Annotated in this window: 49 protein-coding genes and 5 pseudogenes (1 of these 54 only partly in view); 23 read left to right on the top strand and 31 right to left on the bottom strand. The window is 68.1% G+C overall.

All coding sequences use genetic code 11. The features are described from left to right. The 3 genes from K344_RS23925 to K344_RS23920 form a co-directional block, all read left to right on the top strand. Positions 1 to 2: a 2-nt sliver of a hypothetical protein gene (locus K344_RS23925; protein ID WP_157622821.1), read on the top strand. The gene continues 610 nt to the left of window position 1, outside the view; a 2-nt sliver of its 612-nt coding sequence is all that appears in the window; its start codon lies off the left edge, out of view; its stop codon straddles the left edge of the window (only 2 of its three bases are visible, at positions 1 to 2). Positions 3 to 39: 37 nt separating this feature from the next. After that, positions 40 to 4,014, top strand: coding sequence for an RHS repeat domain-containing protein (locus tag K344_RS20655; RefSeq protein WP_084197123.1), 3,975 nt, complete (start codon positions 40 to 42; stop codon positions 4,012 to 4,014). A 270-nt stretch (positions 4,015 to 4,284) separates the two neighbouring features. Further along, the gene (locus K344_RS23920; protein ID WP_157622820.1) at positions 4,285 to 4,752 is read left to right on the top strand and encodes a hypothetical protein; all 468 of its coding nucleotides are present in this window, start codon (positions 4,285 to 4,287) and stop codon (positions 4,750 to 4,752) included. 208 nt (positions 4,753 to 4,960) lie between these two features. On the opposite strand, the pseudogene K344_RS24960 reads toward K344_RS23920, so the two are convergent. Together K344_RS24960 and purT are read right to left on the bottom strand one after the other, a co-directional pair. Then, a pseudogene (locus tag K344_RS24960) lies at positions 4,961 to 5,320 on the bottom strand (ATP-grasp domain-containing protein); the annotation flags it as partial. Between the two features lie 117 nt (positions 5,321 to 5,437). Then, positions 5,438 to 6,265 (bottom strand): annotated as a pseudogene (gene purT / locus K344_RS24955) (formate-dependent phosphoribosylglycinamide formyltransferase); the annotation flags it as partial. 92 nt (positions 6,266 to 6,357) lie between these two features. On the opposite strand from purT, the gene pyk reads away from it, so the two are divergent. The 3 genes from pyk to K344_RS24290 all read left to right on the top strand — a co-directional run bounded on the left by pyk (position 6,358) and on the right by K344_RS24290 (position 9,975). Next, positions 6,358 to 7,794 carry a pyruvate kinase gene (gene pyk / locus K344_RS0107305; RefSeq protein ID WP_028080118.1) on the top strand — a complete coding sequence of 479 codons (1,437 nt, stop codon included), beginning with the start codon at positions 6,358 to 6,360 and terminating at the stop codon, positions 7,792 to 7,794. 64 nt (positions 7,795 to 7,858) lie between these two features. After that, entirely contained in the window at positions 7,859 to 8,557 is a 699-nt protein-coding gene (locus K344_RS0107300; RefSeq protein ID WP_028080117.1) for a glycerophosphodiester phosphodiesterase, read from the top strand. A 104-nt stretch (positions 8,558 to 8,661) separates the two neighbouring features. After that, positions 8,662 to 9,975, top strand: a complete 1,314-nt coding sequence (locus K344_RS24290) for an OmpA family protein (protein ID WP_169729260.1) — start codon at positions 8,662 to 8,664, stop codon at positions 9,973 to 9,975. A gap of 77 nt (positions 9,976 to 10,052) precedes the next feature. On the opposite strand, the gene K344_RS0107290 is transcribed toward K344_RS24290, so the two are convergent. Then, positions 10,053 to 10,487, bottom strand: coding sequence for a protein tyrosine phosphatase family protein (locus tag K344_RS0107290; protein WP_169729259.1), 435 nt, complete (start codon positions 10,485 to 10,487; stop codon positions 10,053 to 10,055). Between the two features lie 284 nt (positions 10,488 to 10,771). Between K344_RS0107290 and K344_RS24950 the strand changes: the two are divergent. Continuing rightward, positions 10,772 to 11,212: pseudogene (locus tag K344_RS24950) on the top strand (MmyB family transcriptional regulator); the annotation flags it as partial. A gap of 102 nt (positions 11,213 to 11,314) precedes the next feature. Here the strand turns inward: K344_RS24950 and adeC are convergent. From adeC to K344_RS0107270, 3 genes are all read right to left on the bottom strand, one after another. After that, entirely contained in the window at positions 11,315 to 12,760 is a 1,446-nt protein-coding gene (gene adeC / locus K344_RS0107280; RefSeq protein ID WP_028080115.1) for an AdeC/AdeK/OprM family multidrug efflux complex outer membrane factor, read from the bottom strand. A 1-nt stretch (position 12,761) separates the two neighbouring features. Then, positions 12,762 to 15,917, bottom strand: a complete 3,156-nt coding sequence (locus tag K344_RS0107275) for an efflux RND transporter permease subunit (RefSeq protein WP_028080114.1) — start codon at positions 15,915 to 15,917, stop codon at positions 12,762 to 12,764. A gap of 154 nt (positions 15,918 to 16,071) precedes the next feature. Further along, positions 16,072 to 17,163, bottom strand: a complete 1,092-nt coding sequence (locus K344_RS0107270; protein WP_051361990.1) for an efflux RND transporter periplasmic adaptor subunit — start codon at positions 17,161 to 17,163, stop codon at positions 16,072 to 16,074. 263 nt (positions 17,164 to 17,426) lie between these two features. Here K344_RS0107270 and K344_RS0107265 point away from each other — a divergent pair, with 263 nt between their 5' ends. Continuing rightward, positions 17,427 to 18,044, top strand: coding sequence for a TetR/AcrR family transcriptional regulator (locus tag K344_RS0107265; protein WP_028080112.1), 618 nt, complete (start codon positions 17,427 to 17,429; stop codon positions 18,042 to 18,044). Between the two features lie 174 nt (positions 18,045 to 18,218). On the opposite strand, the gene K344_RS0107260 is transcribed toward K344_RS0107265, so the two are convergent. The 3 genes from K344_RS0107260 to K344_RS0107250 form a co-directional block, all read right to left on the bottom strand. Beyond that, a complete protein-coding gene (locus tag K344_RS0107260) occupies positions 18,219 to 18,728 on the bottom strand; it encodes a hypothetical protein (protein ID WP_028080111.1) in 510 nt (169 codons plus the stop codon). Between the two features lie 7 nt (positions 18,729 to 18,735). Beyond that, positions 18,736 to 19,224, bottom strand: a complete 489-nt coding sequence (locus tag K344_RS0107255; RefSeq protein WP_028080110.1) for a nuclear transport factor 2 family protein — start codon at positions 19,222 to 19,224, stop codon at positions 18,736 to 18,738. Positions 19,225 to 19,325: 101 nt separating this feature from the next. Further along, positions 19,326 to 20,087, bottom strand: a complete 762-nt coding sequence (locus K344_RS0107250; protein ID WP_028080109.1) for an SDR family NAD(P)-dependent oxidoreductase — start codon at positions 20,085 to 20,087, stop codon at positions 19,326 to 19,328. Between the two features lie 160 nt (positions 20,088 to 20,247). Between K344_RS0107250 and K344_RS0107245 the strand changes: the two genes are divergently transcribed. Beyond that, the gene (locus K344_RS0107245) at positions 20,248 to 21,009 is read left to right on the top strand and encodes an SDR family NAD(P)-dependent oxidoreductase (RefSeq protein WP_028080108.1); all 762 of its coding nucleotides are present in this window, start codon (positions 20,248 to 20,250) and stop codon (positions 21,007 to 21,009) included. Positions 21,010 to 21,100: 91 nt separating this feature from the next. Beyond that, positions 21,101 to 21,637, top strand: coding sequence for an HD domain-containing protein (locus K344_RS0107240; RefSeq protein WP_028080107.1), 537 nt, complete (start codon positions 21,101 to 21,103; stop codon positions 21,635 to 21,637). A 27-nt stretch (positions 21,638 to 21,664) separates the two neighbouring features. Here K344_RS0107240 and K344_RS0107235 read toward each other — a convergent pair whose 3' ends face one another. Both K344_RS0107235 and K344_RS0107230 read right to left on the bottom strand, forming a co-directional pair. After that, positions 21,665 to 22,717 carry a phytase gene (locus tag K344_RS0107235; protein ID WP_028080106.1) on the bottom strand — a complete coding sequence of 351 codons (1,053 nt, stop codon included), beginning with the start codon at positions 22,715 to 22,717 and terminating at the stop codon, positions 21,665 to 21,667. A gap of 15 nt (positions 22,718 to 22,732) precedes the next feature. Beyond that, positions 22,733 to 24,967: a TonB-dependent receptor plug domain-containing protein gene (locus tag K344_RS0107230; protein ID WP_169729258.1), complete on the bottom strand. Its 2,235-nt coding sequence runs from the start codon at positions 24,965 to 24,967 to the stop codon at positions 22,733 to 22,735. Between the two features lie 223 nt (positions 24,968 to 25,190). On the opposite strand from K344_RS0107230, the gene K344_RS0107225 reads away from it, so the two are divergent. After that, positions 25,191 to 25,580 carry a hypothetical protein gene (locus K344_RS0107225; RefSeq protein ID WP_028080104.1) on the top strand — a complete coding sequence of 130 codons (390 nt, stop codon included), beginning with the start codon at positions 25,191 to 25,193 and terminating at the stop codon, positions 25,578 to 25,580. Between the two features lie 57 nt (positions 25,581 to 25,637). On the opposite strand, the gene K344_RS0107220 is transcribed toward K344_RS0107225, so the two are convergent. Both K344_RS0107220 and K344_RS0107215 read right to left on the bottom strand, forming a co-directional pair. Continuing rightward, the gene (locus K344_RS0107220; protein ID WP_245586144.1) at positions 25,638 to 27,005 is read right to left on the bottom strand and encodes a DUF1329 domain-containing protein; all 1,368 of its coding nucleotides are present in this window, start codon (positions 27,003 to 27,005) and stop codon (positions 25,638 to 25,640) included. Positions 27,006 to 27,022: 17 nt separating this feature from the next. Continuing rightward, positions 27,023 to 28,621: a DUF1302 domain-containing protein gene (locus K344_RS0107215; protein WP_028080102.1), complete on the bottom strand. Its 1,599-nt coding sequence runs from the start codon at positions 28,619 to 28,621 to the stop codon at positions 27,023 to 27,025. Between the two features lie 190 nt (positions 28,622 to 28,811). On the opposite strand from K344_RS0107215, the gene K344_RS0107210 reads away from it, so the two are divergent. Genes K344_RS0107210 through K344_RS0107195 form a run of 4 tightly spaced genes read left to right on the top strand, consistent with a single transcriptional unit; the run spans position 28,812 to position 31,258 of the window. Continuing rightward, positions 28,812 to 29,153: a VOC family protein gene (locus K344_RS0107210; RefSeq protein WP_028080101.1), complete on the top strand. Its 342-nt coding sequence runs from the start codon at positions 28,812 to 28,814 to the stop codon at positions 29,151 to 29,153. 23 nt (positions 29,154 to 29,176) lie between these two features. Beyond that, positions 29,177 to 30,193 carry a flavin reductase family protein gene (locus tag K344_RS0107205; protein ID WP_028080100.1) on the top strand — a complete coding sequence of 339 codons (1,017 nt, stop codon included), beginning with the start codon at positions 29,177 to 29,179 and terminating at the stop codon, positions 30,191 to 30,193. A 10-nt stretch (positions 30,194 to 30,203) separates the two neighbouring features. Next, positions 30,204 to 31,028: an SDR family NAD(P)-dependent oxidoreductase gene (locus tag K344_RS0107200; protein WP_028080099.1), complete on the top strand. Its 825-nt coding sequence runs from the start codon at positions 30,204 to 30,206 to the stop codon at positions 31,026 to 31,028. 41 nt (positions 31,029 to 31,069) lie between these two features. Then, positions 31,070 to 31,258 carry a CopG family transcriptional regulator gene (locus K344_RS0107195; RefSeq protein ID WP_028080098.1) on the top strand — a complete coding sequence of 63 codons (189 nt, stop codon included), beginning with the start codon at positions 31,070 to 31,072 and terminating at the stop codon, positions 31,256 to 31,258. A 4-nt stretch (positions 31,259 to 31,262) separates the two neighbouring features. Here the strand turns inward: K344_RS0107195 and K344_RS0107190 are convergent, their stop codons facing one another. The 6 genes from K344_RS0107190 to K344_RS20635 all read right to left on the bottom strand — a co-directional run bounded on the left by K344_RS0107190 (position 31,263) and on the right by K344_RS20635 (position 36,092). Continuing rightward, positions 31,263 to 32,912, bottom strand: coding sequence for a SulP family inorganic anion transporter (locus K344_RS0107190; RefSeq protein ID WP_028080097.1), 1,650 nt, complete (start codon positions 32,910 to 32,912; stop codon positions 31,263 to 31,265). Positions 32,913 to 32,993: 81 nt separating this feature from the next. Further along, positions 32,994 to 33,500, bottom strand: coding sequence for a GNAT family N-acetyltransferase (locus tag K344_RS20640; RefSeq protein ID WP_051361989.1), 507 nt, complete (start codon positions 33,498 to 33,500; stop codon positions 32,994 to 32,996). A gap of 7 nt (positions 33,501 to 33,507) precedes the next feature. Continuing rightward, complete coding sequence (locus tag K344_RS0107180; RefSeq protein WP_043114027.1) at positions 33,508 to 33,966, bottom strand: hypothetical protein; 459 nt, start codon at positions 33,964 to 33,966, stop codon at positions 33,508 to 33,510. A gap of 103 nt (positions 33,967 to 34,069) precedes the next feature. Then, positions 34,070 to 35,572 carry an FAD-dependent oxidoreductase gene (locus K344_RS0107175; RefSeq protein WP_028080095.1) on the bottom strand — a complete coding sequence of 501 codons (1,503 nt, stop codon included), beginning with the start codon at positions 35,570 to 35,572 and terminating at the stop codon, positions 34,070 to 34,072. Between the two features lie 77 nt (positions 35,573 to 35,649). Next, positions 35,650 to 35,817 (bottom strand): hypothetical protein, encoded by a 168-nt coding sequence (locus tag K344_RS23900; RefSeq protein ID WP_157622816.1) that lies wholly within the window; start codon positions 35,815 to 35,817, stop codon positions 35,650 to 35,652. After that, the gene (locus K344_RS20635) at positions 35,778 to 36,092 is read right to left on the bottom strand and encodes a nuclear transport factor 2 family protein (RefSeq protein WP_169729257.1); all 315 of its coding nucleotides are present in this window, start codon (positions 36,090 to 36,092) and stop codon (positions 35,778 to 35,780) included. The genes K344_RS23900 and K344_RS20635 overlap by 40 nt, the downstream gene beginning before the upstream one ends. 74 nt (positions 36,093 to 36,166) lie before the next feature. Here K344_RS20635 and K344_RS0107165 point away from each other — a divergent pair, with 74 nt between their 5' ends. Then, complete coding sequence (locus K344_RS0107165; RefSeq protein WP_028080094.1) at positions 36,167 to 36,814, top strand: MarC family protein; 648 nt, start codon at positions 36,167 to 36,169, stop codon at positions 36,812 to 36,814. Between the two features lie 137 nt (positions 36,815 to 36,951). Here K344_RS0107165 and K344_RS0107160 read toward each other — a convergent pair whose 3' ends face one another. Further along, positions 36,952 to 38,094: an LLM class flavin-dependent oxidoreductase gene (locus tag K344_RS0107160; protein WP_028080093.1), complete on the bottom strand. Its 1,143-nt coding sequence runs from the start codon at positions 38,092 to 38,094 to the stop codon at positions 36,952 to 36,954. A gap of 142 nt (positions 38,095 to 38,236) precedes the next feature. Between K344_RS0107160 and lipP1 the strand changes: the two genes are divergently transcribed. Next, positions 38,237 to 39,202, top strand: coding sequence for a LipP1 family hormone-sensitive lipase (lipP1, locus tag K344_RS0107155; RefSeq protein ID WP_084197111.1), 966 nt, complete (start codon positions 38,237 to 38,239; stop codon positions 39,200 to 39,202). A gap of 163 nt (positions 39,203 to 39,365) precedes the next feature. On the opposite strand, the gene pstS is transcribed toward lipP1, so the two are convergent. Next, complete coding sequence (pstS, locus tag K344_RS20630; RefSeq protein ID WP_084197109.1) at positions 39,366 to 40,622, bottom strand: phosphate ABC transporter substrate-binding protein PstS; 1,257 nt, start codon at positions 40,620 to 40,622, stop codon at positions 39,366 to 39,368. A 147-nt stretch (positions 40,623 to 40,769) separates the two neighbouring features. Here pstS and K344_RS0107145 point away from each other — a divergent pair, with 147 nt between their 5' ends. Next, a complete protein-coding gene (locus K344_RS0107145) occupies positions 40,770 to 41,507 on the top strand; it encodes a hypothetical protein (protein WP_028080091.1) in 738 nt (245 codons plus the stop codon). Between the two features lie 251 nt (positions 41,508 to 41,758). After that, positions 41,759 to 42,967, top strand: coding sequence for a helix-turn-helix transcriptional regulator (locus tag K344_RS20625; protein WP_043114026.1), 1,209 nt, complete (start codon positions 41,759 to 41,761; stop codon positions 42,965 to 42,967). Positions 42,968 to 43,129: 162 nt separating this feature from the next. Here K344_RS20625 and K344_RS0107135 read toward each other — a convergent pair whose 3' ends face one another. After that, positions 43,130 to 43,984 (bottom strand): N-acyl homoserine lactonase family protein, encoded by an 855-nt coding sequence (locus tag K344_RS0107135; RefSeq protein WP_028080090.1) that lies wholly within the window; start codon positions 43,982 to 43,984, stop codon positions 43,130 to 43,132. Positions 43,985 to 44,103: 119 nt separating this feature from the next. Between K344_RS0107135 and K344_RS0107130 the strand changes: the two genes are divergently transcribed. After that, a complete protein-coding gene (locus K344_RS0107130; RefSeq protein WP_028080089.1) occupies positions 44,104 to 44,460 on the top strand; it encodes a winged helix-turn-helix transcriptional regulator in 357 nt (118 codons plus the stop codon). A gap of 179 nt (positions 44,461 to 44,639) precedes the next feature. On the opposite strand, the gene arsB is transcribed toward K344_RS0107130, so the two are convergent. The 9 genes and pseudogenes from arsB to K344_RS0107085 all read right to left on the bottom strand — a co-directional run bounded on the left by arsB (position 44,640) and on the right by K344_RS0107085 (position 53,605). Continuing rightward, positions 44,640 to 45,728 carry an ACR3 family arsenite efflux transporter gene (arsB, locus tag K344_RS0107125; RefSeq protein ID WP_051361985.1) on the bottom strand — a complete coding sequence of 363 codons (1,089 nt, stop codon included), beginning with the start codon at positions 45,726 to 45,728 and terminating at the stop codon, positions 44,640 to 44,642. Then, the gene (locus tag K344_RS24625; RefSeq protein ID WP_028080087.1) at positions 45,725 to 46,225 is read right to left on the bottom strand and encodes an arsenate reductase ArsC; all 501 of its coding nucleotides are present in this window, start codon (positions 46,223 to 46,225) and stop codon (positions 45,725 to 45,727) included. The genes arsB and K344_RS24625 overlap by 4 nt, the downstream gene beginning before the upstream one ends. 18 nt (positions 46,226 to 46,243) lie before the next feature. Further along, a pseudogene (gene arsN2, locus K344_RS24620) lies at positions 46,244 to 46,663 on the bottom strand (arsenic resistance N-acetyltransferase ArsN2); the annotation flags it as partial. Next, a complete protein-coding gene (locus K344_RS0107115) occupies positions 46,656 to 46,979 on the bottom strand; it encodes an ArsR/SmtB family transcription factor (RefSeq protein ID WP_028080086.1) in 324 nt (107 codons plus the stop codon). The gene K344_RS0107115 and the pseudogene arsN2, both read right to left, overlap by 8 nt. Before the next feature lie 80 nt (positions 46,980 to 47,059). Further along, entirely contained in the window at positions 47,060 to 48,823 is a 1,764-nt protein-coding gene (locus tag K344_RS20620) for an arylsulfatase (RefSeq protein ID WP_084197103.1), read from the bottom strand. Between the two features lie 138 nt (positions 48,824 to 48,961). After that, a complete protein-coding gene (locus K344_RS20615; RefSeq protein ID WP_169729256.1) occupies positions 48,962 to 50,692 on the bottom strand; it encodes an arylsulfatase in 1,731 nt (576 codons plus the stop codon). After that, positions 50,689 to 52,122: a DUF1254 domain-containing protein gene (locus K344_RS20610; protein WP_051361982.1), complete on the bottom strand. Its 1,434-nt coding sequence runs from the start codon at positions 52,120 to 52,122 to the stop codon at positions 50,689 to 50,691. Before K344_RS20610 ends, K344_RS20615 begins: the two co-directional genes overlap by 4 nt. A gap of 72 nt (positions 52,123 to 52,194) precedes the next feature. Beyond that, positions 52,195 to 52,899, bottom strand: coding sequence for an AraC family transcriptional regulator ligand-binding domain-containing protein (locus K344_RS23410; RefSeq protein ID WP_084197099.1), 705 nt, complete (start codon positions 52,897 to 52,899; stop codon positions 52,195 to 52,197). Further along, on the bottom strand, positions 52,817 to 53,605 hold the full coding sequence (locus K344_RS0107085; protein WP_028080083.1) for an SDR family oxidoreductase: 789 nt from the start codon (positions 53,603 to 53,605) through the stop codon (positions 52,817 to 52,819). The genes K344_RS23410 and K344_RS0107085 overlap by 83 nt, the downstream gene beginning before the upstream one ends. Positions 53,606 to 53,744: 139 nt before the next feature. On the opposite strand from K344_RS0107085, the gene K344_RS0107080 reads away from it, so the two are divergent. The 3 genes and pseudogenes from K344_RS0107080 to K344_RS23895 form a co-directional block, all read left to right on the top strand. Then, complete coding sequence (locus tag K344_RS0107080) at positions 53,745 to 54,596, top strand: alpha/beta fold hydrolase (RefSeq protein WP_028080082.1); 852 nt, start codon at positions 53,745 to 53,747, stop codon at positions 54,594 to 54,596. A 2-nt stretch (positions 54,597 to 54,598) separates the two neighbouring features. Then, entirely contained in the window at positions 54,599 to 55,396 is a 798-nt protein-coding gene (locus K344_RS0107075; RefSeq protein WP_028080081.1) for a fumarylacetoacetate hydrolase family protein, read from the top strand. Between the two features lie 6 nt (positions 55,397 to 55,402). After that, positions 55,403 to 55,506, top strand: a pseudogene (locus tag K344_RS23895) (acetaldehyde dehydrogenase (acetylating)); the annotation flags it as partial.

Here is a 55,506-nt window from a genome sequence, read left to right as displayed (position 1 = left end):
AACCCATCTCGAAATCGTCGCCATGCGCTGGGGAGTGTCATGACTTTGATGAATCGCGTTCTGCCTGTTTTGCTGTTTGCAGTCATCTTGTCAGCACAGGCGGGCCCTACAAGTTCGGTTGATCCGCATGCAGGTGGATCAAGCTCAAGCACCGACGGAGGTGACGGCGGCAGCAGCGGCGCATCAAGCGGCGGCTGCGGCAGCTCGGGTGGGCCTTCCGGCAACGATGACAAGGGCTGTGGCATGGCGCGGGGCATGCCGGTCTATGCATTCAATTCGATGCTGGCCAGTCTCAGGATCACCGACACCCCGGTCGGGTATCAGCCACCCGTAGGCCCGCCGGTCTTTACCACGCTGACCTACCACCAGAAAGAGTCGGATCAGCCTTCAACGTTCAATTTCTACAACTTGAGCCAGAAGTGGACGATCAACTGGCTCACCTACATTCAGGACGATCCTGCGACCGCGGGCGCCAATGTCCTCCGCTATCAGGCGGGTGGCGGTGGCACTACCTACTCCGGCTACTCGTCGTCGACCGGTGCATTTACTCCCGAAAGAGAGAAAGCCGCGGTGCTGGTGCGCACCTCTGCAAGCCCCATAACGTACGAGCTTCGCTTGGCAGACGGCAGCAAGAGCGTCTTCAGCGCATCGAACGGTGCGACGAGCTATCCGCGCAGGATTTTCCTGAAGACGATGACGGATGCTCAAGGCAACAGCCTGACGCTCAACTACGACAGCCAGATGCGTCTCACCAGTATCGTCGATACGATCGGCCAGAGCACGACCTTCTCCTATACGAACAGCAATCCCCTGCTCGTCACGAAGATCACAGATCCCTTCGGCCGCAGCGCAACCATCGGGTACGACGCCAGTGGCCGCTTATCGTCGATCACCGATGTGATCGGGATGAACTCTACGTTCGGGTACGACAGCGGCACCTTCATCCAGTCGATGACGACGCCCTACGGAACCACCACGTTCCTGCAGCAGCAGGTCAGCACAACGCAGTACTGGATTCAGGCGACCGATCCGACCGGCCACACGGAAAGAACCGAGTTCCGTCATACGGCGCCCGGCATTTCTTACAGCGATCCGACCGCACCGTCCGGCATGGGGATCACGAATGCCTATCTCAACTACCGGAACTCGTTCTATTGGGACAAGGAGGTCTTTGCGAGCGCGTGCACCGGCACCGGCACGGCCACCACATGCGACTACACCAAGGCCCGCATCAAGCACTTCATGCATCTCTCAACAGCCACGAGCACGACGAGTGGCGTTCTCGAAAGCATCAAGTACCCGATGGAATCACGTATCTGGTATCGCTACCCCGGGCAGACGGACCCTTTGTACACCGGCTCTCTGGATCGTCCGACCCAGGTTGGGCGGGTCACCGACGCGGGGGCGACCAAGGTCACAAAGTACACGTACAACGCTCAGGGCATGGTGCTGACGGAGATCGACCCCGTCGGACGCGAGAGTCACTACACGTACGCTAGCAATGGGATTGATTTGCTGACCATCACTCAGAAGAACGGCAGTACCTATGACACGGTTGCGCAGTACACCTACAACTCGCAGCACCGGCCGCTGACCTATGTCGACGCGGCGGGGCACACGACTTCCTATCAGTACAACAGCCGCGGCCAGATAACCGTTATCACCGGTGGGCCCAAGGATACGATCGAGTATCACTACAACCCCAACGGCTATCTCCTTTATGTCAGTAACGCCATTGGCAACGATATCCTGAGGTTCACCTACGATGCATACGGCCGCATCGCAACCTCGGCGAAGTACGGCTTTACCACTACGCTTGCATACGACGCTCTCGATCGTGTCATCAGTGAGACCTTCCCCGATGGGACCTCTCGCGTCTACACGTGGGATCGATTGGACCTGAAGAAGCACCGCGATCGTGAGCTGAAGCTGACGACATACAGCTACGATGCGCTGCGGAATCTCGTTTCCGTTACCGATCCGATGAACCAGATCGAGTCGTATACCTACTACGCCAACGGCAATCTGCGTACGCAGACCGACAAGAATGGCAACGTCACAACGTGGGATCGGGACCTCGAGGGCCGGCCGACGAAGAAGACGTTCGCGAACAGTTCATATACAAGTTACATCTACGACGGCATTGATCGCCTGTGGAAGGTGACCGATGCTTTGGGCCAGACCAAGACGTATTCCTACGCGCTCGACAATCGGCAGACGGCGATCAGCTACTCCGGGGCCGTCAACGCGACCGCGGGCGTGTCTTACACCTACGATCCGTACTATCCGCAGCTGGTGTCGATGACGGACGGCATCGGAACCTCCGAATTCTCGTACGCCCCGGTGGGTTCGCCAGGTGCGTTGAAGCTGGATTCCGCCTCGGGTCCGTTCGGGCTCAACGACAGCGTGGCATACGGCTACGACACGTACGGTCGCTTAACGTCGATCACGACGAATCAAGTTCAAACCTTCGACTACGACGGCATCGGCCGGCCTATTGGCGATCAGAATCCGCTGGGCTTTTTCCAGAATTCCTACGACGGTGACTCTGACCAGTTGTTGTATCGACTGCTACCGATAGGTGGCGGTGGTCACTACGTCGCTTATACCTACGACGGCGATACCGGCGACCGACAGCTTCAAACGCTCAGCTATCGCGGCAATCTTGCCTTGCTTGCCTCGCGCAAGTTTACCCTGACGCACTCTGCTGAACATCGGCTACTAACGAAGGCTGATTACAATAAGACCACGGGCCTGACTCGCAATGAGAGCTATACATACGACGACAATGGTCGCTTGACATTCCAGGACACCGCCTCGTCGACCGCGCTCGATGATTCATATACCTACGACGCAGCCAACAACTTAACGTCCTACACGAGCAGTAGCGTGACGGTCTCGACCACCGTGAATAATTTGAACCAACTCGCGACAGTCAACAGCAGCACGTGGACGTACGATGCGAATGGCAATCTGCTGAACGATGGAGCGTTCACCTACCTTTGGGATGCGGAAGACCGCCTGATCTCGGCCACTAACATTTCGAACGGTCACGTCACCGGGTTCAAGTACGACGGCCTCGGCCGTCGTCTCGTGGTGTCGGAGAAGAACAGTGGCCGCACCGCGACGGAAACCCGGTACACCTGGTGCGGTCAGCGTATCTGCCAAGCGTCGAATCAGAGCAACGTAGTCATCGCGAACTACTTCGACCAAGGCGAGCTGCATGGCGCGACGAAGCTCTACTACATCAAGGACACCATCGGCTCGGTTGTTGGCGTCATGGATATAACGGGATCGCTGCTCGGCGGCGCCTTGTATGAGGCCTATGGAAACCTGAAGATCGGCACGGGAACGACCACGGACTTCCGCTTCGCTGGCATGTTGTTCAACGAGGCAACAGGTCTCTACCTGGCCAACTACCGGGTTTACAAGCCTAGCGTGGGCCGTTGGATCAGTCGCGACCCAATTGAGGAGATAGCGGGCCCCAATCTTTATGCCTATGTCGGGGGGAATCCGATTAACTATATCGATCCCTATGGCTTGTATTGCCTTTCTGCCGATACGATTGCTGCGATCGAGGGATCGTTGGGTGGGTTACTTACGGGGGTAATCTACGGCGGTGTCAACGGCGGTCTCGCGGGAGCAGCGGTTGGTGGCCTGACTGGACTGGCAACGGGCTTGATCGCTACTTCCTTCGCCGTAACTCTCGGTAACAATGTTGGCAGTGCCGGAGTTGGTGCGGGACTTACGTCAGCAGTTGGCGGAGAGAGTCCGAGAGGAGTTGCTGGCGGCGTTGCTGGTGCAGTAGCCAGCGTCGCAATTGCTAATGGTGCGCAAGCACTCTTCGGAAGCAGCCTGGGCGCGGCCCCCGGCGCGGGTGCAATCGGAGGACTCGTTGGTGGTGCGGTTGCCGGCGATCCCCGTCTGGCCGTAGCGGGCGCAATTGGGGGTGGTGTCGCTGGTGCCTTGGGCGACGCGCTTCGTGGTGGCAATGACTGCGGGTGCGGCAAATGATCGGCGCATCGTCCCACCGACTGCAGCACCTTGGGTTGTTCGCTCTTATTCTTGGTGTGGTGCTTCTCTCCATGGGAGCGGATCGCCGATTTGTTCTCTTTGCTTTGCTCGCATCAGTTCTAATGTCGTCTCGATATGCGTGGATCCAAGTCCGTTTGCATGGAAAAGGCAGAGCCTGGGCTCTGCTGCGAGCTACATCGGTTCCTGTCCTCGTATGCCTGACAGCGATAGCGATCGTTGTTTGGAGATTTGAGTCGCTGGTTGCGATGCATGGATTATGACTTGCGGCTATCAGCTACGGCTGATGGCGGCATCAATGACTACAACTATGTCGGTAGTGTCGGAATAGTCGGCGGTGGCTGCAATCCGATTTCGTGTGTAGACCTCACTGGACTGGCCTGCTTTAACGCAGATCAATTCGCCAGCGACATCGAACAGAACAGGTTTGATCTTGGCGCCACAGCAGGAACCCTGGGCGCGACGCTGGGAGTCGGCACAATGCCGAAGATGCCGGGGGAGCTGCGGGGACTTGGCGTACCAAGAAGCCAACTGAATCCATTCACGAGCCAGTTGAGCCGATGGGCCGGCAGAACGGACATACGCGCGTTGAGGGACCTTGGGCGGACAGCCGGCGGTATCGCCGCAGGCACTGTCGCTACAGGCGCGACGATTTCCGAGGGCTTCTACGATTGGGGGGTCATCGGCAAGGCCGCTTGGGAAAGTCTGAATAACCTCTGATTCTGGCGCACCCGAAGCGACCTTACTTCTACTTTTCGCCTGTCGCGATTTTCTGTGACTACGTCAAATCAGCGAGGATCTTTCAGCAGCGAGCCGGCGCAACCTCCTGCCAACAACCCGAACAGCACCGCGCTGCACAGCCGGGCATGGCTACGGATGTTCCGCGCGCCGGCCTTCCATACGGCGCCTTGCGCTTTCGCCAGTGCGCTCATGCGAGCCTGAGCTGCGCCGCCGCGCGGCGCGCCTTGTCGCGCGCCATGTCGACCGAGTCGGCGAGCGCGAGCGTCACCGCCATGCGCCGCTTGCCGACGATCTCGGGCTTGCCGAACAGGCGCAGCTGGGTGTCGGGCTCGGCGAGCGCGGCGTCGGCGCCGGTGTATCGCGGGGCTTTGCGGTCGCCCTCGAACAGCACCGCGCAGGACGCGGCCGGGCCGCGCGTGCGGATGTTCGGGATCGGCAGGCCGAGGATGGCGCGCGCGTGCAGCGCGAACTCGGAGAGATCCTGCGAGATCAGCGTGACGAGGCCGGTGTCGTGCGGACGCGGCGAGACTTCCGAGAAATAGACCTTGACGCCGCCGTCCATGGCGAGACTTCCGCTATCTGATTGAGCCCCTGCCCGGCCATCCCTGGCCGGGCGTTCGCGCCCACCGGAGATGCCATCCGAGGCATCTCCGATGCGTAGGCGCTCACCCACGATGAACAGCTCGACGCCGAACAGGCCGCGGCCGTCCGGATGGCAGAGCGCGCCGACCACCTTCTCGGCGATCTGCTGCGACTGGCGCAGCACGGCCTCGTCCATCGGCTGCGGCTGCCAGGATTCGCGGTAGTCGCCGTCGATCTGCAGGTGGCCGATCGGCGGGCAGAAACTGATGCCGCCGGCGTGCTTCACCGTCAGCAGGGTGATCTCGTAGTCGAAGGGCACGAAGCCTTCGACGATGACGCGGCCCTGGCCGGCGCGGCCGCCGGCCTGCGCGTAATCCCAGGCTTTCCGGATATCCGCCTCGCGCTTGACGACCGACTGGCCCTTGCCCGAGGACGACATCACCGGCTTGACGACGCAGGGCATGCCGAGCGCGGCGACGGCGGCCGCGTATTCCTCGTACGAGCCGGCGAAGCGGTACGGCGAGGTCGGCAGGCCGAGTTCCTCGGCGGCGAGGCGGCGGATGCCTTCGCGGTCCATCGTCAGCCAGGTCGCGCGCGCGGTCGGGATCACGCGAAAGCCCTCGGCTTCGAGCGACTGCAGGGTCGGCGTGTGGATCGCCTCGATCTCCGGCACGACGAGGTCCGGCTGCTCCAGCTCGATGACGCGCCGCACCTCGGCGCCGTCGAGCATGTTGATGACGTGGCTGCGGTGCGCGACCTGCATGGCCGGCGCGTTGGCATAGCGGTCGACGGCGATGGTCTCGACGCCGTAGCGCTGCAGCTCGATCACCACTTCCTTGCCGAGCTCGCCGGCGCCGAGCATCAGCACCTTGGTGGCGTGCTCGCTCAGCGGCGTTCCGAAAACCGTCATGTCGTTCTCCACGGAAAGGGTTGTGGCGCGCCGCAGGCGCGCGAAGCGGCGTTATTGTATTCGCAGGAGGATGCCCACCCATGACCAGGCCCATGCCCCGTCGAACCAAGATCGTCGCCACGCTCGGCCCCGCCACCGACGATCCGGGAATCCTGCGCCGGCTGCTCGCCGCCGGCGTCGACGTCGTGCGCCTGAACTTCTCGCACGGCACGGCCGACGACCAGCGTCGCCGCGCCGAGCAGGTGCGCAGGACAGCGCAGGAGCTCGGGCTCGACGTCGGCATCCTCGCCGACCTGCAGGGTCCGAAGATCCGCATCGAGTCGTTCGCCGCCGGCCCGGTCGAGCTGCAGGAAGGCCAGAGCTTCACGCTCGACACCGCGCTCGGCGCGCAGGCCGGCGACGCGACGGTGGTCGGCTGCGCCTATCGCGAGTTGCCGGACGACGTGGCCGCCGGCGACGTGCTGCTGCTCAACGACGGCGCGATCAGCATGCGCGTCGACGCGGTGCGCGGCACGCGCGTGATCTGCACGGTGCTGGTCGGCGGCCTGCTGTCGAACCGCAAGGGCATCAACAAGCAGGGCGGCGGGCTGTCGGCGGCGGCGCTGACCGACAAGGACAAGGAGGACTTGCGTACGGCGGTCGCGCTCGACGTCGACTTCATCGCCGTGTCCTTCCCGCGCGCGGCAAGCGACATGCTCCAGGCACGCGAGCTGGTGCAGGCGGCCGGCGGCAGCTGCAGCCTGGTCGCCAAGATCGAGCGCGCCGAGGCGCTCGGCGTGCTGCGCGAGATCATCGCCGCCAGCGACGTGGTGATGGTCGCGCGCGGCGATCTCGGCGTGGAGATCGGCGATGCGGAGCTGCCCGGCTGGCAGAAGCGCATCATCGCCGAGGCGCTCGAGCAGAACAAAATGGTGATCACCGCGACGCAGATGATGGAGTCGATGATCACGAGCCCGGTGCCGACGCGCGCCGAGGTGCTCGACGTCGCCAACGCCGTGATCGACGGCAGCGACGCGGTGATGCTGTCGGCCGAGACGGCGACCGGCAAGTATCCGGTCAAGGTCGTCGAGGCGATGGCGCGCGTCTGCATCGGCGCCGAAACCGTGCCGACCACGACGGCGCGGCGCTCGCTGTCCTTCGACACGCACTTCGAGCGCACCGACGAGGCGATCGCCATGGCGACCAGCTGGACGGCGCGGCACATGCACGCGCGCGCCATCGTGGCGATGACCGAGTCCGGCAACACGGCCTTGATGATGTCGCGCAGCGAGGCGCAGATCCCGATCTATGCGCTGACGCCGCACGAGCGCACGCGGCGGCGCATGGCGCTGTGCCGCGGCGTCTACCCGATCGCCTTCCTGCCGAGCGACGACGACGCGCCGGGCCTCGCCAAGACCCTGGAGGCGATCGAGATCCTCAAGTATCGCGGCGCCGTCGCCGACGGCGACCGCGTGCTCGTCACCAAGGGCGACGGCGTCAGCTCGGGCGGCACCAACACCATGAAGATCATGCACGTCGGCGAGCGTTGAGCTTCCCAACGGCCGTGGCGCGGCGCACGATGGCGCTCCGCGCGGCGCGGAATCGGAGCATGCGATGAGCGAGCAGCGTCCCCTCACGATCATCGGCCACCGCGGCGCGCGCGGCCACGCGCCCGAGAACACGCTGCTGGCGCTCGACACCGGCATCCGCCTCGGCGCGCCGTGGCTGGAATTCGACGTGCAGTACGTCGCCGGCGAGTGCTGGCTGATGCACGACCTGACGGTCGATCGCACGACCGACGGCCACGGTCCGCTGGCGAAGCTGAGCGCCGCGCAGATCCGCGCGCTCGACGCCGGCGGCGGCCAGAACGTGCCGACGCTCGCCGACGCGCTCGACCTCATCGAGAACCGTGCCGCCGTCAACATCGAGCTGAAGACCTGGGACGGCTGCGCGCAGGCGGTGGCGAAGATCCTGCGCGACTACATCGCCGACGGCTGGCCGGCCGAGCGCTTCCTGGTCTCGTCCTTCCATCATCCGGAGCTGTGGGAGTTCCGCGAGCTGCTGCCCGAGGTGCCGGTCGGCGCCCTGGTCTGCGGCGTGCCGCTCGACTGGGCCGGACCGGCGACCGAGCTCGGCGCGGCGGTGCTGTCGGTATCGAGCGAGTTCGTCGACGCGCGGCTGGTCGAAGACGCGCACCGGCGCGACCTGCAGCTGTGGGTCTACACCGTCAACGACGTCGACGAGATGCGCGCGCTGCGCGCGCTCGGCGTCGACGGCTTCTTCACCGACTATCCGGACCGCGCGCTGCGCTGAACGTCGGCGAGGTGCGTCGGACCCGGCCGCGCAATATCATGCCGGCCAAGACGATTCCCCCCACGCCGCAGCGTCGCGGCGGTCCCGCAACGAAGGAGTCGAGTATGCGTGTCACCGGAGGTTTTTCGCATCTGCGCTGGTCGTGGATGGCCCTGGCCGTATTGCCGCTCGGCGCGCATGCCGCCGATGGCTGGTATCTCGGGCTCGAAGGCGGCGCGAACTGGCTGGAGAGCGAGGACTATCGCGTCTATGACTATTCCGCTCCGCTCAGCAACGTGCCGGACGGCACGCGCATCGCGCGGGCCAAGCTCGACACCGGCTGGCTCGGCGGTCTGGCGGTCGGCTTCGCGTATCCCAACGGCCTGCGCAGCGAGATCGAGCTCGCCTACCGCAACAACGACTTCAAGAGCCTGTATCGCGACAGACTCGGCCCGCTCAGCAGCGGCGGCACGACCTCCGACGTCGACGGCGGCAACCAGCTGGCCACGGCGATGCTCAACGTCTGGTACGACTTCTTCCGCTCCGGCAGCCTGCATCCGTACATCGGCGCCGGCGCCGGTGCCGGCCGCCTCGAGATCAACAGCGGGCGCTGGGGCAACACCCCGCTGCGCGACCGCTTCGACACGCGGTTCGCCTGGCAGCTCGGCGCCGGCCTCGCCTACGAGCTGAGCCCGCACTGGACGGCCTCGCTCGACTACCGCTATCTGCGCCTCGCCAGCGACGCGTCCTTCGATCTGCTCGAGAACGCGCCGAACACGCGCGTGGAGACCGACTACAAGGCACAGTCGGCGATGCTGACCCTGCGCTACGCCTTCGGCTCGCCGGCGCCGGCGCCGCTCGCGCCGGTCGCCGAAGCGCCGGTCGAGGTCGTGCCGGTCGAGCCGCCGCCGGCACCGCCGCCGCCCTCGCCGGTCTGCAAGCAGTTCGCGCCCGGCGAGACCTTGAATCTCGACGGCTGCAAGGCCGGCGACAAGCTGGTGCTGCACGGCGTGAACTTCGAGTTCGACAAGGCCAGCCTCACGGTCAATGCCAAGACCCTGCTCGATCAGGTCGTCAGCGAACTGAGCCGCCACCCGGACATCAAGGTGGAGATCGACGGTCATACCGATTCGAAGGGCGCCGACGCCTACAACCTGAAGCTCTCGCAGCGCCGCGCCGACGCGGTCAAGGCCTATCTCGTCGCGCACGGCATCGCCGCCGAGCGCATGACGACGCAGGGTTACGGCGAAACGATGCCGATCGGCGACAACAGCACGGAGGACGGCCGCGAGGAAAATCGTCGCGTCGAGCTGAAGATCACCGAAGGCGGCGAGGCGGCCGCCGCGGCGAGCGACACTGCGGAACCGCTGACCCTGACCGAGGTGCCGGACACGACGCCGGCCGAACCGGTCGACCCGCTGGCCGCGCCGCAGCAGTAACGCCGCTCGCCCGGGGCCACAGCGAAAAGCCCGCCGTCGTCGACGGCGGGCTTTTCGTTTTGCCGCGGGTCGGCGCCTTACGCGCCCATCAACTGCCGCACTGCCGGTTCCATGGCGCGCAGGCCGGCGGCGCGGCCGATGGCCAGCGCCTCGTCGACGCTCTTGGCCTCGAGCCAGAACGCCTTGAGCGCGAACAGCGCGCCGACGCGGTTGCTGCTCGCGCAGTGCACGAGCGTGGCGCCCTGCGCCGCGGCCAGCGCGTCGGCCAGCTTGCGCGCGTTGTCGGCATTGAGATCGCCGGCGCCGGCGACCGGGATGTTGACGTACTGCAAGCCGAGCTCCCGCACCAGCGCCGGCTCGTCGTAGGCCGCCGGCTCGCTGTGCGGGCAGAGGTTGATGACGGTGCCGACACCGCGCTGCTTGGCGAGCGCGAACTGCTCGGCGCTTGGCCGGCCGGCGGTCGAGATCTGCGGAAAGGGCTGGCCGGCATTCGGCAGTTCGGGCAACAGCATGGCGGGCTCCATCGTGCGAAGAGCCGCCAGCTTAACGCCGCGCCGGCGCGCGAGCACCGTCGCGTTCAGCCGTAGGCCGGCGCGCGCCTGGCGCGCCGGCCAGCGGGTGCCGCAAGGGCCCGAAGCCGAGCACCGGCGTCAGCAGCAGATACGGCCACACGGTGCGGCCGCTGCGGCGCGCGTCGCCGATCATCCAGATCATCGCCAGCAGGCGCCAGCGGGCGGGCGATGCGAGATCGGCGAACGCCTGCGGCTCGCCGCCGGCCTTGCGGGCCCTCGACCTGATGCTGCGCCGCCACGAGCCGTGTCCGGCGGGGGTCGTCGACCGCGCCTGGAATCTGCTGCGCGCCAACCGCGTCGCCCTGCCGCTGCTCGGCGCGCCCGGTGCCGACGAGACGATGTGGCGCGCGGTCGGCGGCGAAGGGCCGCGCAAGCTGCTCGAGCTGATCCTGCACGAACGGGGTCTGCGCACGCGCATCGCCAGCATCGAGGCATCGCGCCGCCGCTGCTGGCGCGCCGCGCGCGAGGCGCTGGAGCATCCGGCGGTCGCCGCGCAGCTCGACGAGCTGCCGCGCCATGCCGGCCGGCCCCGGCACTGGCGGCAGCTCGACCCGCGCCAGCCGGCCCTGCCGGTGCCGGCGACCGAGTTCGTCGTCGGCGCGCAGCGCGTGCGCCTGTTGGCGATGCTCAGCACCTTCCGCACGCCGCTCGAGTCAGCGCCGACGGGCGGCGCGTCGAAAAGCTTCTTCCCCGCCGGGGCGGCGCGCGACGCGCTGCTGCGCGCGCTGACGGCGGACCGGCGCTGGGCGCGCCGGCCGCCGCGCGCGTCAGGGCGCGGCGGGACCGGCGCCCGGCTGCGCCGCCGTGCTCTCGTTCCAGCCGCCGCCGAGCGCCTTGTACAGCGTCACCAGGTTCTGCAGGCGCGCCAGCTTGATCGAGACGTAGCCCTGCTGCGCCGCGTACAGCGAGCGCTGCGCGTCGAGCGTCGTCAGGTAGCTGTCGACGCCGGCGCGGAAGCGCAGCTCGGCGAGCCTGTAGCTCTCGCCGCTCGCTTCGAGAAGGGTCTGCTGCGCGGCGAGCTGCGCATCCAGCGTGGCGCGCGAGCCGAGCGCGTCGGCGACTTCGCGGAAGGCGTTCTGGATCGTGCGCTCGTACTGAGCGACGTAGATGTTCTTCTGCACCGTGGCGAGATCGAGGCCGGCGCGGTTGGCGCCGCCGCTGAAGATCGGCACGGTGATGGTCGGCGCGAAGCTCCAGGCGTCGCTGCCGGCGTCGAACAGGCCCCTGAACTCGCTGCTCGCGGTGCCGTAGCTGCCGGTCAGCGTGATGCGCGGGAAGAAGGCGGCGCGCGCCGCGCCGATGTTGGCGTTGGCGGCGCGCAGATCGTGTTCGGCGGCCAGCACGTCCGGGCGGCGCGCGAGAACTTCCGAGGGCAGGCCGGCGGGCAGTTCGGTGAGCAGCTCCTGCGTATCGAGGTCGCGGCCTTGCGGCAGGTCGGCGGGCAGGGCCGGCACGCCGAGCAGCAGCACGAGCGCGTTGCGGTCGAGCGTCGCCTGGCGCTGGTACTGCGCGAGATTGGCGCGCGCCGTCTCCAGCGCGGTCTGCGCCTGGCGCAGATCGAGCGCGCCGACGGCGCCGGCGTCGAACGATTTCTGCGTCAGCGCGAAGGACTGCTGCTGGCTGTCGAAGGTGTCCTGCGTCACGCGCAGCAGTTCCTGGTCGGCCAGCCAGCTCAGATAGGCGTTGGCGACTTCGGCGACCAGGGTGATCTGCGCGCTGCGCCGCGTCTCCTCGTAGCCGAGATAGGTCTCGAGCGCTTCGCGCTTGAGGCTGCGCACGCGGCCGAACAGGTCGAGCTCGTAGGACGTGAAGCCGACGCCGACGCTGTAGTTGTGCGAGACGTTGTGATCCGGATTGCTGGTCAGATCGTCCGGCGTGCGCTGGCCGCTGCCGGTGCCGGTGCCGGCGATCGCCGGCAGCAGCTCGGCGCGCTGGATGCGGTACTGGGCGCGCGCCGCCTCGACGTTGAGCATCGACACGCGCAGGTCGCGATTGTTGGCGAGCGCGATCTCGACCAGCTTCTGCAGGCGCGGATCGGCGAAGAAGTCGCGCCAGCCGAGATCGGCGGCAGCCGGCGTCGACGCGGCGCCGGTGCCGGCATCGGGATATGCCGCGGCGACCGGCGCGGCGGGGCGCTGGTAGCGCGGCTCCAGGGTGCAGGCCGAGGCCAGCAGCGCGGCGGCGAGCGCCGTCATCGTGAAGCGCAGGTTCATCTCAGTGCTCCCCGCCGGCCGTGCCGTGTGCCGGCGTGCCGCCGTCGAGCCGCGCCCGGTCGCGCTCGACGAGCTTGCGCACCCAGACGAAGAACACCGGCACGAAGAAGATGGCCAGCACCGTCGCGGCGACCATGCCGCCGATGACGCCGGTGCCGATCGCGTTCTGGCCGCCGGAACCGGCGCCGGTCGAGATCGCCAGCGGCAGCACGCCGAGGATGAAGGCCAGCGAGGTCATCAGGATCGGCCGCAGGCGCTGGTGCGCGGCATGCACGGTCGCCTCGACGAGACCCATGCCGCCGTCGTAGTTGGCCTTGGCGAACTCGACGATGAGGATCGCGTTCTTCGCCGACAGGCCGATGGTGGTGAGCAGGCCGACCTGGAAGTAGACGTCGTTGCCGAGGCCGCGCAGCAAGGTCGCGAGCACCGCGCCGAGCACGCCGAGCGGCACGACGAGCATCACCGAGAGCGGAATCGACCAGCTCTCGTACAGCGCCGCGAGGCAGAGGAAGACCACGAGCATCGAGATCGCGTACAGCGCCGGCGCCTGGCCGCCGGACAGGCGTTCCTCGTACGACAGCCCGGTCCATTCGTGGCCGATGCCCTGGGGCAGCTGGGCGAGGATCGACTCGATTTCCCGCATCGCGTCGCCGGTGCTGTAGCCGGCTGCCGGCTCGCCGAGGATTTCCATGGAGGAAATGCCGTTGTAGCGCTCCAGCTTCGGCGGACCGTAGATCCAGTGGCCGCTTGCGAACGCCGAGAACGGCACCATCTGGTGCACGGCGTTGCGCACATACCATTGCCCGAAATCCTCGGGGCGCATGCGCGATGCCGCATCGCCCTGGACGTAGACGCGCTTGACGCGGCCACGGTCGATGAACTGGTTGACGTACGACGAGCCCCAGGCCGACGACAGCGTGTCGTTGATGTCGTTGACCGTGAGCCCGAAGGCGCTGGCCCGCTCCCAGTCGATGTCGACCTTGTACTGCGGCTCGTCGGCCAGGCCGTTGGCGCGGATCGAGGTCAGCACCTTGCTCTGCTTGGCGAGCTGGATGAAGCGGCCGCGCGCCTCGATGAGCTGTTCGTGTCCCAGCGCGGCGCGGTCCTGCAGGGCGATGTCGAAGCCAATGGCGTTGCCGAGCTCGGTCACCGCGGGCGGAACCACGGCGAAGATCTCCGCGTCCTTGTACTGCAGGAACTTCGCCTTGGTGCGCGCCGCGAGGGCCGGCACGCGATTCTGCTTGCCCGAGCGCTCGCTCCAGTCCTTGAGCTTGACGAAGGCCATGCCGGAGTTCTGGCCGCGACCGCTGAAGCTGAAGCCGCGGATCGTGAACACCGAGGTGACGACGTCCTTTTCGTCGTTGAGCAGATAGTCGCGGATCAGCGCCAGCGTGCGGTCGGTGCGTTCGCTGGTCGCGCCCGGCGGCGCCGTGACCTGGATGAACATCAGGCCCTGGTCCTCGTTCGGCAGGAAGGCGCTCGGGATGCGCGTGAACAGCAGGCCCATGACGGCGACGATGGCGACGTAGGCCAGCATGTAGCGCGAGCTGCGGCCGACGATGCCGCGCACGCCGGCCTCGTAGCGGCGGTTGCCGGCGTTGAAGACGCGGTTGAACCAGCCGAAGAAGCCGGTCTTGCGCTCGTGGTGGCCCTGCTCGACCGGCTTGAGGAGCGTCGCGCACAGCGCCGGCGTGAAGATCAGCGCGACGAGCACCGACAGCGCCATCGCCGAGACGATGGTGATCGAGAACTGCCGGTAGATGACGCCGGTCGAGCCGCCGAAGAAGGCCATCGGCAGGAACACCGCCGACAGCACCAGCGCGATGCCGACCAGCGCGCCGGTGATCTGCGTCATCGACTTGCGCGTCGCCTCCTTCGGCGACAGGCCCTCCTCGGCCATCACGCGCTCGACGTTCTCGACCACGACGATGGCGTCGTCGACGAGCAGGCCGATCGCCAGCACCATGCCGAACATGGTCAGCGTGTTGATGCTGTAGCCGGCCGCGGCGAGCACCCCGAACGTGCCGAGCAGCACGACCGGCACGGCGATGGTCGGGATCAGCGTCGCGCGCAGGTTCTGCAGGAACAGGTACATGACGAGGAAGACCAGCACCACCGCCTCGAACAGCGTCTTGACGACCTCCTCGATCGACAGGCGCACGAACGGCGTGGTGTCGTATGGATAGACCACGTCGAGCCCCTGCGGGAACTGCGCGCGCAGGTTCTCGACCGTCGCGCGCACGGCGTCGGCGGTGTCGAGCGCGTTGGCGCCGCTGGCGAGCTTGATGGCGATGCCCGATGCCGGCTTGCCGTTGTACAGCACGTCGAAAGCCTCGGTCTCGCCGCCGAGCACGACGCGCGCCACGTCGCGCAGGCGCACCTGCGAGCCGTCGGTGTTGACGCGCAGCAGGATGTTCTCGAAGTCCTCGACGGTCTGTAGGCGCGTCGGGCCGATGACCGTGGCATTGAGCTGCTGTCCGGGCGTCGCCGGCAGGGCGCCGAGCTCGCCGGACGAGATCTGCACGTTCTGCGTGCTGATCGCGCTCTTCACGTCGACCGGCGTCAGCGCATAGCTGTTGAGCCTGGCCGGGTCGAGCCAGATGCGCATCGCATACGAGGAGCCGAACACCTGGTAGTCGCCGACGCCCGGCGTGCGGCTGATCGGATCCTGTACGTTGGAGACGATGAAGTCGGAGATGTCGTTGCGGCTCATGCGGCCGTCGGTCGACACGAAGCCGACGACCATCAGGAAGTTCTTGGTCGCCTTGGCGACGCGGATGCCCTGCTGCTGCACCTCGGTCGGCAGCTGCGGCATGGCCAGCGACAGCTTGTTCTGCACCTGCACCTGCGCGGTGTCCGGGTCCGTGCCCTGCTCGAACGTCAGCGTGATCGTCATGCTGCCGTCCTTGTTGCTCTCGGACGAGAAGTACAGCAGGTGGTCGAGGCCGGACAGCTGCTGCTCGATGACCTGCGTCACCGTGTTCTGCACGGTCTCGGCCGAGGCGCCCGGATAGCTGACGCTGATCGAGATCGACGGCGGCGCGATCGCCGGGTACTGCGCGACCGGCAGCGAACGGATCGACAGCAGGCCGGCCAGCATGATGACGATGGCGACCACCCACGAGAAGATCGGGCGGTCGATGAAGAAATTGACCATTAGCGTGTCCCCCGCGCCGCGGGACAAATGTCCCTCGCCCGCGTGGCGGGAGAGGGCGAGCCGGGGATTTCAGGGACCGCCGGCGGCAGTCCCTGACCGGAGAGCGCTTGGGTTTGGGGCCCCAAGCCGGAAAGGGGCAGGCGCTGCACGAGCGTCACGCCTTGCCCGCCGCCGCCGCCGCAGGCGCCGGCGTCGTGGGTGCGTCACCCTGTTCGACCGCCTTCACCGTCGCGCCGGGCTTCACCTTCTGCAGGCCTTCGACGATCACGCGCTCGCCGGCCTTGACGCCGCCGGTGACCAGCCACTGGTCGCCGATCGTGCGCTCGGCCTGCAGCACGCGCGGCTCGACCTTGTTTCCGGCGTCGACCACCAGTGCCGTCGCCTCGCCGCGCTGATCGCGCGTCACCGCCTGCTGCGGCACCAGCAGGGCGTTCTCGTCGACGCCTTCCTGGATCCGCTGGTGCACGAACATGCCGGGCAGCAGCAGCTCGTCCGGATTCGGGAACACTGCGCGCAGCGTCACCGAGCCGCTGGTCGGATCGACCGCGACCTCCGAGAACTGCAGCTTGCCGGCGTGCGCGTAGGCGCTGCCGTCCTCGAGCGTGAGCTTCACCTCGGCCTGCTGCTCGCCGACCTTCTTCAGCTGGCCGGAGGCGAATTCGCGGCGCAGGCGCAGCAGCATCGTGCTCGGCTGGGTGGCGTCGACGTAGATCGGATCGAGTTGCTGGATGGTCGCCAGCGCCGTCGTCTGGCCGGCGGTGACCAGCGCGCCCTCGGTGACGGAGGAGCGGCCGATGCGTCCGGAGATCGGCGCCAGTACCCGGGTGTAGACGAGGTTGATGCGCGCCTGCTCGGCGGCCGCCTCGGCCTTCAGATGGGTGGCGACCGCGTTGTCGTAGTCCTGCTTGCTGATGGCGTTGGCGGAGACCAGCTGCTCGTAGCGTTCGGCCTGCGCCTTGGCGGCGACCGCGTCGGCCCTGGCGCTGGCATACGCCGCTTCGTAAGTCGCCGGATCGATCTGGTAGAGCGGCTGGCCCGCCTTCACCACCGAGCCCTCGGTGAACAGGCGCTTGAGAATGACGCCGGCCACCTGCGGCCGGACGTCGGCGACGCGATAGGCCATGGTGCGGCCCGGCAGCTCGGTATCGAGCGTCGTCGGCTGCGCCTTGAGCGTGACGACCGTCACCTCGGGCGGCGGCGGCGCGGCGGGCTCGGGCTTCTTGCCGCAGGCCGCCAGCAGGGCCATGAGCGCGCCGGCCAGGACGGGCAGGCTGCAAATCGCGATTCTTGACGACGTTTTATTGGGGGACATGGCCTTGGCAAGTGCGGACAGGGCACAACGGACGGGGCGTCGGAGCGCGCACCACGCACGCGATCGCACTTCACCGGCGCATGAACCGCGGCCAGTGTGCGAGGCGTGCCCCTTCAAATGCAAATCAGAATGAGCGCTCATTCTAGTTTATGATGCGACGCAACACAACCGACATTGCGCGATCGGCAGGAGTTCCGATGAGCCGTGAAACCGAAAAAGAGGCCGCCGCGCACCGCAACGAGCGGCGCCGCCTGCAGATCCTCGATGCCGCCACCGAGTGTTTCCGGCGCCGTGGCTTCCACGCCGCCAGCATGGCGGAAATCTCGAAGTCCGCCGGCATGAGCGTCGGCCACATCTATCACTACTTCGAGAACAAGGAGGCGATCATCGCCGCCCTGGTCGAGTCCAAGGCACGGGAACTGGCCGACAAGATGGATGCCATGCGCCAGGAGCAGGACCTGCTCACGGCGATGATCGACAAGGTCGACGAGGGCCTGGCGAAGAACAGCGATCAGGCGCTCGCGGCACTGAAGATCGAGGTGCTCGCCGAGGCCACGCGCAACGCGCGCACCCTCGACACGCTGCGCGCCTCCGACCGCCTCGCGCTCGACAAGATGCGCGAGAACGTCGCCGCCGTGAATCCGGCGCTGGGCGCTTCACCGAAAACCGTCGACGGCCGCGCCAATGTCGTGGCGGCGCTGTTCGACGGCATCGCCATCCGCACCCTGCTCAATCCGGATTTCGACCGCGAGGCCGTGCTCGACGCCCTGCGCCTGGCGATCCGCAGCCTGCTGCACGCGGCGCCGACGCCTTAGGCCTGTTATTGAGGCGGCCATCATGAACTTGAAAAGGTTGAAGGCTCGGCCGAACGCCTGCGGACTTTGTCGAACGCGCGGTCGCCGCCTCAATAACCACAGGGCACGGATTTTGTTATTGATCCGGCCACGCCGGCCGTGGCGCAGATCCGATTCAAGTTCATTGTGGTCGGATCAATAACGCGGCGGCGGTGCGCCGACGAAGGCCGCGCCGGTCGGCAGCGGCCCGCCACGGCGCACGCGCAGCGACTCCGGCACTTCGAGCACGAAGGTGGCGACGACGCCGAGCGCGGTCAGCGCCAGGGCGATGGCATCGCCGTGGTAGCGCACGCGCAGCAGCGCGAGGGCCAGCGCCACGAACAGCAGGCTGGCGGCGAAGCCGCCGTTGGCCATGGCCAGGAACTGGCGGCGGTCGTTGCGACCGACATCGAACTTGAACAGGAATACGGCGAGCGGCGTCGGCGGATACTCGACGCGCGCGCGCGCCGCCAGCGCGCCGAGCAGATGGCCCCACTCGTGGACGAGAAATCCGGCGAGGGGAATCAGCAGGCCGGTGGCGATCGCCGCCGGCCAGGTCCAGGCCGATGCCGCGTCCTGCAGCGCGCGGCCGAGCCGCCATGCGAACAGCGCCAGCGCGATCAGCGCGAGGTCGCGGACGATCAGCGCCGGCGGCGGAGCTTTCACCGCGTTCTCACGGCGACGGCAGCTTCTTGCCGTGCTTCGCCAGATAGTGCGCCGTGATGTTCGGCGGCTCGGTGAACGGCGTGACGATCTCGAACACGCGCTCGTAGGTCGCGCGCTTGATCTTCCACCGGCCGTCCTGCTTGACGTAGGTGTCGCGGTAGAACGCGCTGCCGTCGGTGTAGATCTTGTTGCGCAGGTCGCAGAACCAGTCCTTCAGATACCAGACGCCGGTCGCCTCGGTCGGCGAAACGAAATCGATCTCCGGATGGTTGACGTGATGCAGGGCGATCGCCTCGGCATGGAAGGCATGGCCGAGCGCCTCGAGGATCTTGTCGCGACCCTGCGCCTCGAACACGTAAGAGCCGCCGACGTAGCGCACGCTCGCGTCCTCGGTGAAGAGCTCCTTCAGCTCCGCCAGATTCGCCGTGTCGATGCAGCGGCAGTAGGCGTACTTGAGGCGCTTGATCAGTTCCAGGTCTTCGAGCGGCAGGGACATCGTCTCTCCTCGCGTGTGCGGCGCTGCCGGCGACTGTCGCGCGAAGCCGCGCGCGCGGCCTCATGCGTCCGGATGAAGTGTCGCCCTGGCCTTGAGCGGCCCTAGACGCCGAACCCGCCCGAGACGTTGATCTGCTGGCCGGTGACGTAGTTCGCCGTCGCCAGATACACCGCCGCGTTGCCGATGTCCTCGGGCTGGCCCCAGCGCTTCAGGCACAGCAGCTTGTGCGTCTCGTCGATCCACTTCTGGTCGAACACGCCGCGCTTGGTCAGCTCGAGGAACATGCCGGCCTCGATGACGCCGACCAGCACCGAGTTGGCGCGGATGTTGTGCGTGCCCTCTTCCTTGGCGATGCCCTTGATGAAGGCCTCGTTCGCCGCCTTCGGCACCACCGACAGGCCGTCGCGCTGCGGGAACCAGACGTGGCCGGCCGAGCCGAGATGCACGTACGAGCCGCCGCCAGCCTCGCGCATCGCCGGCAGCGTCGCCTGCACGGCGTGATAGAAGCCGTGCACCTCGATGTCGATCGAACGCTTCCACAGCGCCTCGTCGGCCTGGCTCAGCAGCACCTGCTCGACGACCGGGCCGGCAGCCCAGACCACGGTGTGAATGCGGCCGTGCGCCTTCAGCACCTCGGCCACCGTGGCCCGGAGCTGCGCCGCCACGGTGACGTCGGTGCGATGCGTCGTCGCCTTGCGGCCGTGCGCGCCGATCCCGGCGGCGACACGTTCGGCGACCTCCTGCTTGGCGCGATAGGCGATCGCCACGTCGCTGCCGGCCGCCGCGAACGTCCGCGCCACGCCCTGGCCGATGCCGCCGCTGCCGCCGAACACCAGGACCGCGCCCTCGGGGAAGGTCGCCATGCCGCACTCCTCGTCATTCCGGAAATGCCGGCGATCATGCGCAGCGGCGCGCGTCGCAGTCCTCCTCCATAGTGATGACCAGCATGTCCGCAAGCGGACGAGGCTGCGCACCCGCCCGCGCGCGATGCTGGCGGCGATCATCACCTGCGAGGAGAGCGGCATGGACGAATTGCGCGAAAAGGTCGCCATCATCACCGGCGCGGCGTCCGGCATCGGCCGCGCCGGTGCGCTGCGCTTCGCCGAGGAAGGCGCGCGGCTCGTGCTTGCCGACCTCGACGCCGAAGCCGGCGAAGCCCTGGCCGCCGGACTGCGCGCGGCGGGCCGGGCGGCGATCTTCCAACGCACCGACGTCGCGCAGGCAGCGCAGTGCGAGGCGCTGGTCGCGGCCGCGGTCGCGCACTACGGCCGGCTCGATTGCGCCTTCAACAATGCCGGCATCTCCGACGGGCCGGTTCCGCCGGGCACGGCCGACTATCCGCTCGAACTCTGGGATCGCATGATCGCCGTCAATCTGTCCGGCGTCTTCTACTGCCTGCGCTACCAGCTGCGCGCGATGCTGAAGACCGGCGGCGGCAGCATCGTCAACACGGCGTCGATCGCCGGGCAGGTCGGCCTCGCCGGCATTCCGGGTTATGTCGCCGCCAAGCACGGCGTGGTCGGCCTGACCAGGACCGTCGCCGTCGAATACGGCGCACGGAACATCCGCTGCAATGCCGTCGCGCCGGGCTTCATCGAAACGCCGATGACGAAATCGGTGTTCGAGCTGCAGCAGTTCCGCGAGATGGCGGCCGTCACCGTGCCGGCGGCGCGCATCGGCCGCGCCGCGGAGATCGCCGACGTCGCCGTCTGGGCCTGCTCGGATCGCGCCAGCTACGTCAACGGCGCGGTGCTCGCCGCCGACGGCGGTTATCTCGCGCGCTGATCCGGCATCGGCGCGCCGGCGCCAGCCGCTGGCGGCCGGTGTGCGGGGCAGGCAAGATCGGGCCGATCGAACGACGCCGAGTGCCTTGCCGATGACACGCCATGTGGACCCGCTGCTCGACGAATTGCTGGCACCGTGGCGCGAGCTGATCGGTGCCGACTTCGACGGCTACCGCCATCACTGCCAGCGCATGCTGACGTTCTGCCAGGCGCTGCACGACTGCAGTGAACTCGACCGGCAGAAGCTGGCGATCGCCGCCTGCTTTCACGACATCGGCCTGTGGACGGCGAACACGCTCGACTATCTGCCGCCGTCGATTGCGGCGGCACTCGCCTGTCTGCGCCAACGCGGCGACGAGCAATGGCGCGAGGAGATCGCGCTGATGATCGGCGAGCACCACAAGCTGCGTCCGGTGCGCGATGCGCGCTATCCGCTCGTCGAAGTGTTCCGCCGCGCCGATCTCGTCGACTTCTCGCTCGGCCTCCGCCGCTGCGGGCTCGATGCTCGTCTCATCAAGGACGTCAGAGCCGAGCTGCCGAACGCCGGTTTTCATCGCATGCTGCTGCGGCGCGCCGGCGCCTGGCTGATCCGCCATCCGCTGCGGCCGGCGCCGATGATGAAGTGGTAGCGCGGCCGGTCGGCGGCCGCGCGAATCTCAATCGAGCTTCAGCGCCTCGGCGATCGACCGCCACGATGCCAGCTTGAAGTTCTGTGTCTCCGGCGCGTTGTCGCCGTCCTGGGCGACGAACAGCCCGCCCGGGAAATCCGGCCCGAAGTCGCCGAGCATCAGCTCGATGCCATCGGTGCCGCTGGTGCCGTCCACCCCGGCCGTATTGGCGACGAGGCGGAAGCGCCCGGCATACGTTCCGTCTTCGAGGCGATAGATCGCGTAGGCCTTGTCGCCCTGGCTCGACACCAGCAGATAGCCGCCGCGCGCGCCCTGCGGGGCCAGCGCGACGCCTTCGACGTCGACGACCAGTTGCCGGCCATCGGCTTTCGCGAACAGCACCGGCGTCGCCGCGCCCGAGGGATCGGCGGCGAAACGCCAGACGCCGACGTCCTCCTCGCCGACATAGAGCTGCGCCGTGCGCGCATCGACGACGCAGCCTTCCGATTGCGTCGCCAGCTTGAGCTGGCGCACCGGCCTGGCGAGCGGCGTCGCGCCGGCGAGATCGAGCTGCAGCTGATGAATCGTGCCGTCCTTGGCGACGACAAACGCGAACGTGGCGCGATCGGCCGCGCGCTGCCACAGGCAGATGCCGTAAGCCTCGCCGGCGCCGGCCGGCAACCGCGCGAGCGCCGCGAGCCGGCCCTCGGTGGTCAGCGTGTACAGCGCCAGCGCCGCATGGCGCTCGTCGCTGCGGTCGCTGGCGGCGACCAGCACCGCGGGATGACCAGCGACCTTCACATCGGCCAGCAGGTCGACGTTGTTGACGCGGCCGGCCGGCGTGAACGACCGCGTCCGGCCATCGAGACCGTAGACGTAGAGGCCGGCCTTCTTGTCGGTCGAGACGATCAGGCTCCTCGCCGGATCGCCCGGATGCCGCCAGATCGCCGGATCGTCGGCAGCATCGTCACGTGTGCGCACGGCGGTCGTCTCGCGCACGACCGGCACCGACGCGGTCGGCAGGGCATCGACGATCGGCTGCGACGTACCGGCGCAGGCGGCAAGCAGGAACAAGGAAGACAGCGCGGCGAAATGTCTCATGGGCGCACTTTACGTTCAGAACGCGACGCGCAGCGTCAGTTCGTACAGGGGGCCGGAGTGCTCGCTCTCGTGTTCGATCTCGTCGACGACGCCATCGCGACGGTTGTCGAGCACGTCCTGCACGCTGTCGCCGTCGTACTTGTGGAACAGTTCGTCCTTGTGTGCATCGAGCAGGTTCATCGCCGCGATGCGCACGACGACGCGCTTGCCGAAGCGCTTTTCGATGAACGCTTCGAGGTCAGCTTCGTAAGCGACTTTCACCGTCTCGTCGAAGTTCGATTCGCAGCCGGCGTCACGATCGTAATAGCTCGCGCCGAAACTCATATCCCAGGCGCGCACGGTCTGGATGAAGCCGATGTTGTAGACCCCGTGCGGCTGGTTGGTGAAGCGACGGCTCTGGCCGGTGTAGGGATCGCGCACGCTGCTGTTCATCCAGCTGTAGTTGAAGAACAGGCCGGTGTCGGGCATCTGCAGCACCGCGAGCGGCGCCGAGAAATCGACTTCGACACCCCAGGTATTGCCCTCGTCGTCGAGATTGCGCGGTTCGTAGACCTTGCCTTCGCCCGACTCCGAGGCCGTGCCGGTGTTGACCGTCTCGATCAGGTCGCTGATGCGACGATAGAACGCGTCGACGCCGAACACGCCGAGCCTGCCGAGACGGCGTTCGTAACCGACGTCGAGGCCCCAGGCCGTCTCGTTCTTCAGATGCGGATTGCCCTGCAGATCGTCGCCGTCGGTCGGCTCTTCCTTTGCAGTGAACGGCGCCAGCAGGTCGTAGTCCGGACGGCGCACGGTGCGCGCCAGCGACGCGCGCAGCTGATCGACAGCGCTCATCGCGTAGGTCAGATGCAGCGACGGATTCCAGTCGGTGTCCTTGTGGTTGACACTGCCGTCGTCGCTGTCGACATCGCGCTTCGTCGTTTCGGCGCGCAGGCCAAGGTCGAGCGTCAGCGCCGAGGTCGGCGCATACGTGGCGCGCAGATACGGATCGATGCGCGTTTCCTTGATCGTGTAGATCGCGCCGGGCGCCGGGTCCGGGTCACCGACCGAGCCGTCATCCTCGATGTCGTACTCGACTTCGGCGCCATCGCGCTTCTTGCTCAGCAAATCGAGACCGCCTTTCAGCTTCCACGCGTCCAGAGGCAGGCTGTAAGCGATACCGCCACTGTATTCGTCATCGGTGATCCTGGTCTTGATGTGCTCATCGAGCGCCAGTCCGTCGAACGTGGCGCCCTTGTCGGTCTCCGCGGTCGAGTCCTCGCGAAAGCCGGTCCAGCCCACATTGGCCGACAGCTTGCCGGCGCCGGCTTCGAAATCGCCGCTCAGGTCGACGTCGTAGGTCTGCTGCGAGATGCGCTCGCGTTGCACTTCGATTTCCTTGAGCGCGTCGAAAGCGCCGCTGCCGGAATCGACATAGGTCTTCGACGTTTCGTCCTCGTCGCGATCGGTGTCGACCACCAGGCCTGACAGCGTGAAGCTGCCGCCGCCGAAGCGATGCGTCAGCTCGCCGTTCGCCGAGACGTCGACGCCGTCGCGCGTGTCGTCCTGCTTCTCGATGTTGTCGAGCACGCCGTCGCCGTCGTAGCGCCAGCTGGACTTCTGCTTCGGATTGCGGCGGCCCTGATCGTTGAGGCCGGCCCAGTAGCTCGTCGACTCGCTGCTGCCCGCATACGCCAGGGCCGCCGCCGGCCGCAGCTTGCCGTCTTCGTTGAGCAGCGCACCGCCCTTGATGAAGCCGCCTTCGAGATCGGCGCCTTCCTTGAGCACGATGTTCAAGGTGCCGCCGATGCCATCGCCCGGCTGGTCGGCGCCTGGCGAACGCACGATCTCGATGCGCTCGACCAGCTCGGCCGGAATGCGGTCGACGAAGAAGCTGCGGTCGCTCTCGCCACCCGGCGCGCGGCGGCCGTTGATGAGGATCTGCGTGTAGCCCGGCGGCAGGCCGCGCATCGACACGCCATCGAATTCGAGCACGTCGGACGTGAACGTCACGCCCGGCACGCGCTTGAGCATCTCGCCGACCGACACCGGCTCGAAGCGCTGGAAGTATTCGAGGTCGTACGACAGCACCGGATTCGCATCTTCTGTGCGATTGCGGAATTTCAGATCGCCGGTGACGAGCACTTCGGCGACCGATTCCGGCGCCGACGCGACGACGGTCGCCGCTTCCGGTTCCTGCGCATGCGCAAACGACGCAGCGGCCAGCGCAAGCGGCGCCATCGCGGCGCGCCAGATCTTTGCTTCGGTCACGTTCATATCCCTGGGTCGGCGCGCGCTGTCGGCACGCGATCGGGGCATGCTAGGTAACTGAAATCACGGGAAAATGACTGACGTCCGGCTGTCGATGCGCTGCCGCGTCAATGACCGCTGCGCCCGCCGGGCACGCGCCCGATCCATGCACCGGCCATGATCGCGTGGCCGATCGGCATCAAGCGTGCGACGGGAAAGCATCCTTCGTCAGGGAGCGCCGCCGATGTCGATCCTGCGTTATCTCGCCACCCTGCGCCCGCCGATGCTGGTGCTGGGCTGCTATCTGCTGTGGTATCTGGTGACGGTGCTGCATCACTTCGATCCGTCGCCACGGCTATGGCTGAACGCGCTCGGCATCAGCGTGCTGATCGGCAGCGCACTGGTGCTCAGTGTCGGCGGCGCGGCGCTGCGCGTCGCCGGGCCGTGGGCGGTCGCGCGGCTCTATCTGATGCCGTTCTGCGTGTCGAGCTTCTCGTCGCTGATCAAGGACCGCGGCTTCATGCTGGTGCTGTCGCCGGATGCACACGAGCGGCTGCAGGCACTGGCGGCCTGCGCAGCGCTGCTGGCGGTCGCCGCTGTCGCGCGCCTGACCGTGCGCGAGCCCGCGCCGTAGACCGCCGGCGCGCAAGAGGGACGACCTGCGCCGTCCCTCTTTCTCGTCGCGATGACTTCAGTGCCCGTGCCGCGACGCCGCGTCCGGCGAGAACATCTCCGGCGTCAGGCCGCCCTGATTGAGCACCCACCACTGCTTGCTCTCGTTGACGAGACGATCGACGTAGTACGCATTGGCGGTAAGATCGTGATAGATCGCGACGCCGGCCTGGAAACCTTCGATCGACGGCGCGTAGAAGTAGTTGACCATGCTCGCGCGCCACAGCTGGCCGCGACCGTCGTAGTTGTCGGCCCACAGCGCGTGCCAGCTGTCTTCGTCGACGTAGAACTGGCGGCGCGCGTACATGTGGCGAAAGCCTTTCTTGACCGTCGCTTCGATCAGCCACACGCGGTGCAGCTCGTAGCGCATGTATTGCGGGTTGACGCTGCTCTCGGTCAGCAGCTCGGCGTATTTCAGCGCCGGATCGTTCAAGCGGAACGCGTCGTACGGCACGTAGATTTCCTTCTTGCCGAGCAGCTTCCAGTCGTAGCGCTCGGGCGAGCCGTTGAACAGGCGATCGTCGTCGACGGTGCGGAAGCCGCCGGCGCCCTGCGGCGTGTCGAAGCCGAACTCCGGCGCCTGCCGCACGCGCCGCGTGCCGGGGCTGTAGAACCAGGCCTGACGGTCGATGCTGTTGTCGTTCGGCGTCCAGCCGAGCGTGATCGCGCCCTTCTCGCGTTCCGGCTGCAGCGTTTCCGAATAGAAGTACGAGTTGACCGTGTCCTGGTTGCTGCCGCGATGCCTGGGATCGTTCCACAGCGACAGGATCTTGTAGCGCACGCGGCCGGTCGCGCGGTTGCCGCCGGCATAGACGACGGCCTGATCGAGGATGCCTTCCTCGGTCCAGGCGCGATGCGGGTTCTGCATATTGGTCTGCGCTTCGAGACCGTCCCTGGGGAACGGAAACGGAATCGCGCCGGTCGTGCCGCTCGCGCCGAGACCGTCGTGCTGCAGCTCGGCGCCCGTCGCGTTCTTCTTCACCGCGTCGCAGACCCAGTCCGCATAGCGGAAGTCGCGGTGGCTGGCGTAGACCGGCATCTTGAACGCCTGCGGATAGCGCTTGAGCAGCGCCTTCTGGCCTTCGGTCAGCTTGTCGGCGTACTGCGCGGCGTTGTCGGCGGTGATCGTGAACAGCGGTTTCTCGTCGGCATACGGGCCGGCGTCGTAGCCGCTCTGCTTCGCGCCGGGCCACGCCGCGCCCAGCCACTTGCCGCCATACGCGGGAATGCTGCCGTCGGCATTGCCGGCGCGCTCGGCGCCCATGCAGTTGAGCTTGTCGCCGCCGAGTTGCGCGGCCTGCTCGGCGCCGACCTTGGCATAAGCGCCCGGCGCCGCGACCAGCGTCAGCGCGGCGACGACGCCGGCTGTCAGAGTCTTCTTCATCATCGAAATTCTCCAGGGGATCAGAAGCTGTACTTGGCGTTGATCGCCACGTAGTCGCGATCCGCGTATGGCCGCTGGTTCGCGCTGGCCGAGCCGAGGAAGGCGTTGTAGCTGAGGCCGATCGCGAGGTTCTGCAGGTAGGTGAAGTCGGTGCCGATGCTGGCGCGCATGTCGCCGTCGCCGTAGAGGCTGCCGAACGCACCGGCGAGCGCCGGCGTGCCGTGCAGCACCGAGACGTTCACCGGCACCGCCAGATCCCACTGCGGGAACACATTGCGATAGTTGAACGTGGCCTGCGCGGCGACGGCCCAGGCATCGCGGTCATTGCTGAGCTGGCTGCTGCCGCCGATCGCATCGACGCTGTCCACGTGCAGATAGCCGACTTCGCCGGCGAGATTGATCTGCTGCGAGATCGGGTTCGGGCTCAAGGTCCAGATCGTCGAGACCTGCGCCTGCGTCAGCTTGCCCCGGGTCGCGGTCGGGCCGAGCACGCTATCGACCAGCAGCGTCGCGCCATCGCGATGGCTGACTTCACCGGCGACGTTCGCCGCGCCGAGACGCGTCGAGAAACTGCCCGCGGCCATGTCGATGCCGCCGAAGTATTTGACGTTGTACGACACCGGCGCATACGTGCCCGGCGCGACTTCGGCAACGTTGAGCAGGACCGCAGGATTGGTGTCGGCGTAGCGCAGCCAGTACAGGCCGACGTTGGTCGCGCCGCTCAGCTGGTACTTGAGGCTGAAGCCGTACTGGCCGCTGTCGCCGGGCTCGATGTCGGCGCCGCGCGGAATGTCGTAGCCGTAGGCGATGTGCAGCCGCCGCGCGCCGGGGCCGATGATGTCGCTGGTCGAGAAGTACGCGCCGGCCGGCTCGAGTTCGCTGGCGCGATATTCGAAGTGGTAGTACGCGCCGAGGCTCAGGTCTTCGGTCAGCTGCAGCTGCGCGAACGCCTGATTGACCGGCAGCAGGATGTTCTTGATCTCGACGCCCGGCACATTGGCCTTGGTCGCGTCGGCCGGGCCTTGCGCCGCCGACACGCCGGAGAAGAACAGGCTCTCGCCCCAGGCGACGACCTGGCGGCCGAGGCGCAGATTGACGCCGACGCCGCCCAGCGACCAGTCGCTGTACGCATACGCGTCGAGCAGACGCGCGCGCTGGCCATCGTACTTGCGCGCCTGCGAGGTGAACTCGTCGTGGTCTCCGCTCTTGTTGACGGTCGCCGGCGAGTCGTTGTCGTTGCTGCGGTGATAGACGTCGTCGTAGAACGCATCGCCGCGCAGCACGACGCCGTAGTTGCGCCAGTCGAAGAACAGCTCGCCGAGCGCGCTGAGGCGATCGTTGATCAGGCTGCCGGACTTGAAGTTGCGGTCGCCGTCGTCGCCGTTGGCGGTGGTCGGGATGCCGGTCGCCGGATCGATGGGCCCATCGATCAGCGCGCCGTCGCGGCCTTCGGCGCGCATCGCCAGCGCATAGCCCAGCGTCAGCGTGTACTGCACGTGCGCATCGTCGGAAACGTCGAACGAGCCGGCGTTCGCGGCGCCGGCGTAGGCCGACAGCGCCAGCGCAGCACCGGGCCAGATCGCGGCGTGCGCCCTCGCGCGCCGTATGTGTCTTGTCATGGTTCACTCCTCCTGCCTCTGATGGGCGCATCGAGAGTAGGAGCGCGGCGCGCGGCGCTTCGTCGTCCGATCGATCTCGTCCGAATGCAGATACGCGCGGCCCATGTCTGCAGGCGGACGAGGACGGCGGCGCAGCGGGCCGCGCAAGCTCGGCCCATCACCATTACTGGCACCGTCGCCGTCCGCTTCGATGGAACTGCACAGCCTGCTGCTGCCCGTCCCCGCGCTGGGTCCCGCGCTCGCGCTGCTGCGCGAGGCGCTGGGCCTCGAGCCGGCGCTGCGCGACGGCGAACGCTACGCGGCGCTGCCGGCGCAGGCGCTGCGCATCGCACTGGGCGCTGGCGACGAATCGATCAGCGACACGCCGGCACTGGTCGTGCGCGTCGCCGATCTCGACACGGCGCTTGCGAAGCTGCTGGCGCACGGCGCCGAACTGCGCCACCCGGCCGCAGCCGGTCCGCACGAACGCCGCGCCGTGGTCGACGCTGCCGGCATCGCGATCGTCATCAGTCAGAAAACCGCGGCGCCATGAGCACGCCGCCGAGGAGAACCGTCATGGGCCATCACGATCCGGGCCTTGGTCTGCCGTTCGACGCGCGCGAGTTCCGCAACGCGCTCGGCAGTTTCACCACCGGCGTCACCATCATCACCACGCGCGACGCCGACGGCACGCCGGCCGGCATCACCGCCAACAGCTTCAATTCGGTCTCGCTCGATCCGCCGATGGTGCTCTGGAGTCTGGCCAGGCGTGCGCGCAGCCTGCCGGCGTTCGCCGGTGCGCGGCACTGGGCCGTGCACATCCTCTCGGCGCAGCAGGAAGCATTGTCGAACCGTTTCGCCAAGAGCGGCCACGACAAGTTCGCCGGGCTGGAGCTCGACGAAGGCCACGGCGGTGTGCCGCTGTTGCGCGGCTGCACGACGCGCCTGCAATGCCGCAGCGCCTTCCGGTACGAAGGCGGCGATCACCTGATCTTCGTCGGCGAGGTGCTCGCCTTCGATCGCAGCGAGCTGCCGCCGCTGGTGTTCCAGGCCGGCCGTTACGCGTTCGCCGCGCGTCGCGCCGGCAGCGTGCGTCCCGCAAGCGAAACCGCCACGGCCGACGTGCCGGCCGCGAGCTGGCGCGAGGACCATCTCGGCTATCTGCTCGGCCGCGCCTGGTTCCAGTTCTACGCCCGCATCCGCCGCCAGCTCGCCGACGCGCGGCTCGGCGACGCCGACTACTTCGCGCTGACGACGCTGGCACTGCAGGACGGCGCGACGCTCGCCGGTCTCAACGAGGTGTTCGCGTACTCCGGCGTCGCCGCGACCGAACAGCGGATGCAGGCGCTCGCCGCGCGCGGCCTGCTCGACGCCCAGGGCGATGCCGACGCACCGCGCTATCACCTGACCGCGCATGGCCGTGCGCTGACGCAGCAACTGATCGCCGCGACCGCGGCGATCGAAGCCGAGGCCCTGCAGGCCTGCGGCGCGCCGGAAGCCGAAGCGCTGCGCCATTCGCTGCGCCACCTGATCCGCAACACCGATCCCGGCCTGCCCGATCCCTGGCAGCCGCTGGAACCCGCGCCACCCTGAGAGCAAGCGCATGAGCACTGTGAAGATCGCCGGCGGCGTCGCCGTCATCACCGGCGCCGCGAGCGGCATCGGCCTGGGCCTCGCGCGCCACGCCCTGCGGCTCGGCATGCGTGTGGTCGCCGCCGACATCGCCGCCGCGAAGCTCGATGCGCTGGTCGCCGAGCTGGGCCCGCTCGGCGAGATCAGCGCCGTCGTCACCGATGTCAGCGACGCGGCGTCGGTCGCCGCCCTGGCCGATGCGGCCTGGCAGCGACACGGCGGCGTCGACCTGCTGTTCAACAACGCCGGCGTGATGGCGACCGGCTGGGCGTGGCAGATCGACGCGGCACGCTGGCAGCGCACGCTGGACATCAACATCGGCGGCGTCGTCAACGGCGTCCGCGCCTTCGTGCCGCGGCTGCTCGAAGCGAACCGGCCGGCGCACATCATCAACACGGCGTCGGTCGGCGGCTTCCTCGCGAGCCCGCTGATGGCGCCATACGTGGCGAGCAAGTTCGCGGTCGTCGGCCTGAGCGAAGCGCTGCACGCGGAAATGCAGATGCGGCAGGCGCCGCTCGGCGTCTCGCTGCTCGCGCCGGGCCCCGTCGTCACCGCCATCTTCGACGACCCGTTCGGCGGCCTCGTCGATGCCGCGAGCGAGCGCTTCGTCGCGCAGATGCGCGCGCTGACCGCGCAGCACGGCATCGGCCCCGAGACCTTCGCCGCGCGCGTGTTCGCCGGCATCCACGAGCGCCGCTTCTGGATCGTCCCGCAGCCGGAAGCGCTCGACGCCGCCTTGCGCGCGAAGACGGACGGCATTCTCGCGCGTCGCGATCCCGCGCCGCCGACGTGCTGAGGCATGATCATGCAACGCACATCGCGTGATATTCTCGCGCCATGGAGTCCAAGACCGCGCGCCTGACCATCCTCGTCGATCCGGCCAAGAAGAAGGCCTTCGAGACGCTCTGCGCGCAGCAGGACCTGACGCCGTCGCAGGTGATCCGCCAATTGATGCGCGATTACCTCGCCGCGCACGGCGTTAGCTATGCGACGCAGCCGAAGAAGGCGGCGGCCAGGAAGCGCTGAGCGCTCAGGCCGGCGCGCCCGCCGGCGCGCAGGCCGCGAGCGCCGCGTCGAAATCGCGGAAGTAGCGGATCGGCTGCTCGTCGCGTTTCACCAGGCCGGCGCGCACCAGCTTGCGCAACACGCGGGCATTGGCCTCGCAGAGCACGGTGCGCACCTTGCGCCGGTCGAGGTTGTGCATCGCCTCCTCGAGCGCCTGGATGCCGGTGATGTCCATGAACGGCACGCGGCGCAGGCGGATGACGATGCAGCGCGGGTCGGTATGGGTCTGCTGCAGGGCGCGCTCCAGGCTTTCGACGGCACCGAAAAAGAACGGCCCCTCGATCGAGTAGACGATGACGTCCGGCGGCAGCGCGGCGGCGGCGCCGAGTTCGCCGCGCAGCTGCCCCTCGTCGAGCCGCAGCACCTCGACCGACGACGCCATGCGGCGCAGGAACTGCAGCATCGCCAGCACCACGCCGATGTTGACCGCCATCACCAGATCGGTGAACACGGTCAGCGCGAAGGTGATGAGCAGGATCGCCACGTCGGCCGCCGGCGCGGTGCGCGCCATGCGCACGAAGTGCTTCGCCTCGCTCATGTTCCAGGCGACGACGAAGAGGATCGCCGCCAGCGCGCAGAGCGGAATCCTCGCGGCGAGCGGCGCCAGCAGCAGCAGGATCAGCACCAGCGTCAGGCCGTGCACGACGCCGGCGAGCGGGCCGGTGGCACCGTTGCGGATATTGGTCGCGGTGCGGGCGATGGCGCCGGTCGCGGCGAAGCCGCCGAACAAGGGCGCCAGCAGGTTGGCGATGCCCTGGCCGATCAGCTCCTGGTTGGAATCGTGGCGCGTGCCGGCCATGCCGTCGGCGACGACCGCGGACAGCAGCGATTCGATCGCGCCGAGCATGGCGATGGTGAACGCCGCCGGCACCAGCGTCAGGATGTGGCCGATGCCGAGATCGGGCAGCGCGAACGCCGGCAGGCCGCGCGGAATGCCGCCGAAGGCGCTGGCGATGGTCGCCACGCCGTCGAACCGGAACAGCGACTGCAGGACGGTGGCAACGATCATCGCCACCATCGGGCCCGGCACGCGCGCCATGCCCGGCAGCTTCGGCGCGTAGATCACCAGCAGCAGCGAGAGCACGGCAAGCGCGGTGGTCGCCGTGTGCAGCTGCGGCAAGGTCTGCAGAAGATGCCAGAGCTTCTCGTGGAAATGCGTACCGCCGCTCGCCGGCAGGCCGAAGAAATCCTTCCACTGGCCGACCCAGATGATGACGCCGATGCCGGCGGTGAAGCCGGTGATGACCGGATCGGGAATGAATCGGATGACGCTGCCGAGTTGCGCCGCGCCGAGCGCGATGAGGATCAGCCCGGCCATCATCGTCGCGGTCATCAGGCCGCCGACGCCGTACTGCGCGGTGACGCCGGCGAGGATGACGATGAAGGCGCCGGTCGGCCCGGCGATCTGCAGGCGGCTGCCGCCGAACAGCGAGACGGCGATGCCGGCGACGATCGAGGTGTAGATGCCCTGTTCGGGCTTGGCGCCGCTGGCGATGGCGAAGGCCATGGCCAGCGGCAAGGCGACGATGCCGACGATGACGCCGGCGACGAGATTCGGAACCCAGTGCGCGCGGCGGAACAGCCCGGCGCGCGCCGCTTCGACGGCCGCGATCATGGCGGCCCTCCGCATGCATTTGATGATAATGACATGATCATACCAGCAACATGCCGCCGGAGGCCGTGCGCCGGCGAACGGTCAGTCCGGCGGGACGAACAGCAGGCCCGGCGGCCGGCCCGGCAGCGTGAAGCCGCCGGCGCCGCGCAGGCCGAGCTTCTCGAGGACGCGGATCGAGGCGGCATTGCCCGGCGAGACGATGGCGACGATGCGGCCGATGCCGAGCACGTCGCGGCCGTGGCGCAGCACGGCGGCGGCCGCCTCGCTGGCGTAGCCCTGGCCCGCGAAGGCCGGCAGGAAGGCGTAGCCGATGTCGGGCGCATCGAGCGCGTCGCGCTGGAGCAGGCCGCACATGCCGATCAGCGCGCCGCCCGCCTTCAGCTCGACGCCGTCGAGGCCATGGCCGTATCGCGCGTGGCTCGCATACGGACCGGCCTGCAGGTAGCGCAGCGCATCGTCGACGTTGCGCACCTGGCGGTCGCCGATGTGCCGCAGGAAGCCCGGCGTGTTCAGCAGTTCGACGATGAAGGGCGCATCGTCGTCGCGCAGGCGGCGGATGCGCAGGCGGGCGCTTTCGGCGATCGGCATGGCGGCATCAGGGCTGCGGCTTGCTCAGCGCTTCCAGCTTGCTCCTGTCGAAGTATTTGCCTGCCTCGGCGAGGCCCTTGACCACGTTCGGATCGCTGAACAGCTCGCGCATGGCCACCTGGCCGAGAACGCCGAAGCTGTGCTCGATCGTGCTCGGTCCTTCGTACTTCAGCGCCTGCTGCGTCTGCGTGCGGCAGGTCTCGGTCATCAGCCGCTGGAACAGGCTGGCGCCGTTGCGACTCAGCGCATCGCGTTCCTGCTCGGTGATCCTGACCATCGGCGCGACCGCCGGATGCAGGGCCGAGACCGCGAAGATCCATTTGACGAGAGCGGTCTTGTCGTCGCTGGTCGTCGAACTGACGAGGCACTTGGCCATGTCGTCGCCGTAGGGTCCGGCGCTGGCCGGCGTGGACAGTGCCGCGGCGATGGCCGCGGCGACGGTGGCAATACGGAAACGGATGCGCATGACAAGCCCCGGAGCGATGAGCGCTGAGCATGCCGCCAATGTGCGACGGCGCCTAGGTGTGAAGTTCGCCACGTTGTTCAGCGGAATGCGGCTGACGGGTGGCTCATGTGCCGTCTCCGGCCGGTTCACGACGCGCCGCGGCGAGGCCGGCCTGGCGCCCGAAGAATGTCGCATCGGCGAGCGACAGGCCGGAACTGTAGCCGGCGCCCCAGCGCGGCAGACCGCTGCTGGTGCGTCCGGCGGCGTAGAGGCCGGCGACCGGCTCGCGGCTCGCCGTCAGCACCTCGCCGCGCACGCTGGTGTCGAGACCGCCGAGCGTGAACGTGAAGTAGGTGCAGAAGTCGATGCGGCAGTCGAGCGCCACGAAGGGTGGCTGCGTCAGCGGCTTGAGCCATTTCGGCTGCTTGCGGAACAGCGGGTCGCGGCCTTCGGCGGCGTGGCGGTTGTAGAGCGCGACGGTCGCCGTCAGCGAACCGGCCGGCAGTTCCAGTTCGGCTTCGAGTTCCTCCCAGCTCTCGGCCGCGGCGCCGATCCTGAGCTTGGCGAACTCGCTGAACTCCGGCTCCTTGAAGATCCCGCCGTCGGCGAGCAGCCAGAAGCGCGTGCCGCGCTGCTGCAGGATCATTTGCGCGGTGCGGCCGTGGTAGCCGTCCTCGTTGATGAAGCGCTGGCCCTGCTCGTTGATCATGATGCCCTTGATCAGCGATTCCGGCGGATACCAGGGCAAGGTCACGAAGCCTTCGTTCATGTGGATGGCGTGGCCGCCGACGCTCTGGCCGAGCAGGATGCCGGAGCCGTCGTCGACGGTGCCGATCGGCGTGTTGGCGCGCAGCATGTGCGGCGCGTGCTGCTGCAGCATGGCCTTGTTCATGATGAAGCCGCCGGCGCAGAGGATCACGCCGCGGCGTGCGCGCACGTAGCGGTCCACGCCGCCCTCGCGCACGACGAGGCCCCGCACGCGATTGGCGTCGTCGGCGATCAGCGCCACGGCGCGCGTGTCGAAGCGCAGCTCGACGCCGAGCGCCTGCACGCGCCTGGCCAGCGCGTCCATCAGGAACTTGCCGCCGCCAAGCCCCATCCATTGCGGCGTGTGGCCGCGCGGGCAGGGCCTGGCACTCTCGCAGAACGGCCAGGCTTCCTCGCTGCCGCTCCACAGCAGGCAGTCGTCGGTGAAGGGCTCGACGATGCGCTGCGGCACGAAGGAATTCTTGTAGACCACGCCCTGCGCGACCAGCCACTCGTAATGCGCGAGACTCTGCTCGGCATAGAGCCGGCACTTGGCGGCGTCGGCGTCCGGGCCGCCGGCCATCAGCAGGTATTGATAGAAGTCCTCGGTCTCGTCGCTGAAGCCGGCGCTGCGCTGGATCGGCGTGCCGCCGCTGCCGCCGAGATAGATCTCGCCGCCCGACAGCGCCGAGGTGCCGCCGTGTCCGGACGCAGCCTCGAACAGCGTCACCCGCGCACCGGCGCCCGCCGCCTCGATCGCCGCGCTCGCGCCGGCGGCGCCGAAGCCGACGATCGCGATCTCGGTGTCGAGGTCCCAGCGCGGCACATCGCGGACGCGACAAGGGCGGTGACGCGAATGGCTGGCGAGTGGCTCGCTCATCGGGGCTCCTCCTGCGGTGTGGCCGCAGACTAGGGCCGGACGCGCGGCCCCGTATCGCGCAAGCGGATGAGAAAGCGCTAGCCGGCCTGCAGCGGATACAGCAGGTGATGCGACAGATCGCCGAGCAGGTCGACGCGCATGCGCCGCTCAGGGAAATGCCCGCCCTGCGCGTCGCGCGCGAAGCTGTCCTCGCGGCGGCCGGCGATCACGGCCTGCAGCGGCAGGCGTTCGGCGGCCTGGAACACCGTGTGGCGCGACCACCGCGCGCCGTGCCGGCGGCGGCGTCGACCTCGATGCGCCCATTGCCGACCAGGTGCCGCGTGCGCGGCCTGCCGTCCGCGCAGCGCCGCGCACTGGCTTCGTAGAGCGAGCGCACCGCGTCGGCGCCGGCGAAGCGCCGGCCGTCGCTGGCGACGATGCCGCCGCGCGCGAACAGACGACCGATGCCGGCGAAATCGCCGTCGTCCATGTATCCGGCGTGGCGGTACAGCAGAGGCTCGATCGCACGATGGTCGTCCACGCCGCTCTCCTGGTCGCCGTGACGGCGCGCGCGACGCTCCGCTACATTCGGCACAGCGTTGATCGGAGCGTCCCATGAACCTGCTGCTGGCCGGCCTGCACACCTTGATCGGCCTCATCGTCATCGTCAATCCGCTGCTCGGCGTGTCGGCGATCGCGACCCTCACGTCGGGCGACAGCCCGGCGCATCGCGCACTGACGGCGCGCTACGCGGCGATGACGATCGCCATCGTGCTGATCGCCGCCGCCCTCGCCGGCGAATTCCTGCTCGGCCTGTTCGGCATCAGCATTCCGGAGTTCAAGGTCGGCGGCGGCATCCTGATCCTGCTCATGGCGATCGCCATGCTCAACGCCACGCCCGGCAACACGCGGCAGACGCCCGAGGAACAGAGCGAGGCGCAGGACAAGCGCCAGATCGGCGTGGTGCCGCTCGGCATTCCCCTGCTCGCCGGCCCCGGCGCGATCTCCGCCGCGATCATCTACGCACAGAAATCCGGCGGCCCGATCGGCATGGCGATCCTCATCGTCGACATCCTGCTGGTCGCCGCCATCGCCTGGCTGGCGATGCGCTCCAGCGACGTCCTTTCGCGCCTCATCGGCCAGACCGGCATCAACATCGCGACCCGCATCATGGGCCTGATCCTGTCGGCGATCGCGATCGGCTTCATCGCGCAGGGGCTGCTGGTGCTGTTTCCGGTGCTGGCGGGGCCGGCGGCGGGGTAAGCCATCTCCATGCTTCCGACCTACGAGCTCCCACAAAGCAAGCAAGCGTAGAGCGGGCGGGCTTCATCTGCCCACACAGTGATCGCCTCTCCCGCGTGGGCACGCTGCGCTTTGCCCACCCTGCACGATCATCTGATTTACGCCGCCTGCTTGGCGCCCTGCTTGCGGAAGTGCGGGATCACGTGCGTGCCGATGTTCTTCAGCGTTTCGAGCTGCGCCCATTGCGGGACGCTGCCCATCTGGCAGATGAAGAGGATTTCGTCGGCGCCGGCGTCGATCAGGCGCTGCACGTAGCCGATGCAATCGTCGACCGTGCCATAGGCGTGGTTCGGGTTGAGCAGCATCATGGTCGGATCGGAGAAATCGACTTCGACCTTCTCGGACGCGAAGCTGGTCCTGATCACGTCCTTGCCGCTCGCGTCGTGCGCGGTGATGTCGTCGCTCCACTGCGCCGGGTCCGGGCGTGGCGCGCCGGTGTACCAGTGCGCGAGCGATTCCATGAAATAGCGCTGGCCCTTGATGCCGATCCTGCGCGCCTGCCGGCCGTCCTCGAGGACGATCGTCGGGCATAGCGCGGCGAGATGCTGGTTCGGGCGGAAGCCGACCTGATCCTCGGCCCTGCGCTGATTCCAGGCCGTCCGATAGACCTGGTTCTTCTTCGCCACGTCGTCGGGGCCGCCGAAGCCGAGCACCAGCGCGCCCATGCCGCGGCCGCCGGCGCGCGCCAGCGTGTCGCTGTTGGTGCAGGCGAGGTACATCGGCGGATGCGGGTCCTGGTAGGGCTTGGGGTGAATCGGCCGCCTGGGAATCTTCACGTAGACGCCGTCGTGCTCGATCTCGTCCTGCGTCATGATTTTCGGGATCAGGTACATCGCCTCGTCGATCTGCGGGTTCAGCGTCGCCAGGTCGTAGCCGAAGGTGCCGGACTCCTGCTGCGTGCCGCCCTTGCCGACGCCGAAGTGCAGGCGGCCGTGACTCAAGAGATCCAGCGTGGCGATGCGCTCGGCGACCTTCACCGGGTGATTCATCGCCGGCGGCAGGCACACGACGCCGTGGCCGAGATGGATGCGGCTGGTCTTGCCGGCGAGAAAGGCGAGCACCGTTTCCGGCGCGCTCATGTGCGAGTAGTTGGTCAGCGCCGTGTGCTCGACGCACCAGATCACGTCGAAACCCATCTGCTCGGCGAGCAGGGCCTGTTCGACGGTCTCGTCGAAGATGCGACGGTCGCCGGCGCGCGTGGCGTCGATCGTCTGCGCTTCGTAGATCAGTGAAAACTTCATAGCGGGTCTCCTCCTCGAATGACCCGCAGTGTGGGCAGCGCCGGCACCGCCATCTTCGTCCGCCGCCATATCTGCATCCGGACGAGACGCGCCCGCCGCGCGCGCGTCGACAATCGCCGCACCTTCGTCACCGAGCGCTGCCATGTCGACCGCCGCCAACGATGCTTTGCCGCCCGCCGCCGCGCTCGATGCGCAGATCGCCGGCCTGCTCGCGGCGATGGCGCACGTACCGCAGCCCGACTACACGACGCTGACCGCGGCGCAGCTGCGCGCGGCGATGGCGGCGAATCCGTCGCCGTTCGCGCCCGGCGACGAGGTGGCGGCGATCAGCGACCGCACCCTGTACGGCCCGAACGGCGATCTGCGGATCCGCCTGTACCGCCCGCACGGCGATGCCGCGGCCTTGCCGATGACCCTGTATTTCCACGGTGGCGGCTTCGTCGCCTGTGGCCTCGATACGCACGACAACATCTGCCGCACGCTCGCCGCGCGCGCCGGCTCGCTGGTCGTGTCGGTCGATTACGCGCTGGCGCCGGAAGCGCCGTTCCCGGCCGCCGTCGAGGATGCGCAGTTTGCGCTCGACTGGCTCGACGCGAACGCCGCGAGCGTCGGTGCCGATGCCACGCGCCTCGCCGTCGCCGGCGACAGCGCCGGCGGCAACCTCGCCGCCGTGCTCGCGCAGCTGGCGCGCCGCAACGGCCCGCAATTGCGGCATCAGCTTCTGCTGTATCCGGTCACCGACTGCGCAGGCGAAAGCGAAACCTATGCCGCGTTCGGGCGCGGCTACTTCCTGAGCGCCGACGCGATGCGCTGGTACCGCCGCCAGTACGTCGCCGATGCGAAGACCGCGCTCGACCCGCGCGCGTCGCCGCTGCGCGCTGCGACCGTCGCCGGCGTCGCGCCGGCGACGATCGTCACCGCCGAGTTCGATCCGCTGCGCGGCGAAGGCGAGGCTTACGCGCGCAAGCTCGAAGGCGACGGCGTCGCCGTCGCCTGCCGCTGCTGGCCGGGCCAGGTGCACGGTTTCGCGAGCATGCTCGGCGTCATCGACGCGGCGGACGCGGCGCTGACGTTCGCCGCCGGGCAGTTGCGCATCGCCTTGCGGTAGCCGCGCCGCGCCATGGCGCGCGCCGGCCGCGTGCGGGCACCGGATCTGATCCGCCGGCATCGCCGCGCGCGGCCAACCGGGCCGCCGCCGCGATGCATACGCCGTCCGCAACTCTGTCATCGTCGCGGCGTAGTATCCGCGCCGGTACCTCATCGGGCGAATCTCATGATGCTGCTGACGGAAGCGGAAAAGGAGCTGCTCGCGGATCTCGAGAAGGTTCAATCGTCGGGCCGGCTCGCGGCCAGTGCGGCAAGAGGCCTGGTGGCTCGCGGCCTGATTGAAGGCCAGGGCGGACGGCGGTGTCCGGCCGAAGCCGGGGTTGCGCTGCCGACGGAGCTGCGCGTGCGGAAAAGCGCGACGTGCACGGGCTCGCCGCCGAGGGAGTCGCGGCCGGGGCGACGGCGTCCGGCGGGCGATCGGCATCCGCCCAGCGCCGCATGATGTCGTCGACGATGACATCGGGCAAAGGCAGGTAGTCCAGCTTCAGCGCGGCCGGCTGGCCGTTGCGCAGGGCCCAGGCGAAGAAGCGGTAGACCTCGCGCCTGCGCTCGCCGGCGGCGGAGGCGGCGGGCAGCAGCACGAAGCTCGCGGCCGTGATCGGCCAGCTGTTCTCGCCGGGCGGGTTGCTCAGCCGCGTATTCCAGTCCTCGCCGGCGTTTCCGGCTTCGTGCGATGCCGCCTGCGACGCCTCCAGGGCGGCGCGGAAGCCGTCGAGGCCCGGCCGCACGAAGCGGCCGGCGAGGTTCTGTACGGCGGCCATCGACAGCCGATGCTCGCGGGCATAGGCGTACTCGACGTAGCCGATCGCCATGCGCGTGCGCTGCACCGACGATGCGACGCCTTCGTTGCCTGTCGCCGCCACACCGACCGGCCAGTCCGGCGTTGCCGTCACCGCGACGGTCCAGTCCGCGCTCGCGCTGGCCAGAAACCGGCCCCACAGGAAGCTCGACCCGGAAGCGTCCGCGCGATGCACGACGGTGATCGCCGAATTCGGCAGGTGCAGCCGCGGATTCAGTTCGGTGATGGCCGGCGCATTCCACTTGCGGATGCGGCCCCGGTAGATATCGGCCAGCACCGCGCCGCTCAGGCGCAGCTCGCCCGAGCCGATGCCCGCGATGTTGAAGATCGGCACGATGCCGCCGATGACGGCCGGAAACTGCTGCAGCGCGTTTCGTTGCAGGTCCTGCGGCGACAGCGGCATGTCCGAGGCGCCGAAATCGACGAGACCGCGCTCGACGCGCTCGATGCCCGCACCCGAACCGACGGGGTCGTAGTCGACGTCGATGCCGGTCTGCGCGCGGTATTGCGCGGCCCACCGCGCGTAGAGCGGATAAGGAAACGTCGCGCCGGCGCCGTGCAGCGCGCCGGCGAAGCCCGGCGCCATCCCGCAACACAGGAGCACCGCCAGGATTCTCCGCATGCGCAATCTCGTCTGTCGAAGCCGTCAATCTCCGCACGCCGCATGACAGGCGCATGAAGCGCCGCCGCCGTCACGACCGGGCCATATTGGTACGCAAAGCTTCGCCGCATGCGAAGGAGCCTGCCGCGGAAAATCGGCCTGGCACGGATGGCAGGCGTCTGCCTCGGCGCCGCCGTCGCCCTCGTGCGTCCGCTGCCGGCCCTGGCGGCGCATCCGCTGCAGACCGAGGACACCGGCACGCAGGGCGTCAGCAACGTCGAGGTCGAGAACGGTCTGCTGCTGAGCCGCGGCGGCGGCGTTCGCAGCTTCATCTACCAGCCGCAGCTGTCGTATGGCCTGCTGACGACGTTCGATGTGCTCGTCCAGCCGTCCTGGGTGCGGGCCAGCGGCCCCGTGCAGAACACGACGCAAGGCCCGGGCGACAGCAATCTCGACGTCAAATGGCGTTTCTACGGCCGCGCGCCGTGGTCGCTGGGCCTGCGCGCCGGGCTCGAGCTGGCGACCGCGCAAGCGGGGCTGGGCCTGCCGCGCGGCACGCTGTCCGCGCACGAACTGCTGGTCGCCACCTGCGACGTCGCCCCGTTCGCCGTGCACGCGAACCTGGGGCTTACGCAGAACCCCGACGACGCCGGCCTGCGCAGGCAGGTCGTGCACATGTCCTCGGCGCTGATGTGGACCGTCAACGAGAGCCTGATCGCCAGCGCCGAGGCGGACGCCGGATCGAACACCGATCGCAGCGACGATCGCCGGCCGGTGAGCGCCCTGGTCGGCCTGATCTGGACGGTGATGCCGGGCCTCGATGCCGACGTCGGCTACCAGACCGATCTTCACGGCCCGGCGCTGCGGCAGTGGCTGGCCGGGCTGACCTACCGCTTCTCGGTTTGAGCCTCGCGACAGCGGCAGCGGCCTGGCGGTCAAGGCCCGCACCGATCCGGTCCTCGCCCGTGCGAAGGCGGCGGTACAGACCGCCCGCCGGCCCGATCCGGCGGCACCGGCCGGCACCACCATCCGGCCGCTTATCTCCATTCGGACGAGGAACCCCGCCCGGCAGCCGCTATGCTCGGGCCGGCGGGCGCTCCCCCCCGATACGAGCGCCCATGCGGCACCGGCCGAAGAGCCGGTGCGAGGAGAGAACGATGTTGCAGACGGCAGAAGCAGTGATTCCCGACGCGGCGCGGCGCGACGCGATGCGCGGTGTGTCCGCGACGCAGGCCGGCGAACTGCTGGAGTTCGAGCGCCTGAACCGCGTGTTCACGGCGATCTACGACGGCGCCAGCGAGAATCCGCCGATGCGCTCGTCGCTGCAGGTGCTGCGCGACGTCTTCGCCGCCAAGCACACGACGCTGATCCTGCGTCCGGCGACGGTGCAGAGCGCCGGCGCGATCATCAACACCGACACCGTCAACCTCGAAGCGTCGGAGTCTTACCGCACGCACTTCCATGCGCTCGATCCGTTCGTCGACCTGCCGGACGGCGAAGTCGTCACGCCCGAGGAGCTGATGGGGCCGCGCTGGCGCAAGTCGACGTTCTACCGGCAGTTCATGGAGCCGGTCGAAGTCGGTCATCTGATCGGCGCCGACCTGCATCTGGCCAGCGGCATCGAATGCCGCTTCCGCATCTCGCGCGACACGCACGCCGAGCCGTTCTCGGAGAACGACAAGGGCGTCGCGCGCGCCGTGCTGCCGCACCTCAAGCGCGCGATCCAGCTGCACGCGCGGCTCGACGATCTCGAAAGCGAGCGCCAGCTGTTCGCCGGCACCCTGAACCGCATGCAGCTCGGCACGATCAGCGTCGCGCGCGACGGCACCGTCATCGATCTCAACCCCGAGGCGCAGCGCATCGTCGCCGAGAAGGACGGCCTGCTGCTCAGCGGCCGCCACCTCGGCGCCGACAGCACGACCGAGCGCCGCGAACTGCAGCGCGTGCTGCGCCTCGCGCTCGACGGCAAGGGCGCGGCGCAGGGCCCGTCGGTGATCGACGCGCTGCCGATCTCGCGGCCGTCCGGCCGCGGCAAGCTGTGCCTCGTCGTGCGCGCCGTGCCGCACGGCGTCAGCCCGGCGTCGCAGCAGCGCGCCGCGGCGGTGATCTTCGTCCGCGATCCGGAAGCGACGCGCATGCAGGGCGCCAACGAGGTCGTGCGCCGCCTGTTCAATTTCACGCGCATGGAAGCGGCGCTGGCGCTGCACCTCGCCGACGGCCTGACGCTGGACGAAGCCGCCGAACAGCTCGGCGTGCGCCGCAACACGGCGCGCACCTACCTGCGCTTCATCTTCTGCAAGACCGGCGTGACGCGGCAGACGACGCTGGTGCGCATGCTGCTGAACAACATCGTGTCGCTGGCCTGATGCCGTCATCCCCTCTCCCCGCACGCGGGGGAGAGTTAGGGCGAGAGGTGCTTTCCTGCTTCGTCACCCGATCAGGCACCCCCTCGCCCCGATCCTCTCCCCCGACGCACTGCGTCGGGGGAGAGGGAGTTTTCTGCTCGGTGTCCCCGAACGCTTCCGTCGCTAATCCAGATACGCCGGCGGTTTCGGCAGCGCCGCGAAATCGCCCGGATCGTGCTGGATGATCAGCCGTGCGCGCAGGTTCTGCAGCAGATGCGCAACACGGTCGAACGACGCCAGCGTTTCGGCGCGGCTGAAGTTGATCGGCGGCACGCGCGACTGCTCGTAGTTGGCGCGGCTGTGGTAGAGATCGCCCGACAGGATCACCGCGCCGCCCTTCGCCAGCTTCAGCAGCAGCACGCTGTGCCCGGCCGTGTGGCCGGGCGCGCGCAGGATGCGCACGCTGCCGTCGCCGAACACGTCGTGATCGAGATCGAAAGTCTCGACCCTGGCCTGCCGGTACGCACTGAACAGCGCCGGATCGACGCCGATCGGCGCCGGCGTCGCCAGCCCGGCATCGAGTTCCGCCTTCGCGAGCAGCCAGGTCGACTTCACGAACAGATTGGCGTTGCCGGTGTGATCGGCATGCAGATGCGAGAACGCCACGTAACGAACCTTGTCCGGCTTCACGCCGAGCGCCGCGAGCTGCGCAAGGAGTGGCGTCTCCACCGACTCGCGGATGCCGAACGCGTTGACGACGCCACCGGGATGCGCCGCGAGACGATCGCCGAGGCCGGTGTCCCATAGCAGGTCGCCCTGCGGATGACGGATCAGGAAACACGGCACCGCCATCTCGCCGGGCCTGCCGTCGCTGCTGCCGCCGTCGTCGAACATGCCCATGTCGGGCAGCGACAGATGGCCGCAGTCGAGCGTGTACAGGCGCAAGGACGGCGCCGCGGCCGGCGCGGCCGAAACCGCCGCCGCGGCCATGGTGAACAGCACGACAGCAAGGGCGCGCGGGAACAAACGAGCGAGCATCGGTGACTCCGGATCGAATGGCGGCGCCCATGCTAGATTGCGGCCGCATTTGCACAAGTACGCACAATTTCTGTCCGTAGTATCCATCCGGATACCCACTTCGCATCGCGAGCCCGCCGATGAAGTCCGCACCCGCGCATCAACGCTGCGCCGTCGAAGCCGCGCTCGACGCGATCGGCGGCAAGTGGAAAGGTCTGATCCTCTATCACCTGACGCGCAGCGGCACGCTGCGCTTCAACGAACTGAAGCGCCTGCTGCCCGGCGTCACGCAGCGCATGCTGACCAAGCAGTTGCGCGAGCTGGAAGCCGAAGCCCTCGTCCTGCGCACCGTCTACGCCGAGGTGCCGCCGCGCGTTGAATACCGGCTCAGCGCCGAAGGCCTCGAACTGCGGCCGGTGATCGAAGCGCTGCGCGAATGGGGCGTGCGCCGCGAAAACAGCCGTGGCGCCGGCACGGCGCACGCGCACGCCTGCTGAGCCGACGCCAGGACGACGGCAGAACACGAAGCGGCGCGATGTAGGACCGGCGGCCACGCCGGTCGCCGCCACGGCGCAGGTGCGGCGGCGTTCATGCCATGCCGGCCGCGACCGCTCCAGCGGCAGCCGTGCGCGTGGCAGATGCGCAGCTCGGCGCCGCTCCGGCGCCGGGCGATCCGTCAGGTCCGGGCATGCGCGGGCGCCGCGCCGCGGCGCTCGTACCAGGGCTTGCTGCGCTTGACCATGGCGACGACCGACAGCATCACCGGCACCTCGATCAGCACGCCGACGACGGTCGCCAGCGCGGCGCCCGACTCGATGCCGAACAGGCTGACCGCCACCGCGACCGCCAGCTCGAAGAAATTGCTCGCGCCGATCAGCGCCGACGGCGCCGCGACGCAGTGCTGCTCGCCGCTCCAGCGGTTCAGCAGGTAGGCGAGCCCGGCGTTGAAATACACTTGCACGAGGATCGGTACGGCGAGCAGGGCGATCACCAGCGGCTGCGCCATGATCTGCCTGCCCTGAAAACCGAACAGCAGCACGAGCGTCAGCAGCAGCGCGACGAGCGACACCGGCTTGAGCGTCGCGAGCAGCGCATCGAGCCGCCCGCGCGCAAGCGCCCGGCGCCGTATCAGCTGCGCCGCGCAGACCGGCACGACGATGTACAGCGCCACCGACAGCAGCAGCGTCTGCCAGGGCACCGTGATCGCCGACAGGCCGAGCAGCAGCGCGACGATCGGCGCGAAGGCGAAGACCATGACGAGATCGTTGGCCGCGACCTGGCTCAGCGTGAAATGCGGCTCGCCGTCGACGAGCTGGCTCCAGACGAAGACCATGGCCGTGCACGGCGCCGCCGCCAGCAGGATCAGGCCGGCGATGTACGAGTCGATCTGCGCCGCCGGCAGCCACGGCCGGAACCACAGGCCGACGAACAGCCAGCCGAGCAGCGCCATCGAGAACGGCTTCACCGCCCAGTTGACGAACAGCGTCACGCCGATGCCGCGCCAGTGACGGCCGACGCCGCCCAGCGCGCCGAAGTCGACGCGCAGCAGCATCGGCACGATCATCAGCCAGATGAGCAGCGCCACCGGCAGGTTGACGCTCGCCAGCTGCGCCGCGGCGAGCGACGCGAACGCGCCGGGCAGCAGCGTGCCGAGCGCGACGCCGGCGACGATGCAGACGAACACCCAGACGGTCAGCCAGCGCTCGAATCCGCCGAGCGCCGCGCTCGCGTCGCCGCCACTCGCGCCTTTCGATGGCCTGCTCATCGCGAGCCGATCTCCTGCACGCGGCCCTGCAGCGCCATGCGGTCCAGCGTCGCCAGCGGCAGGCTGGCCAGCAGCTCGATGCGCCGGCGCAGTACCTGCATCGTTTCGGCGAACGCCTTGCGGATGTCTTCGTCGCTGCCGGTGACGGCGGCGGGATCCGGCATGCCCCAGTGCGCGCTCATCGGCTGACCGGGCCAGTACGGGCACGGCTCGCCCGCCGCCGAATCGCAGACCGTGATGATGAAGTCCATCTTCGGCGCGCCCGGCGCGGCGAACTCGTCCCAGCTCTTGCTGCGCAGGCCGTCGGTGGCGATGCCGGTTCGCGCGAGCAGCGCGAGCGCGTGCGGGTTCACCTCGCCGCGCGGCCGGCTGCCGGCGCTGTAGCCGGTGAAGCGCGCGCGGCTGACCGCGAGATGATTCACCAGGGCTTCGGCGAGAATCGAGCGTGCCGAGTTGCCGGTGCAGAGGAACAGGATGTTGTAGTGCGGGTTCGGCATGAGATTCTTGCTCATGAAGGCGGAAGAAGCGGGGCACAGCGAGGCGAACTGCGGCATCGCCGCAATCGCCGGCGGCGCGGCCTCGCGCGGCAGGCGCGTATAGCCGCGGGCCGCGAAGAAAGCGTCGGCGGTCGTCGTCAGCAGGTAGAGCGTGCGCGCGCCGCGACCTCGCGCGAGCCGTTCGGCCGTCGCCGTCAGACGCTCGCCCCAGCCGCGCCCTCGCCAGTCCTCGGCGACTGCCAGCGAACGCAGCAGCGCGCGTTCGCCGCGCACCTCGAGACCGACAGAGGCGGCGATGCACTCGCCGTCGTGCACCACGAGGAAGTCGCTCAGGCCCTCCGGCCGCAGATCGTCAGCCGGCAGGCCGCAGGCGGCGAGCAGCCGACACAGCGGCGAATGGTCTTCCGGCGTGGCCGCGCCGATGCGCGGCTCAGTCACAGCACACCTTGGCCTTGCCGGCCGGCGTGCCGCTGCCGGCGCAGCAGTGATCGCTCAGATAGCCGAGCAGCGCGTTCATCGCCTTGAAGTCCGGTGCGTAATAAATGAAACGCCCTTCCTGGCGCGACTTCAGCAGGCCGGCATTGCTCAGCTCCTTGAGGTGGAAGGACAGCGCGCTCGGCGCGATGCCGAGCCGCTCGGCGATCTCGCCGGCCGGCATGCCGTCCGGGCCTTTTTCGACGAGCAGGCGGAACACCGACAGACGCGAGGCCTGGGCGAGCGCGGCGAGCCTGGCGACGGCGGCGTCTATTTTCATAGTTCAAATAATATTGAACTATCTACATCGAATGCAAGCCGGCGCGACGGCGCCCGTGCTGTCGTCAGGGCGCGGCGCCGCTACTCGTCGATCGGCGGCAGCAGCGGCGGCAGCAGCGGCTGACGGACGCCGACGCGGGCGACGTAGGCTTGCCACTCCGCGACCAGCTCGGCGAGCTTGTCCGGATGGGCGGCGGCGAGATCGTTGGTTTCGCCGCGATCGACGCTCATGTCATAGAGCTGCCAGTCGTGATCGAGATTGGCGGCGGCCGACGGCAGCAGGTAATTGACGATGCGCGTCGCCTTCCAGTTGCCCTTGCGCACGTAGCGGATGTCGTTGACCTCGTCGGCGATGACTTCATCCTGCCCGTGAACCTCGCCGCGTGAGCCGTCGAGCACCGGCTTCAGCGACGCGCCTTCGAGCGCGGCGACGGTGCGGCCCTGATACTGCGTGCCGGTGTCGGCGACGCCGCTGACGTCGAGGATCGTCGGCACGATGTCGCGCAGCGTGCCGAGCGCGGCGCTGCTCGCGGCGCCGCGAGTCTGTTTCGGCAGGCGCACGATCGCCGGCACACTGATGCCGCCTTCGGCGGTGAAGCTCTTGAACAGGCGCAGCGGTACAGCGCCGGCTTCGGCCCAGCGCGTGCTGCGGAACAGGAACGAGCTGCGCCTGCCGTAGTTGTCGTAGCCGTTGTCGATGTCGGTGTTGCCGGTGCTGTCGACGTATGGAATGAAGCCGTAGCCCATGCCGTCCGGGCCGTTGTCGGAAACGAAGACGATCATGGTGTTGTCGTACTCGCCGATCTCCTTCAGGTAGGCGACGAGCTTGCCGACGTTGTCGTCGAGGTTGGTCAGCATGCCGGCGAACACTTCCATGATGCGCGCCTCGCTCTTCTTGTCGTCGGCGCTCAGCGAATCCCAGCTCTGGTTGGTCAGCGGACCGGGCTGGCCGAAGCGCACCATCGTCGCCTCGTCACCGGGATTGTCCTTGAAGTCGGCCGGAATCAGGCCGAGATCCTTCTGCTTCTGCAGGCGCGCGCCGCGGATGGCGTCGTAGCCGCCGTCGTACTGGCCCTTGTACAGATCGAGATACGCATCCGGCGCCTGCAACGGAAAGTGCGTGGCCTGAAACGCGAGGTAGGCGAAGAACGGCTTGCCGTCGCCCTTGTTGCTGCCGATGTATTGCTTCAGCTTGCTCGTGAAGTAATCACTGGAGAAGAAATCGTCCGGCAGCGTCGTCACCTCGACACCATTCTCGAAGTACGGCTTCGATGCCGACAGCTTTTCGCTGCCGACCGGCCAGAAATTGTTGGCGAAGGCCGCGCTGTCGTCGAGCGAGAACGATTGCTCGAAGCCCTGCGCCATAGCTCCGCCACCGCCGAGATGCCACTTGCCGGCCATGTAGGTGTGATAGCCGGCGTCGAGCAGGCGTTGTGCGACGGTCAGCGCCGCATCGCCCAGCGCCGCCGTGTATCGGCCGAGATAGAAGATCGTGCTTTCCGGCAGCGTATCGACGCCGACCAGATGATGGTCGGCGCCGGTCAGCAGCTCCGCGCGCGAGGTCGCGCACAGCGGCGTCGCGTGCATGTTCGACATTACGCGGCCTTCGGACACCAGCGCGTCGAGATTCGGCGTGGCGATCTCGCTGCCGAAGGCGCTGAGATCGGAAAAGCCGACATCGTCGGCGAGGATGACGATGACGTTCGGCTTGTGCCTGGCGCTCGCCGAGCCCGAGACGCCGCTGCTCGATCCGCAGGCTGCGAGCGTCAGCGCCGCCACCATCAGCGCCAGCTTCAGCCTGCGTGTGCCACGCCCCTGAATGTCCTGTCGTGCTGCCTGCTGCATCGGTGCTCCCCGTTTTCGTTCGATGCCGGCCTTGCGGCCGGTAATGCGTGAATCCCCGCCACGACTGTACGACCGCCGCCGCGCCGCTCGAAAGGGGCGCGGCGGCAGCGAGCGGGCAAAGCGGCCAGCCCTGGCCGCTCAGTCGTCGATCGGCGTGAGGATCGGCGGGAACGACGGCTGCGCGACACCGACGCGCGTGACGTAGTCGCGCCACTCGGCCTTGAGATCGTCGACGACGTCCGGGTGATCGGCGGAAACATCCGTCGTCTCGCCGCGATCGCTGGCCATGTCGTAGAGCTGCCAGTCGTGGTTCAGCAGCAACGCCGCCGGCGGCACGAGGTAATTGACGATGCGCGTCATCTTCCAGTCGCCCTTGCGCACGACGCGGATATCGTCGACCTCGTCGGCGAGCACGGTATTGGCGTCGCGCACCTCGCCGCGTTCGCCGCGCAGCACCGGCAGCAGCGAATAGCCTTCAAGCGTCGCGATGCTGCGGCCCCGATACGTCGCGCCCGGCTCGGCGACGCCGGCGGCGGCGAGCACGGTCGGCACCACGTCGCGTATCGACGTGAGCACGGTGCTGCTGCTGCCGCGCGCCGAGTCTTTGGGCAGGCGCACGATCGCCGGCACGCTGATGCCGCCTTCGGCCGTGAACGACTTGAACAGGCGCAGCGGCACACTGCCGACTTCGGCCCAGCGCGTGCTGCGGTAGATGTACGAACCCGGACGGCCGTAGTTGTCGTATGAATTGTCGATGTCGCTCTGCGACGCACCGTCGGCCGTCGGCGGCGTGCCGATGCCGTCGGCGCCGTTGTCGGACATGAAGACGATGATGGTGTTGTCGTACCGCCCGGTCGATTTCAGGTAGGCGATGAGCTTGCCGACGTTGTCGTCGAGGTTGGTCAGCATGCCGGCGAACACTTCCATGATGCGCGCCTCGCTGCGCTGCTCGGACGCCGACAGCGCGCTCCATGCCGGATTGCTGGTCACGCCGGGGCTGCCGAAGCGCAGCATCACCGCCTCGTCGCCGGGGTTCTCCTTGAAGTCGGCCGGGAACAGGCCGAGATCCTTCTGCTTCTGCAGGCGCGCGCTGCGGATGGCGTCGTAGCCGCCGTCGTACTGGCCCTTGTACAGATCGAGATACGCATCCGGCGCCTGCAACGGCCAGTGCGTCGCCTGGAACGCGAGATAGGCGAAGAACGGCTTGCCGTCGCCGCGGTGCGAGCCGATGTAGTCGATCAGCTTGCTGGTGAAGTAATCGCTGGAGAAGAAGTCCGCCGGCACCGTCGCCAGCTGGCCGTCTTCGTAATACGACTCCGAGGCCGAGCTCGAATTGCCGGCTCCCGGCGCGAAGTTGCCGGCCGAGCCCTTGTCGTAGTCGAGCGAGAACGAGCGTTCGAAGCCGAAGTTCACCGGGCCGCCGCCGCTGACATGCCACTTGCCGGCCATGTAGGTGTGATAGCCGGCGTCGTGCAGCAGGTTCGCCAGCGTTGGCGCGTTGTCGTTGAGCACGCCCTGATAGTTGTCGGCGCTCGCCGGATAGAACTGGCTGAGGTCCGGCATCGTGCCGACGCCGACCAGATGATGATCGACGCCGGTCAGCAGCTCGGCGCGCGAGGTCGCGCACAGCGGCGTCGAATGCAGATTGCTGAGCAGGTGGCCGTCCTTGGCGAGCTGATCGAGATTCGGCGTGCGGATCTCGCTGCCGAACGCGCCAAGATCGGCGAAGCCGAGATCGTCGGCGAGGATGATCACCACATTGGGATGGCGCGCGCTGCCATCCGGCGTCGATGAGCGACCGCAGGCGGCGAGCAGCGCAACAGAGAGCAGGGCGATGAGGCTCGCGCGCGAAGACGGGAAGGACGTCACGACAGGGGCTCCACGGCCGGCGGCACCCAGCTGCCATCGATGATTCCATCGCCGGGTCCGTAGCTGCGGATGATCAGATAGAACGGGGACTGGCCGACCGGCAGCCAGTTGACGAAGGCCTTCGCATCGGTCGGCGCGTCGGCCTGGATCGTGATGTCGAGCGAGCCGTCGTCGTTGTACTGCAGGCTGTCATTGCTGCCGCGCTTGTAGCGGCCGAGCAGGTTGTTGAAGAACAGATGCGTCGAGGCGTCGTATGCCGTCACCGACCAGAAGAAGCGTGCCGGCGGCAGTGCGTTGGCGGCGAAGTGCAGCGTGTAGCGCGCGCCGCCGTCGAGCGTCGCGTTCTTCGCATCGACCGAAGCCAGTGCGTACCACGCTTCGCTGCGCGTGTTCATGTAGAGCAGGCCGTAGGCGACCGCGGCGCGCGCGAGGTAGCCGGTGCCGAAGCTGCCGCTGTCGCTGAGCACCGACGGATCGACCGACGACCAGCCGTTGCGCACGATCGCGCTGCTCAGGCTCGCCGACTGCACGGCGGCCGCGCCGTCGGCGAGGCCCCGCGTGATCGCGTCCTGAATCTCCTGCGTGAAATCGCTGGCGGTGAACGTCTGCCCGGCGCCGACGTGGATGCGCGCGAGGCGCCTGGCGAGCGCCGGGTCGCTATCCTCCGGCGGCTGCAGGCCGAAGGCGATGTTGGCGTACTGCAGGAAGCCAAGCCCCTGCGCGCTGTCGGCGTCGTAGGCCAGCAGCTCGGGCACGCTGCCGGACGGCGCGCTGCCGCCGCTGTAGTCGCTCAGCGTCTGGATCTTGAAACCCTGCTGCACGAGCGCGGCGTTGAGCTGGTCGGCGGCGTTGTAGACCTCGACGCGGCCGAGGATCGTCACCAGCTGGCTGCCGGAATGAATCACGCCGGTGAAGCCCGAGGTGTCGGTCGGCGCGCTGTTGTCCGGACCGAGCACCAGATAGTGGCCGCCGGCATTCGCGTTGGTCAGCGTGCTGATGTACGGCAGCACATCGGTGTTCTGGTCGAGCAGCTGCAGCGAGTAGTAGCGATCCGCGTCGCTGACCGCGCCGGCGCTGACGACGACCGGCTGCTGCCGCAGATCGAGCACGCCCGCCGAATAGAGCGTGTCCTGATTCGGCGACGGCACGCCGGCCGCGTTCGCCGTGTAGTAGTTGAACAGCAGCGGCAGGCTGAACAGCTTGTTCGGACCCTGATAGCTGATGCTGCTCTTGTCGAACGCGCGCGGGCTCTGCCTGGCGTAGTTGGCGACCGGCGCGTAAGCGACGATGTACGCCTCCTTGGCCAGCGCACGCGCCTCGCCTGCCGTCAGTGCGCCATCACCGGGCGCGTTGCTGCTGCCGCAGGCCGCGAGCACGACGAACGCCGCTGTCGCACCGGCCTTGAAGAACGCCAGGAATTGCTGCCGCATGACATCGAGCCCGCCCCACCGGGGTCACTGGAGGGCGCTGATTCTCGTGGAGGCTCTGGCGGCTTTGTGCCTTTATTCGCGCGCCTGCACGAATCTTCGATGCTTATTCCTGCGCGTGCTAGGCGGGCGCGGCAGCCAATCGCCGATCAGTCGTGCGCATGTGCGCTCGCGCTGTGCGTGGCGATGCGACGGCGCAGCAGCGCCGGATCGGAATACAGGCGCTCGAACGGCGCGTTGAAACGGATCGGGCAATCGAAATAGCGCTGGTATTCGGCGACGCAGGGCGGGCTGCGCGTAGCGCAGTTCGAGGCGCTGCGGCCGGTGGTCGGCACCGGCCAGCGCGCGCGTGACGACCCGTGCGCTGGCGAACAGCTTCTCGCGGAGGAAGCGTTGCAGGGCGGGCTCGGCAAAGCGCTCGATGCCTTCGAGGATCAGCGAGCCACCGCTGGCGTAGCAGCGCACGTCGGTCAGCGCGCCGGCCGCCGGATAGTACTTTTCGCCAACGGCCTGCGAGGTCGCGAGGTCCGGCGCCGCCATCGGCGAGAAACCGAGCATGCCGGGCGCGGGCATGGTCAGCCGCGCGCCGGCTTCGATGCCGAGCGGCGCGTCGGGAAATTCGCGGACCGCGCCGTGCGGATGTTGGCGACGCGATACGCCGGCTTGCTGCCGGGCTGACCGCGCCACGCCGCCGCGCTCAGCCCTTGTTGACGCTGGCGGCGTCGAGGAACGCCGGCCGCTCGCCGCCGCCGTGCAGCACCAGGTTGCTGCCCGACACATAGGCGGCACCGTCCGAGGCGAGCCACACGCAGGCATCGCCGATGTCCCCGGATGTCGCCATGCGCCGCATCGGGATGGTCTTCTCGACGGCCTTGATGCCGGCCGCGTCGCCGTAGTGCAGCTCGGCCTGCTCGGTCAGCACCGGCCCGGGGCTGACGGCGACCACGCGCACCTTCGGCGCCCATTCGACGGCCAGCGACTGCACGAGGCTGAGCACCGCCGCCTTCGCCGCGCCGTAGGCCGCCGTGCCCGGCGACGGACGCAGCGCGCTGACGCTGCCGATGAAGATGATCGTGCCCCTGCCCTGCGCCTGCATCAGCGCGTTGGCCTTCTGCGCGAGATGCAGCGGCGCCAGCAGGTTCAGCTGGAAGATCTTCTCGTGCAGGCGCGGCGAGGCCTTGTCGGCCATCGCGAACGGCGCGCCGCCGGCATTGTTGACGAGCACGTCGAGCCGCCCGTGACGCCCGGCGATCTGCGCGAACAGCGCCTCGACCGCCGCGCCGTCGCGCAGGTCGCCGGCGATGAACTCGGCCCGGCGGCCGCCGGCCTCCGGCAGGGTGGCCGGCGCCTCGCGGCTGCTGACGATCACCTGGTCGCCCAGGGCGAGAAAGCGCTCGCTGATGCCGCGGCCGACGCCCTTGGCGCCGCCGGTGACGAGAATCACGCGGGGACCCGCGGGGGGATTCGTGGAAGGATGCGTGGGCATGGGCGGATATCTCGGCCGGTCTTGGCCTGCGCGAGGACATTAAGTCATCGCATGCGCAGGCCACTCACTCAAAAGGACGAAGAGCACGGACCGCCTGCTGCGGGACCATGCCCGCCTCACATGCCGCGCAGGCAGAACGATGAACGCCCCCGCAGAGAACACGCCGAGCAAGCCGGTCCCGGAAGGGAAATACGCGCAGCTGCCGAACGGCTACCGCATCCACTATCTCGACGAAGGCAGCGGCCCCGTCGTGGTATTCCTGCACGGCTCCGGGTCCGGCGCCTGCGGCTACAGCAACTTCAAGGGCAATTATCCGGCGCTGGTGCGGGCCGGCTACCGCGTGATCCTGCCCGACCTGATCGGCTATGGCTATTCGGACAAGCCGGCCGACGTCGAATATCCGTTGTCGTTCTTCATCGACTGCGTGAAGCAGACGCTCGACCGGATCGGCGTCTCGCGCTACACGCTGGTCGGCAATTCGCTCGGCGGCGCGATCGCCCTCGATTATGCGCTGCAGCATGCGCAGAACGTCGAGAAGCTGGTGCTGATGGCGCCGGGCGGGCTCGAAGACCAGCCGGACTACTTCAAGATGCCGGCGATGGCCTTCATGAAGGAAGTCTTCATGTCGCCGCAGCCGGTGACCAAGGAACGCCTGCGCTACTTCATGGAGAACGCGCTGGTGCACGACAAGTCGGTGGTCGACGACGAACTCGTCGACGAGCGCCACGCGCTGATGCTGATGCAGAACCCGCAGGTGGTGAAGACCATGCAGGTGCCGAACCTGACGGCGCGCCTGCCGGAGATCCGCTGCCCGGCGCTCGCCTTCTGGGGCATCAACGAAAAGATGATGCCGGAGACCGGCATCCTGAAGCTCGCCAGGGGCATGCCGAACCTGCGCCTGGTGACGGTGCCGAACTGCGGCCACTGGGTGATGGTCGAGCATCGCGATTTCTTCAATCGCGCCCTCATCGATTTCCTGAAGAACGGCTGAGCATGGCCCTACCGCAGACCACCGTCGTCACGCTCGGCGACGAGCTGTACGCCGCCCTGCGCGAGCGGCGCACCGTGGCGCCGTTGTCCGAGCGCGTGCCCGGCATCGACATCGACGATGCCTACAACATCTCGCTGCATTTCCTGCACCGCCGCACGGCGAACGGCGAGGCGCTGATCGGCAAGAAGATCGGCGTCACCAGCAAGGCCGTGCAGGACATGCTCGGCGTGCACCAGCCGGACTTCGGTTTCCTGACCGACCGCATGCAGGTGAAGAACGGCGCGCGCGTCAGCATCAAGGGCAGCGGCCTGATCCAGCCGCGTGCCGAAGGCGAGATCGCCTTCGTGCTGAAGAAGGATCTGAAGGGCCCGAACGTCAGCGAGGATCAGGTGCTCGACGCGACGGACTACGTCTGTCCCTGCTTCGAGATCGTCGACTCGCGCATCACCGACTGGAAGATCCGCATCCAGGACACCGTCGCCGACAACGCTTCCTGCGGCATCTTCGTGCTCGGCGAGGCGCGCGCCGATCCGCGCAAGCTGGACCTCGCGGCGGTGTCGATGCAGATCCGCAAGAACCGCGGCAAGGCCGCCGAAGGCCTCGGCTCGGCGGTGCAGGGCCATCCGGCGACGGCCGTCGCCTGGCTCGCCAGCACGCTTTCGCGCTACGGCATCCCGTTCCTGAAAGGCGAGATCATCCTTTCGGGTTCGCTGGCGCCGCTCCTGCCGGCCGTGGCCGGCGATCAATTCGATATGAGCCTGACCGGCATCGGCGGCGCGTCGATCTCGTTCACGGAATAGGACCGCATCATGCAGAAGATCAAATGCGCCATCATCGGGCCCGGCAACATCGGCACCGACCTGCTCTACAAGCTGCGGCGCTCGAAGGTGCTGGAGCCGGTGTGGATGGT

The sequence above is a fragment of the Solimonas soli DSM 21787 genome, from assembly GCF_000474945.1.
GTDB classification, from domain to species: Bacteria; Pseudomonadota; Gammaproteobacteria; order Nevskiales; family Nevskiaceae; genus Solimonas; species Solimonas soli.
Note: the sequence above shows the minus strand (reverse complement) of the source record. Positions and strands in the feature narration are given on the sequence as shown.

Coding starts and splice junctions, on each gene's coding strand:
- K344_RS20655 (WP_084197123.1), top strand. CDS start 40: ATGACTTTGATGAATCGCGTTCTGCCTGTTTTGCTGTTTGCAGTCATC.
- K344_RS23920 (WP_157622820.1), top strand. CDS start 4,285: ATGGATTATGACTTGCGGCTATCAGCTACGGCTGATGGCGGCATCAAT.
- pyk (WP_028080118.1), top strand. CDS start 6,358: ATGCCCCGTCGAACCAAGATCGTCGCCACGCTCGGCCCCGCCACCGAC.
- K344_RS0107300 (WP_028080117.1), top strand. CDS start 7,859: ATGAGCGAGCAGCGTCCCCTCACGATCATCGGCCACCGCGGCGCGCGC.
- K344_RS24290 (WP_169729260.1), top strand. CDS start 8,662: ATGCGTGTCACCGGAGGTTTTTCGCATCTGCGCTGGTCGTGGATGGCC.
- K344_RS0107290 (WP_169729259.1), bottom strand. CDS start 10,487: ATGCTGTTGCCCGAACTGCCGAATGCCGGCCAGCCCTTTCCGCAGATC.
- adeC (WP_028080115.1), bottom strand. CDS start 12,760: ATGAACCTGCGCTTCACGATGACGGCGCTCGCCGCCGCGCTGCTGGCC.
- K344_RS0107275 (WP_028080114.1), bottom strand. CDS start 15,917: ATGGTCAATTTCTTCATCGACCGCCCGATCTTCTCGTGGGTGGTCGCC.
- K344_RS0107270 (WP_051361990.1), bottom strand. CDS start 17,163: ATGGCCCTGCTGGCGGCCTGCGGCAAGAAGCCCGAGCCCGCCGCGCCG.
- K344_RS0107265 (WP_028080112.1), top strand. CDS start 17,427: ATGAGCCGTGAAACCGAAAAAGAGGCCGCCGCGCACCGCAACGAGCGG.
- K344_RS0107255 (WP_028080110.1), bottom strand. CDS start 19,224: ATGTCCCTGCCGCTCGAAGACCTGGAACTGATCAAGCGCCTCAAGTAC.
- K344_RS0107250 (WP_028080109.1), bottom strand. CDS start 20,087: ATGGCGACCTTCCCCGAGGGCGCGGTCCTGGTGTTCGGCGGCAGCGGC.
- K344_RS0107245 (WP_028080108.1), top strand. CDS start 20,248: ATGGACGAATTGCGCGAAAAGGTCGCCATCATCACCGGCGCGGCGTCC.
- K344_RS0107240 (WP_028080107.1), top strand. CDS start 21,101: ATGACACGCCATGTGGACCCGCTGCTCGACGAATTGCTGGCACCGTGG.
- K344_RS0107235 (WP_028080106.1), bottom strand. CDS start 22,717: ATGAGACATTTCGCCGCGCTGTCTTCCTTGTTCCTGCTTGCCGCCTGC.
- K344_RS0107225 (WP_028080104.1), top strand. CDS start 25,191: ATGTCGATCCTGCGTTATCTCGCCACCCTGCGCCCGCCGATGCTGGTG.
- K344_RS0107220 (WP_245586144.1), bottom strand. CDS start 27,005: ATGATGAAGAAGACTCTGACAGCCGGCGTCGTCGCCGCGCTGACGCTG.
- K344_RS0107215 (WP_028080102.1), bottom strand. CDS start 28,621: ATGACAAGACACATACGGCGCGCGAGGGCGCACGCCGCGATCTGGCCC.
- K344_RS0107210 (WP_028080101.1), top strand. CDS start 28,812: ATGGAACTGCACAGCCTGCTGCTGCCCGTCCCCGCGCTGGGTCCCGCG.
- K344_RS0107205 (WP_028080100.1), top strand. CDS start 29,177: ATGGGCCATCACGATCCGGGCCTTGGTCTGCCGTTCGACGCGCGCGAG.
- K344_RS0107200 (WP_028080099.1), top strand. CDS start 30,204: ATGAGCACTGTGAAGATCGCCGGCGGCGTCGCCGTCATCACCGGCGCC.
- K344_RS0107195 (WP_028080098.1), top strand. CDS start 31,070: ATGGAGTCCAAGACCGCGCGCCTGACCATCCTCGTCGATCCGGCCAAG.
- K344_RS0107190 (WP_028080097.1), bottom strand. CDS start 32,912: ATGATCGCGGCCGTCGAAGCGGCGCGCGCCGGGCTGTTCCGCCGCGCG.
- K344_RS20640 (WP_051361989.1), bottom strand. CDS start 33,500: ATGCCGATCGCCGAAAGCGCCCGCCTGCGCATCCGCCGCCTGCGCGAC.
- K344_RS0107180 (WP_043114027.1), bottom strand. CDS start 33,966: ATGCGCATCCGTTTCCGTATTGCCACCGTCGCCGCGGCCATCGCCGCG.
- K344_RS0107175 (WP_028080095.1), bottom strand. CDS start 35,572: ATGAGCGAGCCACTCGCCAGCCATTCGCGTCACCGCCCTTGTCGCGTC.
- K344_RS0107165 (WP_028080094.1), top strand. CDS start 36,167: ATGAACCTGCTGCTGGCCGGCCTGCACACCTTGATCGGCCTCATCGTC.
- K344_RS0107160 (WP_028080093.1), bottom strand. CDS start 38,094: ATGAAGTTTTCACTGATCTACGAAGCGCAGACGATCGACGCCACGCGC.
- lipP1 (WP_084197111.1), top strand. CDS start 38,237: ATGTCGACCGCCGCCAACGATGCTTTGCCGCCCGCCGCCGCGCTCGAT.
- pstS (WP_084197109.1), bottom strand. CDS start 40,622: ATGCGGAGAATCCTGGCGGTGCTCCTGTGTTGCGGGATGGCGCCGGGC.
- K344_RS0107145 (WP_028080091.1), top strand. CDS start 40,770: ATGGCAGGCGTCTGCCTCGGCGCCGCCGTCGCCCTCGTGCGTCCGCTG.
- K344_RS20625 (WP_043114026.1), top strand. CDS start 41,759: ATGTTGCAGACGGCAGAAGCAGTGATTCCCGACGCGGCGCGGCGCGAC.
- K344_RS0107135 (WP_028080090.1), bottom strand. CDS start 43,984: ATGCTCGCTCGTTTGTTCCCGCGCGCCCTTGCTGTCGTGCTGTTCACC.
- K344_RS0107130 (WP_028080089.1), top strand. CDS start 44,104: ATGAAGTCCGCACCCGCGCATCAACGCTGCGCCGTCGAAGCCGCGCTC.
- arsB (WP_051361985.1), bottom strand. CDS start 45,728: ATGAGCAGGCCATCGAAAGGCGCGAGTGGCGGCGACGCGAGCGCGGCG.
- K344_RS24625 (WP_028080087.1), bottom strand. CDS start 46,225: ATGCCGAACCCGCACTACAACATCCTGTTCCTCTGCACCGGCAACTCG.
- K344_RS0107115 (WP_028080086.1), bottom strand. CDS start 46,979: ATGAAAATAGACGCCGCCGTCGCCAGGCTCGCCGCGCTCGCCCAGGCC.
- K344_RS20620 (WP_084197103.1), bottom strand. CDS start 48,823: ATGCAGCAGGCAGCACGACAGGACATTCAGGGGCGTGGCACACGCAGG.
- K344_RS20610 (WP_051361982.1), bottom strand. CDS start 52,122: ATGCGGCAGCAATTCCTGGCGTTCTTCAAGGCCGGTGCGACAGCGGCG.
- K344_RS23410 (WP_084197099.1), bottom strand. CDS start 52,899: ATGTGTCGGGCAGCAACCTGGTGCTGCACGGCGGCGGCGAGCGGCCGG.
- K344_RS0107085 (WP_028080083.1), bottom strand. CDS start 53,605: ATGCCCACGCATCCTTCCACGAATCCCCCCGCGGGTCCCCGCGTGATT.
- K344_RS0107080 (WP_028080082.1), top strand. CDS start 53,745: ATGAACGCCCCCGCAGAGAACACGCCGAGCAAGCCGGTCCCGGAAGGG.
- K344_RS0107075 (WP_028080081.1), top strand. CDS start 54,599: ATGGCCCTACCGCAGACCACCGTCGTCACGCTCGGCGACGAGCTGTAC.